Genomic DNA, 41,703 nt, shown 5'->3' on the forward strand with positions numbered 1-41,703 from the left:
TCTCCCACACATCCGGACCGACCCTCTCCCCGGCCCATTCACCCATCACCACACCACACCACACTGGCCCCGCCGCAACCGCGACGGGGCCAGAACCCCAAGATCTTCAGCAGTCTTCTAGGACGTGTTGCTCGGCGTCGATGTTGTGGGGGTGGGGGCGGACGAAGTCGGCGAGGCCGGTTCCGGCGGGCTCGTCGTTGTCGACCAGGTGGAGCGGGGGCGTCATGATGGGTGTGCCTCCATCGGTTCGTGATCGGTCGAGGTGCGGCCTCGGCGCTCGTGCTTGGTGGCTGTGGCGCCGAGGTCGCTTCAACCTCGTCAGCGGTTGCCCTTGTCGCGGGTCTTGGTGAGGTAGGTCCAGAGGCGGCGGCCGGGGCGGACCTCGGCGGCACATCCGCCGCACTTGTCGCAGTAGCGCCACGCGCGGCCGGAGGCGGAGCGGAAGCGTCCGCCGCCCCCGCACTTGGAGCAGGCCCGGAACGGCCAGATGAGGCAGTGGACGATGTAGCCGCCGCCGAACACCACGGCGAGGAGCAGCCACGCTGCGACGCTGGGGCCGGAGTCGTTAGCGGCGGCCATGAGCAGGGACACGAGGGGCCTCCTAGGGCGGGTTGGGCGGGTTGGTGCGGGCAAGGGGTCTAGGCGTTAGAGGGCAGGTCAGAGCGGTGATGGGGCTCTAGAAGGGCCTCTAGGTCTAGAGGGCGGGGCCTCTAGACCTAGAGGCGAGCGCCGAGCGATGGCAGGTGGTTACGAGCCGGAGGAGCGGCGGGCGTCCAGGGCCGTCATGACGTCCTGGCGGTGGATGCCTTTGAGGTTGCGGCCCCTGCCGTTGGTGCTCTGTCCCCAAACTTGATGCGTTGCGATGCCGTAGGGCTTGAGGGCGTCAGCGAGTTGCGCGGGCGTCCATCCCGCGTAGAGGCCAGGGCGCAGCTCGGCGAGGCGGGCGATGACCGTCTCCGACCAGATCTTGTCCTCGTCGGCACCGATCACGGCGGCCACGTCGTCGAGGATCGAGACCTCGGCATCGGAGGGCGTGATCTCCTCGCCGGCGGCGTAGCCGGCGAGCCGGCCAGCGAGCTTGCGGGCAGTGCGGGCGCGGTCGGCGATGCGTTCGCCGGTCGGTCCGTCGATGTAGAACGAGCGGGTGATCTGCGGGTCGTCGGCCTCACCGACCAGGTAGCCGATGCCCAGGTCACGGCGGGTGAAGGTGGTTGCCCGGATGCCGTTGCGGTAGGCCGAGGTGCCAAGGACCATGTCGTTTTCGACCTGGCCCATAACCCTAAGGCAGTACCGGATACCGACGTTGGCGGAGACACCGGTCGGAAGCGAGTCCTTGTCGGGTCGCTGGGTCGCCAGGACGAGGAAGACGCCCATGGCTGGACCACGCTTGATGATCGCGGTGGCGAGTTCTCCGGCCTCCTTGCCGAGATCAGGGTGAGAGAACAGTTCCTGGCACTCGTCGATGAACAGCCCCAGCGGGTGAAGTCCCAGCGAGCGCCGAGCGGCGATCTCGGGCGTGACCTTGTTCTCCGGGCAGATGTCCTTGGGCAGGGACGAGAGCACCTTGGCGCGGCGCTCAAGATCCTTGTAGACGTAGCGGAGGCCGTCCAGGCACGCGGCGATCGTTGCGTCATCAACGCCGGAGGCGTACCGGTGCGCGAACTTCTCGGCGAACGACAGGTCTCCGGTGCCCTTGAGTTCATAGACCAGGTTCTCGGCCGTCACGTCCAGGCCGGCGGCCAACAGCAGCGGCTTGATCGAGAACGTCTTGCCCATCCGGGGCATGGCACCGATGAGCCAGTTGGCGAACATCAGCGTCGCCGTGACGAGCCGTCCGCGCTGGTCGGTCCCGAACGGGATGGGCTTGAACACGTCGGCCTCGCCGGATTTGGCCAGCGGCCATGCGGCGGGCTTGACCTGGCTCATGTCCTGGTCTCCGACCCACAGGACGAGTCGTCCCGCGTGCTGGTCGTGGGCAGGCTCGGGCCACACGCAGCCGACCGGGCGACGCAACCCAGAAGCGAGACGCTCGCGACGGTCCATGATGTCGGTGACCGTGACGCCGTAGGGGAGATCGACGTCCGCGCGCCATCCGGGACCGTCCCGCGTAATGGGTGCGGGGAAGGTGATGCCGTCTCCGCCCTTGCCGAGCGCCTTGTTGATCTCGGCGATGCCCAGCGCGCCCAGAGACCGGATGACAATTTGGCTGGAAAGCTTGGGGGCCTTGGTGGAGATGACGGCCGGTCCGATGAGCGGCTTGTCCTTGGGCGTGCCGAGCCATCCCAGGACGGCGACCAGGGCGGCGGCCACCGTCACCTGTGTGACTCCGCCGGCGGCGGCCACCGCGCCGGCGGCGACGCTCGCGCCGCCGAGGCCACCGAGGGCGACCAGACGACGCCAGCGAACACGGTCGTCCCGCTCGCGGAGCAGGCGAAGGTAGGTGTCGGCGTCCTTGCCGTCCACCGCGTGCAACCGCAGCGGAAGCGCTTCAACGTCGTTGACCCACCGCCACGTGCCCGAGACCAGACGCCACGCGCCACGCGGGGAGCGCGCGGCCAACGTCGTCGCGTACAGCGGCACGCGGGCAGCGTGGTAGCCGGTGACGTGAGCGGCGTAGTTCACCGACCAGCGGACGAGAGCCTTGGCCTCGGCGCGGTCGCGGAGCCACGGGGCGACGATCGGACGTCGTCCGGCCGTCGCGCCCGGGGTCATCCTCGTCCCCTTCCTGGACGGACGGCTGTCCGGTTGGTCGACCAGGACCGTCCCCTCAAGGGCGTCATCCTCGTCCGGACGGTGGCTCGGCCCCTTGGGCTCGTCGTCCGGCTCCTCCATAGGCAAGGGGACGGGCGGAAGCGGACGGTTGCCCCCGCCGTCTCCGGGCTGGACGGGCAAGTCTGGGGCGGACGGGTCGTCGGTGCGGGTGGGGAGTTTGATCACTTCGGCCATGGGCTTGGAGAAGTTCATCGCGCGTCGTCTCCCTCGGCGGTACGAGTAACGGGAGCGGTGTTCTTGCTGGTCGGATCGGCGGGCGCTTCGGCCTTGAGGCGGGCCAGGAGGACGCCGGCGCGCTGGTTGCTGACGCTCTGGTCGGCCTCGCGCAGAGCGGCGGCGAGGGTGTCCCGGTTGACCGGCAGTCCGCGCGCCTCAAGCTCGGCGGCGATGCGCCATCCCAGCGGCATCAGGTCATCGACGTCCGGTGCCGTCCCCTTGCTGCTGCGAGCGCGAGGCGCCGTCCGTCCGTGCTTGCTCGGGCGGTCGTCCGCCGGACGAGGTGCCTCGCTCATGCGGGACGAGGGGGCGGACGGAGGGGCGGGCGGTCCGGGCTCGATCGCTGCCGGACGGTCCTCGTCCCCTGGGTCCTCGTCCGGGTAGGCGGCAAGAGTGGTCGGCTCGTCCTCGTCCTGGACCGGCTCGGCGGCCGGGACCAGCTCGCCGAGCCGGTACAGCGCACGAGTCCGGCGAGGAGCCTTCCACCGCCACGCGAGCGCGCCGTAGGTGTCCTGCAGCTCGGTGAGGATGAGGAGCCGGGCGCGCTCGCGGTCGAGGGCGTCCCCGTAGGAACGGATCTCCCAGAGCACCATCCGGCGCCACAGGACGACCGTTCGGAACGGGGCCAGCAGCCACCGCGAGGCACGGATCCGGTCCATGCGGGTGCCGGAGGCGATCCCCGCCCGGATCCGGATCACGTGAGCGCCTACCTCGACGGCCACGACCCACAGGCACGGCAGGATGGCGTGAGCGATCATCCCGAACGCCGAGGTCTCGCCCGCCACGTTCAGGTACACGGTCGCGGCCGTGAGCGTCCAGGGGAACAGCCTCAACCACCCGATGCGCATGTCCAGACGCGCAAGGACGATGTCCACAGCAGCGAAGATCGCAATGCCCAGGTCGATACCGATCGGCAGCGTCCAGGCGAACATCCCGAACGAAGGACGCGCGGCCTCGGCAACCGCAGTGAAGCTGTTCACGAACCCGATCACGGCCAGCACCACGACCAGAGCGGCCACCACGGCGACGGCCGTGTACTCCTGGCTGGACAGCGGCCGGACGACCGGACGGGACGAGAGCGCACGCTCACCCGCGATATTCGGCGCGGTCATCGCACAGCCACCGCTTCAAGGCCGGCGCCGGTGAGGTTGTCGAGGTTCTCGGCGTCGATGGAGCCCCAGACGCCCGGCTCGGGCCGGCCGCTGATCGCGCGGTTCAGGCATCGGGTCGTCACGGGGCAGGACAGGCAGACGTCGGCGGCCACGTCGACGCGGGCGGCCTTCTGCTCGGCGGTCTCGGCACCGCGGATCGGGCCGGTGTGCAGCTCGGGATCAATGACGCACTCGGCGCCGCTCATCCCGTACTGCCGGAGGGTCCAGGGAGCGAGCTTGCTCGGATGGGTGGTCACGGTGTCCTCACAGGTGGGTTCGTGATCGGTCGAGGGACGGGGCTCCGGCGCCGTGCTTGGTGGCTGTGCGCTGGAGCAGGTGAGATGGCTACGCCTGAAGGGCGGTGACGAACTTGCCGGCGGCGTCGGCGGCCGTCATCAGGACGCCCCCGGCCTGCTCGACCAGGTGGGCGGCGGCCGTCGGGTTCTTGTAGGCGAAGAGGATGAAGATCGCGAGGGCGACGTACCGGCCGTACTTCTTGGGCTGAGGGAACATGTCGGGCCTCCTGACGAGTGCCTGACCAACTTGGCTAGTCAGGCGTCCTGAGCCAGAAGCATGGCCAGCTTGGCTAGTCATGTCAACGGGTTTGCCGGAGATTCTTCTAGCTTGGCTAGCCAGCACGTACGCTTGCGGGCATGGATGCGGACAGCGAATACCTCGGTGACCTGGACCCGGATGACCCGCGGACCCCTTCGCAGCAGATCGCGAACAAGCTCCGGGCGGCGATCCTGACCAGCAAGCTCAAGCCGGGCGAGAAGCTGCCCTCACAGCCAGACCTCGCGAGCCGGTACGGGGTCGCGCGGGAGACGATCAAGGCCGCGCTGAGGACGCTCCAGGCCGAACGTCTGATCATCAGCCGTCAGGGGAGCGGGTCGTACGTACGCGCGCAGACAGAGCGCCCCATCGGGCTACGGCCTCACATCGAAGCGGCCTTTGAACGCCCGCATGTCTCGATCGACTTTGCCGGCTTCTCGGGCGAGACCTTGCACAACACCATCATTGAAGTGCTCGACAAGGTTCGCGCTGGGCGCCTCACGCCGGAATCTCTAAAGATCCGAATCATGATGTGCGACACGTCCGCCGCCATGGCATTGCCGCGCCGAGTGGGAACGGAAACCGCTGAGGCGGAAATCAAGGATCGGGCGGAGCGCATCACCAGGCGCGCGGTTGACGGAATCGTGGACGCCGTTCACGAACTCGTAGACCTGGGGCTCATCAAGTCAGCAACCGCCGAGGTTCGCGTTCATGAACTGACCCCTTCGTTCAAGCTGTACATCCTGAACTCGGAAGAGATCTTTTACGGGCTCTATCCCGTCAAGCAGCACACCATTCGTCTCAACGGCGATCAGGTAGAGATCTTCGATCTTCTTGGCAAGGACGCTACTCTCTTCCACTTCTCCGTCAGCGACGACAGCGAGACATCAAGTGCGCCTCAGTTCGTCAAGGAGGCACAGGGATGGTTCGACTCGCTGTGGGGGACGATCGCACGCGAGTACACGCCGTGACCTCTCTCAAAACGCTCGTTCAATCATCACAAGCCATCCTGCTCGACTTCGACGGTCCCGTTTGTCACCTGTTCTCCGGACTTCCGGCGCATGAGATCGCGGAGAAGATTCGCTCTTTCCTGCTCGACCAGGGGGCCGTTCTCCCGGAATCGATGATGTCGGAAAGTAACCCCTTGGCATTTCTCGGGTGGGTCGGCCTTGTGGCCCCACATCTGCTATCGGACGTCGAAGAGATCCAAACCGATGCAGAAATAGAGGCGGCACGCCTGGTGGAGCCTACTCCGGGAGTTGCCGAGATGCTTCGTTCGGCGACGCCCCTAGATCTTCCAGTGGTCATCGTGACCAACAACTCGGCGGAAGCGGTCGAGACTTTTCTTGACCGTCACCTTCTTGGTTCTTCCGTGACGGGGATCGCCTCCCGCATCAAGGGAAGACCGGATCTGATGAAGCCAGATGCGCATCTCGTCCTCAAGGGGGTCGAGATCGCGGGACATCCGGCAGCAGCGTGTCTGCTCGTCGGCGACTCTCCCACGGACATGCAAGCGGGCATCAAAGCGGGTGTTCGCTGCGTCGGTTACGCCAAGCGTCCAGCCAGGATCACGGAGCTTTCCGAGGCCGGCGCGGACTTCGTCGTCCAAAGCATGGAATCGGTGGCAGAAGTCGTAACCAGCCTGAGGGCGTAGCGAAGATGCCGATGCGAGGAATAGAGATCCCCGCCCCAGTCATTGACGCTGTCTCGACGCGGTGGCCCGACTTGGCTTCAACGTGGCAGGAGACTGCTCCTGGCGAACTAGCGCGCATCTGTCGGCGGTACAAAGGGCGTCCGGTACGAACCTTCGATGCGCGCTATGGATTCGTGGTGGAAGTCGAGACGGATCACGGATACTTGGTCGTCAGGTCAACTCCCGATCCGCTCGGAATGATGCAGGCGGAGGTCTCTCAGTCGCTGTCCGATCTGGGCATAGGTCCACAGATCTACGAAGTGGTTCAAACATCAGTCAGCGTGTGGACTGTGGCAAGTCGCATCTTCCCCGGCGACTCGCTACACGGCCGAGCGATCTCGCTTGACCGTCTAGCACCCATCTTCCAGAGGATGCGCGATCAGAACTCACCGAGCAATCAGCTCCCGACGCTCGCAGACTGGCTACACTCCCGACTCTCAGACGAGAACCTGAGTGACCTCGCTCCTGGACGTGCCCAAGCTCCGTTCGATGAACGTCGGCATGCCGCCGCAATACTTGAGGACCTGGAAAGTGGCGCCTCGAACTTGCTTTGCCATGGCGACGCATCCTCAAAGAACATCCTGCTCGGCCCCGATGGGCAACTTTTCCTCATCGATCCGCGGGGCGTCAGTGGAGACGTCTGCTATGACGTGGCAGTTGCCGCATGGAAGACCGCCGGTGAGGAAAAGCCATCGGCCCGTGCGGCGGAGCTCGCGCGCCTGGTAGGAGTCGACACGGAACGAGTGCAGGCTTGGCTAGTGGTTGCGGATACGGCCCGTGTATAGCCCTGCAATCAGCAGTGCGCCTGCCTGACTACCGGACCTACAGGGATCGCAGCCCGCGAACGAGGCGACGCCATTCGCTCTTGGCCACCCGAATCACAGGGCCGTTCCGGTCGGTGGAGTCGCGCACAGCGACAAACTCCGTGCCATCGGCTACTTCAACGCAACCGGTCTGGTTGAGTTCCTCGCAGCGTGAGGACTTGCGGAACTTCGATGACTCCATCCTGATCCCTTTCTGTAGTACGTCGCGGACAAGTGCACGCGAAGGCCGCATATGAGGCTGTGTCGATCCGGTATGTGTCGTAGCCGCGATCGATCGCCTCAATTCCTTGTTCATACCTGTGGTCAGCGGTGGTGCGCCCATCATTGACAAGCAGTTCGCGCACCAATCGTCGGGCCGTTGATCGATCCCACCGCTCTGGGAATGTTTCCCAGTAGCCACGGCGCGAAGTCGCCACATGCCAATGATCAGGGCTCATCACGGTCATCTCCTCGTCATGGCGAATCCCATCGGTCATCCGGCCGTATGCCCCACGTCGCGAGGAATGCGGTCGTAGAATCCGCCGTCCGCAAGGGTTCGGAGCACAGTCCGAGGAGTGCGCCGGTACTTGACCGGTACGACCAGTACTTTGACCCGCGCTCGACTGCGATGCTTTCTCCCACGGAGGGCGCATGCTTTGCGAACACGCGGAGCAGTGGCGGAGTCTCCTCGTAACGGCGTTCTGTTATCCACCCGTGGCGCCGTAGCCCACGCGCAAGACGGTCCAGACGGCGACACACCCAACGCAACTCCCGTTGCTCGGCGAAGGGCGTCCCGTGGTCGGGCATCGCTGAGATAGGGCACATGTCATGTTCCGTGACGCGCCAGAGTTCCGGATATACGGACAGGTATTCGTGCACTACTGGTCCTTATCTCGATTTTCAGAGGCGACTCGTACTGCCGCCTCGGCCCTCAGATCGGCGGTCGATCTCGTCAACTCCCGCAACGTGCCGAACAGTCGAGTTGAACAATCGAAAGCCTGTTGAGAATCCGGCATCGCTTGAATTATCGATGCCGCCTCGTCGTGAACTTCCTTGAGCCCTTCCAGTGCTGCGATAAAGCGCTTGGGCACTGACCGTGACGAGTGAGAATCGGCGACGTCCTGAGCGCGGACGAATGAGCCACTACCTTTGCGGCTGATGATGAGGCTCTCTGAAGCAAGTTGCCGCAACGCGGTCTTAACGGTCTCACGAGCAACTCCGTACCGCGATGAGAGCTGATTCTGAGAAGGCAGCTTCGCGTCTGGTTGGAGCCGTCCGGAGAGAATCGCCGATCGAAGTTGTTCCGCGATCTGCCTCGACGGGGGCCGAGGATCTTCGGGGGCCAGGTCCGCGAGGTAATCAGCGATGCCCGGCACGCGCCGAGGAGCCAGGTCGATAGGTGGTCCAGTGATCGCCGGTTCGTCGTCCACTCCGCCGGCGGCGGCCTGGTCGGTCATGAGCGCGTCGCACGGGAAGCGGGCCAGGGCAGCTCCGGCGGAGGGCCGGTCCTGGCGCGCTGAGCCTCCGCCACCGCGAGACGCTCAGCGAGACGTGTCTGGGCGTCACACAGAACCCAGAGCTCGCCCTGGGAGGCCGCCTGCACCTCGGGGAGCGCGCCCCACGCTCGTTGGTACGCCGTGAGTTCCCGGCTCCTGGTCGCTCGGTACGTGCGCTCGCCCATGACAACCGCCCATCCGGCGATCGTTGGTCCGCGTCTCGCTGGATTCATGCTGTGACTGCTCCTCGGCATGAGTGCCTCGGGTAGCCGGAAGGCATTGACCGGGCACACAGATGGTCCAAGCAGTGTACGAGCTACATAGAGCTATGCATAGCTCTCCATGCCTTTATGCAGGTCAGTGGGGCTCTACGTTGGCCGTGTGGGTGATCGTCCCGAGGTGCCAGAGTTCGATCCGCAGGGGCCGCAGCTCGTCTACATGGCGTTCGCGGATCACATCAGCGCGCGGATCGCTGCCGGCGATCTCGCGCCAGGGTCTCGCCTGCCTCCTGAGCGCGAACTCGCCGAGGAGTACGGCATCGCGTACATGACGGTGCGGCGCGGGACGCAGGAGCTACGCGAGCGAGGCTTGATCACGACCTCCACGGCAAGGGCACGTTTGTGACCGACTTGCCGCGGGAGGGTGAAGAAGGGCCACCTCAGGACGAGAGTGGCGTCTGACGACCTCGTTCCGATGCAGGTCAGATGACTTACTCGGCCCACTGCCTCCAGATGAAGTATTTCTCCACAGGGCTCAAGGGCACTGCTCCGCGTCGCCAACCGCTGGCCTGTGACGGGCAACGCGGTCTCCGGGCCGACCCGTCGCAGGCCAGCGGTCCGCTTGAGAAGCAGGGAAGCCCTTGGTGATATAATCCTCGGGCGCTAAGCTATGGTGACCTCTGTTCATGACGGTGTCGAGGTCTCAGGGTGGCGACGGGTGGGACAGTTCCCGGCGGGAAGTCGGATGAACCAAGAATCTCTGTGGCACTTCGATGGGGATTCTGGCACCCAGATCCGCAAGCTTACCCCCAAGCGGCCGCAAAGCGACAAAGCGGGCCTCGCGGACATCTTTCCTTACTATGCTGGATTCTCCTTCGAATGGGCGAAGGGTCAACTCCGGCTCGAAGGTTTTGATGAGAACGCGGTAGTTCTCGATCCCTGGAACGGTAGCGGCACTACCACACTTGCTGCACGCGTTAATGATCTCAAATCCGTCGGTGTTGACCTGAACCCGATCGCGAACATCGTGGCGTATCTCCGTCTGCAGGATGCGGACCACATGGAACCCTGTGCAGCACCTACAGCGAGAAGCGCTCGCGCTTCACAGCATGAGCCATTGCTTGCTTGGTTCTCTAGTAGGACGGCCGGTCGGTTTAGGCAGTGGTCGAGGTCTCTCAGTAAGCAGCCACATTCCACCTCATCTCTTGGATACGTTGCGCTGTTTCGGGTCACTAGGTCTCTCACCAAAGGCTTTGAAGGCAGCAATCCAACTTGGGTGCGTCGAGCGTCTAACTCTGAAGACGTAGTGGACGTAGCTAGCCGAGATTTGGACGACTTGATTGTCCAAGAACAACGCCATGTGAAAGACAGGGTAAGCGAAGAGTCGCACCCGGGATGTCCTGCTTCGATTATCCGCGCCTCTTCCGCTTGTCTTCCGATGGCGGAAGAAAGTGTTGACTTTATCCTAAGTTCGCCTCCGTATCTAACGCGAATCGATTATGCGGTCGCCTATTCGAGGGAACTGGCTATTCTCGGAGTTGATATCTCTAAGGATCGATCTCTCCGCTCATCCTTGATGGGAACAACTCTAATCCGCAGACGTCGTGACGTAATAAGACAAGAAGGTTACGGTCCTAAAGCCAGCCAACTCGTCGAGAATATCTCAAAACACGATAGTAAGGCGTCATCTGGTTATTATCTAAAACAGGCTAAGCAGTATCTCGACGACCTCACGCTTAGCTTTGACGAGTTGACACGTGTCTCAAAAAGGCATGCGCTGATGACGCTCGTAGTGCAGGACTCGTATTACAAAGAGGTGCCCATCCGACTAGCGGAGATTTGTGTTGAAGAGGCGGAACGCCGAGGGTGGTCCTTTATCGACTGGGATCAAGCAGAGGTCACGCGTCTTCTCACGCAAGTCAATACGGCGGCGCGGGCCTACCCAAAGGGTAAGGTCGCTGAGACTGTGGTGACACTCCGGAGGAAACGGTCATGATGAAAACCAGTGCCGATGATCTAATCAGGTCTGTTGACGAGAAGATCACAGCCGTTCGTACCCAGACGCTCGACTTCTCGTTCAATGAACTCGCGGACATGCACTCCGAGGGTGAGCTCATTATTGATCCCGCGTTCCAGCGAATGTTCAGATGGACTGAGGGAGCTCAAGCGCGATTCATAGAATCACTCCTCCTTGAGCTTCCGATCCCGCCAATCTTCCTGATTGAGCGCGAGGACCGGGTCTATGAGTTGATTGACGGCCTTCAGCGTATATCATCCTACCTGCACTTTCGTGGACAGTTGGTTATCGATGGCGAGAGAAAAGAGCCCCTGGTCCTAGCTGACTGCGACATCGTTCCGGAACTCAACGGAGTAACTTACAGCGACCTCCCGCGGGCCCTGGAAATCAAGCTCAAGCGCAGCTATATTCGCGCTGAAATCCTCCGCAAAGAGAGCGATCCAAGGCTCCGTTACTACATGTTCAAACGGCTGAACACTGGAGGCGAGGTACTCTCTGAGCAGGAACTGCGTAATGCCACGATCAGACTCCTCTCCAATGACTTCAACGAGTTCATTGCCGATATGAGTAGGAATATCGACTTCGCCAAGTGTGTTGGCATTATTTCACCCAATGCGCGACTGAGGAAATTTGACCAGGAGTTGGTCCTCAGATTTTTTGCGTACAAGAATAGTCTTGATACATACATCCATGACGTCGCTGACTTCCTTACCGAGTACATGGAGGACGTTTCGGATCCGGACAGCGAGACTTCCTTTGAATATTCGAAGGAGCGAATTGTCTTCGAAAAGACCTTCCTGGTCCTGCGACTGATTTCCGATAAGCTCGAGATCGATTCGAAAATCTTCGGCACGGTCAATCCTGCAACGGGTGAACCGCGTGGCCAGTTTTCTGTATATCACTACGAGGGTATTACCCTTGGCCTTCAGGCAGTGATCGATAAGGTTAATGTCGAAGACGACGAGCAAATCGGACGTCTTGCGGCTGTCGTAAAGACTGGGAAGGCAGATCGCGACTTCCTTAAACACGGTGGCGGTGGTAAGAATTACCGCAATCCTCTGCTCGCGCGTATTATGTACTTCTCAGATCGGTTCAGCGAGGTAGTCGATTGACTCCCGCCGAACTGCGAGCTCAACTGGAAGAAGACCTGGCCTGGCGGCTGGACGAACTGAGACACCTGCGCAACGCCTTACTTGGTGCAAGGGGGCCGAGCGACTGGCCGGTATCCGCCATGCGTACAATCCTGGTTATGCAGTATGCGCATCTTGAGGGGTTTGCGCAGAACGCTTTTTCGCTGTACGTGAAAGCGATCAATGATCGTCAGTTGAAGGCTAAGGATCTGCATCCGAATCTGTTTGCCTGTGCGCTGACTAGAGAGTTCGACGGGATACGCCTTGGGTCAGGTGCCGAAACGGAAACCGATGCAGAAGATGGTTTCCTCCTGCGACGGGCTAAACGTCAGGTAGCATTCGTTGACAGGATGCGTAGTCTAGCCGAAACGATTCTGTCTATTGATGCTGACCTAGCCGTATCGATGGAGATGAACTTTGGCTCCGATGTCCTTAGGAGAACTTTGTTTCGTCTCGGCATGCCAGATACTGCGGTGAGCAGGTCACATTTTACGTCCCTCGAATTTGTTCGGAAGGCAAGGAACGACATTGCTCATGGTAGTCGCAAAGAGCGCATTGAGCCAGGGCTATTTGACGCGCACAGAAAAAAGTGTGAACAGTTTATGAATGACCTCTCTCGGCTGATTTCCACAGCTGTGGATGGTGAGTGGTATATGGTCAGCGCTGTTGTTTGATGCCTGACAGCGAGGCTTCACGATCCCCTGCCGTGACCGGCATCGCGCTCCAGGTGCCTCTGTGCCCTTTGACTGTGTGAGTGCTGTTAAAGACCAGCGAGATTGCTGTACACAGCACCGAAGTACTGCAATGACCCTCACGACGGCACAGGTGAACCTCTGGCGCACATCGCTATCTGGATGAGGTTGCTGCGGGGCCAGGAACGCCGGTAGTCCGCCTTGGTGTGGTGTCGTGATCTGGCGAGCCGGGTTGGTCGAGCGTGAAGCGGAGACCTTGCGGCCTCCAACTTGCTGCGGGCCGGAGGGCTCACCCGCGCGAGGCTGTCTGTCACACCTTGCTCGTCGTTCGCGCGGGTGAGCCCTCCGGAGCGGTGTGCGCGGCTCTGTGGCGGCTGTGCCGTATACGGGCCTAAGTTTGGCGATCGGGCGGCATAGGTGCAGGTCAGAGGTGTTCGGCGGAGGGACTGTAAATCCGTCGGCTTAGCCTACGCAGGTTCGAACCCTGCACCCGCCACACCAGCAAAGAACGGCCCTTGACCAGGCAAGACCCGGTCAAGGGCCGTTCTCGTTTCTGACCGTGAGTCCCCGCGAGACACCGCTGTTCTCCGCCCTTCCGGGCAGAGGTGGGCCACGGTGGGGGCACGCTTGGACGCTGTGAGAAGCCCGGTTGGGCCCCCGACAATGGCGTCTCGGTCCGCGACGACGTTAGAGCCGTGGCTTCCTCTTCTCGCTGGCACGGGTGGGGCCGTAGGCCACGGAGGGGCGAGCGAAGGGAGTAGCCGGCGCCGCGGGCAGATTCCAGCCCAAGGGGCATCACGTGGAAGCCGCTGCCCGCCACGTGCGCGCCCTCGTGGACGTCTTCTGGCCCCACCCTTGGACATCCCGGGCCTGCGTGGCGGACCGGTTGTAACTTCTGAGCATGCCTGTGTTGCCGTTCCCTGACCCTCTGCTCGCTGATGGGGTGGTTGCGCTGCGTCCCTGGCGTAGGGCCGACACAGCCCAGAGGTTCAACGGCTTCTCTGACCCCCTGTGCCTGCGCTTCTCTTGGCCGCTCGTGGAGCCGTTCACCGAAGCGCACGTACTGGCGCGCTTCGAGGAGGAAGAGGGAGCGCGGCTTCGCGGAGACGAGCTCAACCTGGCCTGGTCGAAGGGGCTGACCTCGACCGTGTCTGGGGCGGAGCATCGGTGTACGACGTGGACCTCGACCAGGAGCGCGCGGCCGTCGGTTTCTGGCTCGCCTCGCGTGCGCGCGGACGTAGCGTCGCCACGCGGACACTGCGGTTGCTGTCGCGATGGGCCTTCGACCAGCTTGCCGTTGCCCGCTTGGAATTGACGTGCGCGCCCGACAATGTCGCGTCCCAGCGCGTTGCCGACCGCTGTGGGTTCGTGCGCGAGGGCGTGCTGCGCTCGCACATGCGTTTCCAGGGCGAGCGCCGCGACACCGTGGTGTTCAGCCTGCTGCCGGGGGAACTGCGTTAGCTGCGGCGGGCTAGTGTCCTTGCGAACGGCGCGTGGCTGCGAAGTGGCCTGATCGGCCGTCAGCGCCTTCTCGCGAGCCGCGCCAGACGCCGAGGTACGTCCGGTCATGATCTCGCCGCGCGTTCCCCTGACCAGCGGGGCTTGGCTGGATTTTGAAGCGGTCGATGTGGTCACGAAGGATTCGGACGAGCTCGGGCTGCATCGGGACCATGCGTGTTTCGGCGGGTGCCCGATGCTTGGGCGGTCGATCGCGTGTCGATGGTGTTGCGGTCAGGCGACCGGAGAGCGGACGAGGTCCTTGGGTGGCTCCTGCCCTTCTGAAGGCTCAGCCTCGAAGTGCGGCACGCAACTTTTGGCCGGCTCGGCGCGCTCTGCTGCGTGGAGTGCAGCACCTCTGACGCGTCGCGAGTGCCTTGGCGATGTCGCGCGGCTTGAGGACCAGCCCCGCGGGTGCCTGTGGAACCAGCCGGGCCGGTCCTCTCCGCCCCGGTCTACCCCGTCGCCTTCGCGATGACCTCGGCTATCTCCTCTCGGTCGAAGGCCCGGAAGGTCGTGCTGCGGACATTGCCCAGCTCGGCAGTCCGCAGCATCGCCGCGACAGCGGTTTTGTCATCGGGGGCCTCAATGACGCTCACCAGGTCGTACGGGCCCTCGGTCCAGTAGAGAGCTACGAGCCTCGCCCCCAGCCCCTCCAACGTTGACGTGAAGGCCTCCGACCGCTCGATGGTGGTCTCGTAAGCGCGGATCCCTTGATCCGTCCAATTCAGCAGCGAGATAAAAATCGGCATCTCGTGTCACCTCCTGATAACCACGACGACGCTGATACCCCGCATGTGACCAAGTGAGGCCCTGCCAGTGGTCACGACCGCTCCAAGCCGAGTGCCACACCGGACCTCTTGCAAGGCGGAGCCGTGCCCGAAGATGTCAGCCGGCTTCAGTGAGTCAAGGCTCCCTGGGTGACGGAAGCGAGCTTGTGATGTGGCTCCTTGGAGGCGTTTCCGTTGATGTGATGCCCTGGCAGGGTGTTCACTTTCGGGGTGATTGCGGCCTGTGGAGAAGGGGGAGCCGCGCCCTGTCTGGTCTTTCTGTTTGCCGATTTATTCAGGCTTGGGTGAATTAATTTGTAATAGGTGCTGAAGTTCTGAGGCTTTGTTGGGGTGGTCGGCTTGGTGGGGGGACGCCCAAGATCGAACGGGCGGGAGACTGGGGTCATGACGCCATCGGATCCCAAGGCCGACCTTCGCTTCTACCTGCAGTCCGCTCGGGACGCCCTGCTGTGGAAGCTCGAAGGGCTCTCGGAGTACGACATCCGCCGACCGCGGACGCCGACCGGTACCAACCTCCTGGGGCTGGTGAAACACGTGGCCAGCATGGAGTTGGGCTATCTCGGCGACACCTTCGGCCGGCCGTCCGGCGAGCCGTTGCCCTGGCTCGAGGACGGTGCCGAGCCCAACGCGGACATGTGGGCCACCGCCGACGAGTCACGCGACTACATCGTGGAGCTCTACCGTCGGGCGTGGGCCCATGCGGACGCGACGATCGAGGCGCTCCCACTCGACATGGTCGGGAGAGTGCCGTGGTGGCCAACCGGCAAGGACGAGGTGACGCTGCATCATGCCGTGGTGCGCGTGATCGCTGATACGCAGCGGCATGCCGGGCACGCGGACATCCTCCGGGAACTCACGGACGGCGCCGTGGGGATGCGGCAGGACAACGACAGCATGCCCCCGGGCGACTCGGCTTGGTGGGAGAGCTATCGCAGCCGATTGGAGCGGGCGGCTCGGGAGGCTGGGGGTTCTTGATGGGCCGCCTTCACTTGGTGGCGGACAATGTGCGGACAATTGGTCGGGGGCCCGTGGGCGCTTGATGTTGGTGTTTGTGCAGGTCAAGGGGAGGTGTTTGGCTTTTCTGGGGATGGTGGGGGTGCGGTGCGGTCGTTAGGTTTGTGCGGGGGAGTTGATCCGGAGGATCGAGTGGATGGTGCGGGTTCGGGCACGGCTCGGGGCGATTGTTGTGGTGGTCTTGGCGGGGGCGACCGGGTGCGTTCTTGATGAGGACCATCCAAGGAACGCCTCGCCGGGTGAGTGCCTGGAGGTGAAAGGGCGCGGTGGTACGACCAAGGATCCAGGTGATTTCCGCATCGTTTCTTGCGCCGCGCCGAACGCCGCCCACCATGACCTGGGGCCGGGTGACATCGGCTGCCCCGATAGAACGCCCGGTGAATCCCAGGAATCCCCCTACGGGGAAATCGTTCATAACTCGACATCGCCGAGCGGCAGCGACTGGGCCCTGTGCCTGACGCTGAACGCGAAGACCGGAGACTGCTTCTACCAGCAGGTCGGGTTCCCCGACGGCAGGGTCACCAAGGTGGCGTGCGGCCCGTCGGCGACCTACCGGGTCGTCAACGTGCTGCCGGGCAGGGCCGACATGAACGCCTGCGGCCAGGTCGCCGTCTTTCCGGAGCGCGGCGACCTGGCGCGGCCTCGGGCGTTCGTCTACCCTCGGCCGCCCCTCACGATCTGTACTGACCGTGCCTGACGTCAGCGCAAGAGCGTGTTGCGCAACGTGATGCCGTGCAGGATGCGCAGCCTACGGAGTTCGTAGTAGGCGAGTGCGGAGACCGTCAGCGGCGCCCCCAGCAGCAGCACCAGGGCCAGGAGGCCCGGTATTCCCTTGTAGGCGTCGGTGATCAGGTTGACCAGGGCCGTCACCCAGGACGCCGACACGCTCACGAGCGGCGGCACCACCTCGTGGACGTCGGCGGTCCGGAACACGTTGGTCAGCGACAGGATGATGCCGTAGAGCGCGAAGGGCAGCATCCAGAGGAACAGGATCACGCCACCGGGGATCAGGACGACCGGCCCGACCGCTTCGCGCAGACCCGCGAGGTCGGGCACGGCCGCGAGCACGAAGGTGAACATGGAGCCGAACATCGCCCCGACCGCCATCAGCGGATAGCGGATCCGGCGCGCGAACGCGCCTCGGTTCGGCGGCCGGGCGGCCAGGACGAAACCGCCCACGACCAGCGGCAGCGCGCAGGTGAGGATCAGGACGTTGAGCCAGGCGTCGTTGAACCGCTCACTCGCCAGCTCCTGGGGAGCGGCGGCCCTGTAGACCACGGCGACGGCGAGCAGGACCACGATGCCCGACCAGGCACGGGTGACCTGGAGCGTCCGGACGCGCGGATCGACGATCAGGTCCGGACGCGAGGGGCGGAACACCGCCCGCGCGGCAAGGAAAGGGTTCAACATCCGCAGGATCCGCCCCCCGCGCGTCGGTGGACGCGGGGGCGGCTGGGGCCGCGGCTGCCACTGTGGCGGTGGGTACGGCGGGGGCGGGCCCTGCTGCCAGGGCGGCGGCCCTCCGTATCCGTACTGGGGCGGCCGGCCCTGAGGTGGGATGGGGGGGCCGCTGTCCACCTTGCCCCCACGGCGGACCAGCAGGACCTGTCACAGAACGCTCCTCGGGCGGGGGGCCATCGCCGGGCTTCCGAAAACGTGCCTGGGAGCCGGCTCGGAAATATGATGCATGATCTACGGCGACAATGTAACCCGAATATCGTGCGGCCCCCGGGGAACGGGCATCGGATCGTTGAATGGTCCTGTGCGGGACGGTGGACGTGGTGGAGACGGGTGGTCTTGTCCGGTGCTCCAGGCGAATTGCGTTTGCTCGGTGACGCTTAAAAGCTGGGGCCGGTGCTTTACCGGCCGGGGGTGCGGTTGAGGACCTCGGCTCGGGGTCGGTGGCCAGGGAGTGGTGGCCGATCGCCGTGCAGAAGGTGCCGATCATCTCGCGTGACGGTGCCATGCGCCGCAAGCGTTCGGTGACCGCTTCGTCGACGCTCCCAGCATCGCCTCCAGGTCGGCGAAATGTTCGTCGAAGCCGTCCTTGGCGACGCCGGGCCGCTTCTTCCTCCACCCAGCGGTCGCGCGCACACCGACCCGCGACCTCCACACCGTCCTTGCGGGCGCGCGGTGCGCTGGAAGTTCGGCGCTCTGGTTGGCTGGGACGAATCCGCGGGGCCAGCCGCTGCGCGAGACCGTGGACGCCTCCGACGGTTCGCCGACCAGTCCGTCCACGGCCTGCACCTGGGGTGGGTGCCGACCGGCGACGGCGGCCGCCCCTGATCGTCGCCGTCAGTCTCCGAGGAACCAGAGCTGGCGGTGTGCTCCGGCGCTCACGTGCTCGCAGAGGCGTTTCAGCTCGTCCCGGATCTCGGGGACCAGGGGGTTGTCCTCCGGCAGGCCGTCCAGTTCTTCGGCCAGCGAGGACACCTGCGAGCTGTTGAACATGGTGTCGGCGTAGGGCAGCAGATGCCTGAGCATCGGAATGCGGCTCTGGTCCAGGCCGTCCAGCCAGAAGATGTCGATTCCACGGCTGCCTCTGGCGATGGTCTTGCCGAATTCCTGGACCTGGTAGTCGATCACGCGTCAGAGGGGGATGGGGTGGTGGCTTAGGGCTGTGTCGACGATCTGTTCGGGGGTGGCGGACTCCAGTTCGGGGGGTGGCCAGAAGATCAGGTCGCTGACGGTGGGGTGGCTCGTGTTGGTCTCCAGGAGGAGCAGGTACCAGTCCTGGTCCGGGTGGCTCGTCTGGATCCTGCGGACGATCTCCACGAGTTCGTCCCGGGTGATGTCGGGGACGCGGGGATACGCGGGCCGCAGCGCGCGCAGGGCGGCCTCCTCGCGGGATTCGGCGCCCCAGTACTCGCGGAAATCCTCGTACGAGTGGCCGGTCGTCTCCGCGAACGCGGCCTCCGCCTCGCGGGCGGCGTCCCCCCTCAGGGCCGCGATCCTGTCGATCTCACGGCCCAGCTCCTCGATGCGCTCGGGGCTGACCTGCGGGGGCAGCAGTTCGGGACGGAGGTTCATGCGCGTTTCTCGCGTTCCGCGTCGATGAGCTCCTGGGTGAGTTCCTCCGGGTCCACCGCGTAGTCGGGGTCGTGGAGGGCGTCGTAGTCGCGGGTGCTGAGGGGCAGGCCCAGTTCGGCGAGCTGGTCGGCCAGTTGGGCGAAGGCTAGGCGTTCGTCCGGCTCGTCTTGGTAGTGGGCCCGTTCTGAGGCGCAGGCTTCGGCCAGGTTGCGGCCTGCCAGGCCCCAGTACGTGAACTCGGTGTCGAGTTCGAGGACGGGCGGAGGGCGGTCCGCGGGCTCGCCGGGGTGCATCCAGTAGCCGATCCAGCCCTTGCCGCCCTCGGCCACGAATTTGGCGTACTTGCTCATCTCCGCGGCGCCGGCGTTGATGGCCTGCATCTCGGGGTCGGCGAGTTCCTTCTCGCTGAGGTAGCTGGTGTCGAGCAATGGGCCGGGCGTCCCCGGTTCCAGGAACGTGATGTCGAGGAGGAACTGGAAGTCGGTTCGGCCCTCCCACTGCGCCACCAGCATCGTGCGCAGGTCGTCGGGGATCTGCCGGCCGTCCAGACGCTCGCGGGAGAACTCGGCGAGCCGCTCTTCGTACATGCCGGACGACGATAGCGGCGGCCTCCGACAGTTCTCAGCGCAGCAGCCCCAGGCTGGTGAACATCTCCCGGCACCAGGACAGCGCGGAGTCCGCCGTCTCCCACTGGGGATCGTCCGGCGACAGGTACGGGAGTATGTACGGGTCGGTGACGCCCTCGGGGAGGTCCTCCGGGAAGCAGCCGTTCGGCGGCTGTCCGTAGCGCGCGTCGTACATGCGGCGGGCGACCGGTGGGGCGGCGCTGTCCCACACGGCGAACCAGAGGCGGCGCAGCAGCGCGGGATGCGCCATGACGAACATCAGCCGTCCCATGTCCAGCGGTTCCGCCGTGGAGATGATCCGCGCCACCGAGGCGAACCGGTCGGTCCGGCTCACGTACGGGCAGAAGCCGGACCAGATCTCGACGCTGTGCCCGGACGCGGTGATCGACGAGCACAGCGCGGCCAGTGCCACGCCCCGGTTGTGGACGGCCGAGTGCGGGGTGGTGTTGACGTATCCGGCCGGGACGAGAAATGTCACCACGCGGCCGCGCGCCGAGATGCGCTGCGGTACCGCGTCCACCATGCACTCCGGTTCGCCGCTCAGGTAGGCGCCGACGTCGACCTCGCTGCCGGTCACGTCCCAGGCGGGGACCAGGGCCGTCGTCAGCACGTCGTTCTCGACCCGTTCGCGCAGCTCGGCGACCTCGGCGTGCACCTCGGGGAGCACGGTGGTCCAGCCGTCCCTGGCCAGGCGCAGCGCCTCGTCCCAGGTCGCGCCGGCCCACGCGTCGAGGCAGTGGCGGCCGTCCCCGTTCTCGATGGTGTCGGGCGCGCGGGCCCGGTCCACGAACTCCTGCCAGGACCACATCGGGTGAAGCGCGTGGACGGTGTCGCCGGGACGCGGGTCGTCCTGGCTCATCCCAGCCCGTCCTCTGCCAGCTCCAGGGCCGAGCGGTGGGCGGCCGACATGCCGCGCGCCACCCGCCACCGGATGGCCTGCTCCACGCTCGCCCCCGCCTGGAGCAGCTTGGCCGCGTCGATGCTGGCCCGGGGCGAGAACATCACCGGCAGCCGTTTCTCCGCAGCCGTGGCGCGCAGCCGCCGCACCTCCTCGATCACCCGCCGGGCGTCGGCGGCCTGGGACGGCGCGTGCGCGAGCGCGATGCGCTCCTCCAGGTCCTCGTCGACCGGGACGTCGATGATGGTGAAGCGGTCGAGCGTCGCCGCGTCCAGCGCCTGGCGGCCCACGTACTGGCGGTCGCCGCCGGTGCCGTAGGTGTTGGCGGTGGCGACGAGGCGGAAGTCCGGATGCGCGGTGACCATGCCGTCGGCGAAGGCGCAGGAGCGGATGGACAGGGCCTGGTTCAGCTCCGCGAGCAGGCCGGGGTGGCCGCTGTCGAGCTCGTCGAGCAGCATCAGCCCGCCGTCTTCGAAGGCGCGGCGGAAGGGCGTCGCGTGGTAGTGGCCGTGCGCGTCGTAGTAGCCGAAGATCTTGCTCATCGGTGTCGTCGGGCCGAGGGACAGGGCGTGGAACTCCTGCCCGAACGCCTCCGCCGCCTGCCGCGCCATCATCGACTTCCCGGTGCCGGCCGGGCCCACCAGCAGGACGTGGCAGCCGGCGCCGAGCGCGAGCAGCACGTCCGGGAGCACCGCGTGGGTGTGGCCGCCGACGCGGACCGGGTCGGCGGCGCCCGCCACCCTGACCTCCACGACGGGCGGGACCGTCTCGGCGGCGGTCTCGGCGACGACGCGGGCCGACTCCTCGCGGGCGAACCGCGCGACCGACCGCGTCATCTCCTCGCGCGCCTCCTCCAGTGCCTCCCAGGCGTCCTTCAACTCCTCATCGACCGCCGCGCGCGCCGCCTCCAGCGTCCTGGCCGCCGACTCGGCGGTGAGGCCGGACGCCGTCTTCTCGGCGACCTCCCGCGCGGTGCGGGCGGCGGTCTCCCCGGCCGCGGACTCGGCGGCCCGGACGATCTCCTCGGCGTGAGCGACGCGCTCGTCGGCGATCGCACGGGCGACCTCGGTGGCCACGCGCCGCGCGGTCCGCTCCATGGTCTGCTCGGCGTAGGGCGTCCTGGCGAGGGCGTCGGCGTAGCGCATGACGGTCTCGAACGCGATGGCGCCCGCGATCTGGCGGACGTCCGCCCTGGCTTTCTCACGCATGCCGACCATGATGGGCGCGCCGCCCGGGGCCCCTCCCGGGGCTACTCGGTCGTGACGGGCTCCGGGACGACCGCGGGACGCGCCAGCCCGGCGGGGATCAGCAGGAAGACCCTGGGGCCCAGCCGGTCCATGTCGCCGCCGCGGCCGAAGACCAGGCCCGCGGCGAAGTCCACGAACTGCTTGGCGACGTCATCGGACAGCGCGGTCAGGTCCATCACGACCGGGACGCGCTTGTTCCGGAAGAAGTGGCCCACGTGCAGGGCCTCGTTGTAATCGCGCGGGCGGAGCGTCTTGACCATCATCAGGCCAGTGTGTCCGGACGCGCTTCGTACGTCTGCCTCACCGTCTCCCGCACCTCCATCCACAGGTCGTCCTTGGGGGAGCCCTCCAGGCCCTCGGCCCTGTAGACGGCTTCGGTGAACGCGTCCACGTCCGTGGGCGGTGAAGTGCGGAGCGCGGCCTGTTCGTCCGGGGGGAGGCAGAAGCCCAGGCGGACGCACAGGTCGTACAGGAGCGCGCCGATGTCTTCGGGGGACGGCTCGGAAAGGGTCACGGGGCAATCGTGCCTCAGAGCCTGGACTTTCGCCTCGCCGGTGAGGAGGCCGGAGCGGCGGGTACGGGTGAGCCATGTCTAGTGATCTCGAGGCCGCGCCGACCGACCCGGTGGAGCCCGACGAGGCGACCGTGGAGGCGCTGGGCGAGTTGAGCAAGGCGCGCGAGACCGTGGAGCGGGCCCGCGCGCACCTGTACGCGTTCCATCAGCTCATCGGGACGGCGGACTTCACGCTGGGGGACGCGGCCGACCATCTCGCCGAGGCGGGCCACCGCGAGCAGGCGGAGGAACTGCATCGGGAGCTGGTCGGCCGGAACGTGCTGCGCGGCCGATGGACCTTCCAGGTGGTGGAGGAGTTCGAGGACGTCTACTACGACGTGTTCCGGCGCCTGGAACAGCGGGTGCATGACGAACTCGCCGGAGGGCGGCGGCACCTGTACGAGGCGCGGCTCAAGGAGCGGCGCCGCAGCAAGGGGCACCCCGGCCACGAGGCGACCCCCGAGGACGTCCCATAGGTAAGGGTCAGCCGTGGTCGCGCATCCACAGGTCGATGAGCTCGTTGCTCTCGGCGGTGAGGGCGGCGACGCTCTTCTCCTCGTGGTCGACCTCGATCCCGACGTGGCGCAGGTCGGGCACCAGGCCGCTGCGGAGGGCATCGTCCTCGGGCAGGGCCTCGTACGCCCCGGCGCGCCACCAGTAGACCCGGGACGTGAGGGGCTTCTCGCCCTTCTCCACATGGGTGCGGGCGAGGGCCTGCATGGTCTCCATCGCGGCGAACAGGTGGGTGCCGCCGATCTCGTGCACGATCACGTACTCCGGGATCGGGAAGGTGATCAGCGCGCCGTAGGGGGCCGGGCCCAGGTACCGCCTGAGGACGTGCACGTGGGAGCCGACGTAGCGGTGCGTCTCCCCGATGTGCAGGATCGGCACGTCCCACAGCGTGTCGGTCTTGGTGTAGTGCGGCTCCTTCTCGATGGAGGTGCGCAGGGCCGCGCCGAAGACCTCGTTCTCGGGGGTGTCGCCGATCGAGGACCGGTTGAGCGGCATGAGCGAGTCGGGGTAGTCGACGACGACGGTCTGGAGCAGGCCGGGCGCGAGCGGGCGGGTCACCAGGGCCTCGCGCATCCCGGGGACGGCCTCGAGCTCCTCCTCGGTGTAGAGCCGCACCCGGAGCGTCTCCTCGGCGATCAGGCGGTCGATCTCCGAGTGCTCCCGGACGCGCTGGACGTCCTGGGCGCGGTCCTCCCCACTGTTCTCGATCTTCCGCAGGAAGCCGCGGACGAACCCCGCGGCGTTGTCCGGAAGATCGCCCCGGGAGTTGCGGCCCGCGAACGCGCGCCACTCGCCGATGTCGAGGGGGCCGCTCGGGCCGCCGGGCAGGGTCACGACGAGGGAGTCGGGGTTCTCCAGCCTGGCCTCGTATCCCTGGTCCGCGAAGGCCTGGACCAGTGCGTCGCCGATGATGTCGGGCGTCATCGTTCTCCTATCTTGATCGGGATACCGGCTTTGGACTCGTGGCCACCGCGGCGGGTTCCGCTGGGGTAGACCTTTGTGCGTGCGGGTGAGCTATGCGACCGAGGCCACGCCGGGCCTGGTGAACGAGGACCACGTCGTGGCGGGCCCGGGGTGGGCGGTGGTGCTGGACGGCGCGACGCCCCGTCCCGGGGTGGACAGCGGGTGCGCGCACGGGCCCGGGTGGCTCGTCCGGCGCCTCGGGGGAGCGCTGGCGGCGCGGCTGGCCCTGGAGGAGGCCAGGCCGCTGGCGGATCTGCTGGCGGAGTCCATCAAGAGCGTCGCGGAGCTGCACGCGGGCGGCTGCGACCTGGACAACCGGGACAGCCCGTCCGCGACCGTGGCGATGCTGCGCTGGGGCAGTGGTGCGGTGGAGTGGCTGGTACTGGCCGACTCGCCCGTACTCCTCGACCTGGAGGACGGCGGTGTACGGGCCGTACGGGACGACCGCCTGGAACACCTCCCCAGCTACACGACCGAGGCCGTACGGGCGGCGCGCAACAGCCCCGGCGGGTTCTGGGTGGCGAGCACCCGGCCCGAGGCGGCGTACGAGGCGGTCACCGGTGAGGCCCAGGGCGTGCGGCGTGCGGCGCTGCTCAGCGACGGGGCGGCGCGCCTGGTCGAACGGTTCGGGGTCCTGGAGTGGGACGGCCTGCTCGACCTGCTCGACCGGGAGGGCCCGCACGAGGTGATCCGCCGCACCCGGGAGGCCGAACGCGGGACGCGGGTGGACGGGCGCCGGGGCAAACGCTTCGACGACGCCACCGCCGTGCTCGTCCACCTCGCCGAGACCCGCGACCCCTGACCCGTGGACGTCAGGCGCCGACGGGGTTCTTGGCGGGGGCGACGTGCGGCCACCAGCCCGCCAGGTCCTCGGGGTAGTGCATCCCGTCGACGCTGAGGGCCGCGGTCATCATCGGGTGCTTGCGGCCGGCCGGGAAGTGGCGCTCGTACGACGGCGGGTCCAGCACGACGACGCGGGTGCCGTTGACCGCCGGGATGTCGGCGGGCACGCCCTCGTTGTAGATCCACTCGCCGTGCGCGTCGACCAGGTTCCACGGGCTGGTGACGATCGGGCGGCCGGGCGGGGTCTCGGCGTCCAGGAAGCAGGCGACGATCTCGGGCGCGGGCGGGGTGCCGGGCATCCCGCCGGGACGGCCCTGCAACGCCCCCGCCAGCAGGGTGTGCAGCTGGAAGTTGTCGCCGATGCCGCCGATGGTGACCGTCCAGCCCTGGCGGCTCGCCCGGTCCAGGACCAGCAGCCGCTCGCCGTCGATGACGCGCAGCAGCAGGGCGACCCAGCCCATCTTCTCGCAGTGCTCGGCCAGCCCGCCGGTGAGCGCCGCCTTGGCCTCGCGGTCGGCGACGCCGGCGCGCAGGCCGGGCGAGCGGGACAGCATGGTGTTGGCGGAGAGGGCGAACCGCTCCATCGAGAACCAGGCCATCATCGCGCCGACCGGGTCGGGCAGGTGCGGGCCGACGGTGTCGACGATCTCCTGGGACGGCTGCCCGTCGGGAGACGGGGGCGTGCCACCGGTGGCCGTGCGCCAGGCGCCGGCGAACTCGGCGGAGGCGGTGGCGACCTCGATCGTCCTGGCCAGCACGGGCTCGTCCACGCCGAAGGCGGTGGCGCCGTTCTCCACCCAGGCCCCCGCCATGATCGCGAGCCAGCAGCCGAGGTTGGGCGGCGCGGCGGCGATCCCCTCGCCCATCTTCATCGTCGCCAGGTTGAGCACGACCGGGGGCAGTCCCTGGGACTCGTTCATCACCTGGGGCATCAGGTCGCTGAACGCCTGGTCCTCGGCCGTGGCGGCGCGGACCATGGCGTCGACGCGCTGGAGGAAGGTGTCGCTCATGGGTGATCAGCCTGGCACAGGCGCGGGGCGCCAAACGATTTCGCAAGTGGTCCCCGGGCCGTGTATGGTTTCACTGCGCGAACGACGCAAGCCCCTTTAGCTCAGTCGGCAGAGCGTCTCCATGGTAAGGAGAAGGTCTACGGTTCGATTCCGTAAAGGGGCTCGGTAGCGCGAAGGCCGTTCCGAAGGAACTTCGGAACGGCCTTCGATCGTTTCCGGGTGTCGCCGGTTTCGCACCGTCCATGCGCCTGTGATACCGTCCCACCGGTCCCAGCGGACGATTCCCAGGTCACCGGCTCGACCGGCAGCCCGGGGAGCGGTGCGCGGCGACCGGCCTCGACGCTCGGATCCCGATCGGCAAGATCCCGGATCCTCGCGTTTCCGGGCTCCGGTGTACATCCGGTATCCTTGCATTCCGGTCGACACCGACCATCACGGCGGGGTAGCTCAGTCAGGCAGAGCAAGCGGCTCATAATCGCTGTGTCGCCGGTTCAAGTCCGGCCCTCGCTACTACCGGTCCTTCCCGTCCCCGACAGGGGCGGGTCGGCTGGTGCTCGCAGTCGCGGCCGCCCTTCCGGGGCGGCCGAGGATCGCAACGCTGTCCGATGTCCCTAGTCAGAAAGGCACTCCATCGTGGCTGCCACCGACGTACGGCCGAAGATCACGCTGGCCTGCCAGGAGTGCAAGCACCGCAACTACATCACGCGGAAGAACCGGCGCAACGACCCGGACCGCCTCGAGATCAAGAAGTACTGCCCCAACTGCAGGTGCCACCGCGCGCACCGCGAGACCCGATAACCGGGCCGTCGCACCGGCAGGGTCCGGCCCGGGGTGAGCACCGGCCGCCGCGCATGACGGCGGACATGGTCTGCACGCTTGCCTCTTTCCTTCAGCCCGTTCTCGCATCGACCCGCGAGGACGGGCTGAACGTCATTCTGTTACCGTCCGTCCCAGATTGGAACGACGGGTCCGGGCGAGGGCGGGCGGCTCACCGCCCCGGAGACCCGGCCCCCCGCCCCGTTCGACCGTGAAGGGACAGGACCGCATGCCACTCAACCGTGATTTCATCGGGCGGAGCTACCCGCCCAGCGAGCCCTACGAGGTCAGCCGGGTGAAGATCCGCGAGTTCGCGCAGGCGATCGGTGACGAGAACCCGATCTACCGCGACCCTGAGGCGGCCAAGGCCGCCGGTCACCCCGACGTGATCGCCCCCCCGACCTTCCCGATCGTGCTGTCGCTGAGCAACGCCGGGATGTCCGACCCCGAGCTCGGGCTCAACTACGCGATGGTGCTGCACGGCGAGCAGCGCTTCGAGTACACCCGCCCGCTGCGCGCCGGGGACGTGGTGACCGCCACCTCCACGATCACCGAGATCCGCTCGATCGGGAACAACGAGAAGATGGTCCTGGAGACCGAGATCGCCACGGTCGAGGGCGAGCTGATCTGCAAGAGCTACAACACCGTCGTGGAGCGTGGGGCCTGATGACCGCCAACGTGAAGTACGCCGACGTCGAGGCCGGCACCGAGATCCCGGCGCGGACGTTCGCGGTCGACCGCGCCGACCTGGTCAAGTACGCGGGCGCGTCCGGAGACTTCAACCCCATCCACTGGCGCGAGTCGACCGCCAAGGCCGTCGGGCTGCCGGACGTCATCGCGCACGGCATGTTCACCATGGCGCAGGGCGGCCGGTTCGTCACCGACTGGGTGGGCGACCCGGGCGCGGTGGTCGACTACGGGGTACGGTTCTCCTCGCCGGTCGTGGTGCCCGACGAGGGCGGTGCGACGCTGGAGATCAGCGGCCTGGTGGAGGAGAAGCTCGCCGACAACAAGGTCGTCGTCGCGCTCACCGCCCGGTCCAACGAGCAGAAGGTCCTCACGCGCGCCAAGGCGGTCGTCCGGCTCGCCTGAGGACGGCAGGCCCCGATCGCGTGGGCCGCGGGACGGGCACCGGCCCCGCCCGCCCGGGCCGGACGGCCCGGGGGCGCGCCGGCCGGCCGCCGCGGACCCGGCCCACGCGATCACGCGCGCACGGGAGGGGAGACCACGTGGCGGTGTTCGCTGAAGAGGTGAACCTGGCCGGATACACCACGCTCCGGCTGGGCGGCCCCGCCCGCCGGTTCGTCGAGGCCACGACCGAGTCCGAGCTGGTCGCGGCGGTCCGCCGCGCCGACGACGAGGGCGAGCCGGTGCTGGTGCTCGGCGGCGGCAGCAACCTGGTGGTCTCCGACGACGGCTTCCCCGGCACGGTGGTGCGGGTCGCCACCCGCGGCGTCGAGCGCTCCCCGGGCGACGACGGCCGGCTGTGCGTCCGCGTGCAGGCGGGCGAGGAGTGGGAGCCGTTCGTGGCCCGCTGCGTCGAGGACGGGCTGTCGGGGGTGGAGTGCCTGTCGGGCATCCCCGGCCGGGTCGGCGCCACCCCGATCCAGAACGTCGGCGCCTACGGGCAGGACGTCAGCGAGACGATCGTGCGCGTCCGCGCCTACGACAGGCGCGCCCGCACTGTGGTGGACCTGGACCGCGAGGCATGCCGGTTCACCTACCGCAACAGCGCGTTCAAGGGCGACGACCGGTACGTGGTGCTGGAGGTCGCCTACGCGCTGCGCGAGGCGGAGGAGTCCCGGCCGATCGCGTACGCGGAGCTGGCCCGCAAGCTCGGCGTCCAGCCCGGCGCGACCGTCCCCCTCAAGGAGGCCCGTGACGCCGTGCTGGAGCTGCGGCGCGGCAAGGGCATGGTCCTCGACCCCGCCGACCCCGACACGCGCAGCGCCGGTTCCTTCTTCACCAACCCGATCCTGGACGCCGCCCGCCTGGCCGACCTGGAACGCCGCGTCGCCGAACGGCTCGGCCCCGACGCAGCCTTCCCCCGGTACCCCGAGAGCCCCGGCCCGGACGGGCAGCCGCGCACCAAGACCTCGGCGGCCTGGCTGATCGACAAGGCCGGGTTCACGAAGGGGCACGAACGCGGACCGGTCCGCATCTCCGGCAAGCACACCCTCGCCCTCACCAACCCCGGCGGCGGCCGCACCGCCGACCTGCTCGCGCTGGCCCGGGAGGTCCGCGACGGCGTCCGGGCGGCGTTCGGGGTCGAGCTGGTCAACGAACCGGTCCTCGTCGGCGTCCAGCTCTGACCCCCTGACCGCGGGCCCGCGGTCAGGCCCGCTGCGTGGACGGCTCGGCGCGCAGCCAGGCGTCGACGTCGGCCAGCAGCCGCGCCCGCACCGAGTCGGGGGCGGCCGAACCGCGGATCGACTGGCGGGCCAGCTCGGCCAGCTCGGCGTCGCCGAAGCCGTGCTCGGTGCGGGCCAGCTCGTACTGCCGCACCAGCCGCGACCCGAACAGCAGCGGGTCGTCGGCGCCCAGCGCCATCCGCGCGCCCGCCTCGTACAGGGCGCGCAGCGGCACGTCCGCCGCCGTCGCCGCCACCCCGAGGCTCACATTGGACGCCGGGCACACCTCCAGCGTCACCCCGCGGTCCACGATCCGCTCCAGCAGCCGCGGCTCCTCCACGGCCCGCACGCCGTGCCCGAGCCGGTCGGCCGACAGCGTCTCCAGGCACTCCCGCACGCTGCCGGGGCCGAGCAGCTCGCCGCCGTGCGGCACCGACAGCAGCCCGCCGCGCCGCGCGATCCGGAACGCGCCCTCGAAGTCGTAGGCCCGCCCCCGCCGCTCGTCGTTGGACAGCCCGAACCCGACCACGCCCCGGCCGGCGTAGCGCACCGCCAGCCGCGCCAGCGTCTTGGCGTCCAGCGGGTGCCGGGTGCGGTTGGCGGCGATCACCACGCCGATGCCGACACCGGTGGCCTCCTCCGCCTCGCGGACGGCGTCCAGCACCAGCTCCACCGTCGGGGTCAGCCCGCCGAAGCGCGCCGCGTAGCCGCTGGGGTCCACCTGGATCTCCAGCCAGCCCGACCCCTCGGCGGCCTCGTCCTCCGCCGTCTCCCGCACCAGCCGCCGCAGATCGCCGGGGGTGCGCAGGACGGAACGGGCGATGTCGTACAGGCGCTGGAACCGGAACCAGCCGCGCTCGTCGGTGGCCCGCAGCCGGGGCGGCCAGTCCTCCACCAGCGCGTCCGGCAGGTGCACCTCGTGCGCGGCGGCCAGCTCCACCAGCGTGGAGTGCCGCATCGAACCGGTGAAGTGCAGATGCAGGTGGGCCTTGGGGAGGGCGGCGAGATCGCGCGCGGCGCCCCCCGCGTCGAGGCCGTCGAGGGCGGCGAGCCGCGGATGGTCGTGAACGTGGCGGGGTGATGCGAGACGGGCCTCCATGACCCAATGTTGCCGGATCGGCGTCTCCACGGAACCCCCGGCTCACCAGGATCATCAGTCCGGACTATGCGCGATGGCACGCGGCGGCCATGCCGCCCATGACCACGCGCCCATCCCGTTCGGGACGTCCCTAACCCGAAACCCGGTCGCGCACTCCCGCACAGGTCGTCACGCCGCGCACCCGCCGCCTCGCGCAGCGTCCGAAAAAACTTCCGGCAACCCGTGCAACCCCGCTCGGGGGCCGCGCGTATATGGGGGGCGCAAGAGAGATTCGCAAGGGCAGAAGGGACGCAGAGATGATTTCGCTCAAGGCCGCCGTGATCACCGCCTCGACCGTGGGGGCCGTCGCCGTCGGCGGTGTCACGTGGGCCTCGGTCGCCCAGCCCGACGCCGCCCCCGTTTCCGCGCACGACAAGCTCCCCGCCACCGTGCAGAAGGCCAAGGAGGCCGCTCCCAAGACCGCGCCGACCTGCCTGCCCGCCGCGGAGCTCAAGAAGAAGGCCGCGGAGCTCGCCAGGAAGGGCCAGCAGACCGCCGAGCAGGGCGCCGGCGCCGCCGCCGGCGCCCAGCGGCAGGTGCCCGACGTCAAGGACAAGCTGCCCGCCGACGCCAAGCCGGGCACCTCCATCCAGACCGCGCCCGCCGGCAAGGCTCAGGTCCCCGCCGCCAAGCCGGGCGTCCCGCAGGCCGACCTGCCCGCCTGCCCGCCCGCCGCCCCCGGCGCGCGCACCCTGCCCAAGCCCGACGCCAAGGCCCCCGCCGCGCCGCAGGCCCCCGCCGTCCCGTCGGTCTCCGACCTCAATTGCGACAAGCTCGCCCCGGCCGTCCCGGCCGGCGGTACCGTCGAGCGGGCCATCATGCTGCCCAAGGGCCTCAAGCACGCCGGCAACAAGGCCGCCGCCAAGCCCCTGGGCGCCAAGCAGCAGCTCTGCTCGGTGACGCAGAAGTGGGTCTCCGGGGCCGGCACCGGCTCCTGGATCACGGTCGAGCGGATCAAGACCCCCGCGCAGACCAGCGAGCAGCAGCTGCGCCAGGCGCTGAAGCTGCCCGAGGGCGGCCGCACCACCGCCGTCAACGGCACCGTCGTGTGGCAGGCCCCGGCCGGGCAGAGCGGCGTGCTGCTGTTCGACCCGGCGGGCTACTCGCTGTTCGTCAACGGCAGCCCGGTCCTGTCGTCCGCCGGCCTCCAGGACGTGGCCCAGAAGGTCGCCGCCGCGTCCAAGACCGCCCGGTGACGCCTCCGGCGCTCACCAGGCACGCCGCACACGGCACGCACGCGGCGCGCGGTACGTGCGCGCCGCGCGGCGCTCAGTAAGAACGCGGCGCCCGCGACCGCGCGGCGCGCCAGCAAGACGCGGCGGGGCGGCCCCTGCGCGGGGGGCCGCCCCGCCGACCCGGTAGCCGAAAGCTCACAGCCGGACGGAGCACAGTGGGGCGTCGAGACGACAAGTCGTTCGCCGAGTTCGTTACGGCACGTGGCACCGCCTTGTTGCGGACCGCCGCGTTGCTGTGCGGTGCCCACCAGGACGCCGAGGACATCCTGCAGACCGCCTTGGAGAAGGCGTACCGGCACTGGGGGAGGCTCGATCCCGAGTCCGACCCCGAGCCCTACGTCCGCCGGATCCTGGTCAACCTGGTGATCAGCCGGTCCCGGCGGTGGAAGGTGCTCCGTGAGATCAACATGGCCAGACCGCCCGAAATGCCGACGACATCGTCGGCGACCCACACGGTGGAGCTGCGCGGCACCCTCATGGAGGAGCTGCGCAAGCTGGGTCCGCGACAGCGGGCGGTACTGGTGCTGCGCTTCTGGGAGGACCTCTCCGAAGCGGAGACCGCGCGGGTGCTCGGCTGCTCGGTCGGCACCGTGAAGAGCCAGGCGTCCCGGGGACTCGCCAGACTCCGGGAGCGTCTCGACCGCAACCTGGCACCACTGGGGAGATGAGCGATGGATCTGGAGAGTGAACTGCGGCACGCCATGGCCGAACAGGTGGCCGAGGCGGCGGCTCCGCCCTCGCTCGTCGCCGATGTGCGCCGCCGCCACCGCCGCCGCGTCACCCGGATCCGGGTGACGGTGGGCGTGGCCGCGGCGGCGGTCGCCGTGGCGGCCGTGGCGCCGGGCTACCAGTCCTTTCGCGCCGAGACCGTCGGCTCGAAAGGAGAACCCGACAACAAAGGGGGCACGGTCGCCACGTCCCAGCCGGACCGCGCCCCCGCCCCGGCTCTTCCCGAGGCGTCGCCTTCGCCGGACGAGTCCGGCGCCGCCACCCCGAAGAAGCCCGCCGACCGGGACGGTGACGGGCCAGAGCGCAAGCCGTCCACCGGCGGCGGGGACGGAGCGGTCCGGCTACCGTCCTGGGTGACCTTCCTTCCATCCGGCCTCGCCGAGGACGCGCCCTGCGCCTCCAGGGCGGAGGGCAAGAACCGGGTGACCACGTGCCGGTGGGCCGGATCCGGCGGCTGGGCCGAGGTCAAGGTGGTGCGCGGTTCCGGGATGAGCGGGCCTGAGGACCTGATCACCGCGCCGTCGATGCCCAAGCCGTCCTCGGTACGGGGCATCAAGGCCCTCACCACCGAGCGGCCCGACTCCGGCCGCCAGATCGCGTGGCTGGAGCGTCCGGGCGTGGGCGTCGTCGTGGCGGCGGGCGGCGGTGCCGCACGCGACCAGCTGATGCGCATCGCCGAAGGCGTCCGCCCCTGAGACTGAGACGGCGACCGGCCCCTCACCGCGGTCACCGCTTTCCCGGCGGTTTTCCGGCCACGCCCGTATCCGGCGGGGGCGCCTCGCTCAGGCGCCCCCGCCGGCCGGTGTCACGCCCGCCCAGCGGCCCCGGTACGGGTCAGCTCGCCTCGGACAGCAGCTTGGCGACCCGGGAGACGCCCTCGACGAGGTCGTCGTCGCCCAGCGCGTACGAGAGACGGAAGTAACCCGGCGTACCGAACGCCTCACCCGGCACCAGCGCCACCTCCGCCTCCTCCAGGATCAGCGAGGCCAGCTCCACCGACGTCTGCGGCCGCTTCCCGCGGATCTCCTTGCCGAGCAGCGCCTTGACCGACGGGTAGACGTAGAACGCGCCCTCCGGCTCGGGGCACAGCACCCCGGGGATCTCGTTCAGCATCCGCACCATCGTCTGGCGGCGCCGGTCGAACGCCTTGCGCATCTCCGCCACCGCGTCCAGGTCGCCGGTCACCGCGGCCAGCGCGGCCGCCTGCGAGACGTTGGCCACGTTCGAGGTCGCGTGCGACTGCAGGTTCGCGGCCGCCTTCACCACGTCCTGCGGGCCGATCAGCCAGCCCACCCGCCAGCCGGTCATCGCGTAGGTCTTGGCGACGCCGTTCAGCACCAGCGTGCGGTCGGCCAGCTCCGGCACCACCACCGGCAGCGAGTGGAACTCGGCGCCGCCGTACACCAGGTGCTCGTAGATCTCGTCGGTGATCACCCACAGGCCGTGGCCGTCGGCCCAGCGGCCGATCGCCTCGATCTCCTCGCGGGTGTACACCGCGCCGGTCGGGTTGGACGGCGACACGAACAGCAGCACCTTGGTGCGGTCGGTGCGGGCCGCCTCCAGCTGCTCCACGCTCACCCGGTAGCCGGTGGTCTCGTCGGCCACCACGTCCACCGGGACGCCCCCGGCGAGCTTGATCGACTCGGGGTAGGTCGTCCAGTAGGGGGTCGGCACCAGGACCTCGTCACCCGGGTCCAGCAACGCCGCGAACGCCTCGTACACCGCCTGCTTGCCGCCGTTGGTCACCAGGACCTGCGACGCCTCCGCCGAGTAGCCGGAGTCGCGCAGGGTCTTCTCGGCGATGGCGGCGCGCAGCTCCGGCAGCCCACCGGCCGGGGTGTACTTGTGGAAACGCGGCACGCCGCAGGCGGCCACCGCGGCCTCCACGATGTAGTCCGGCGTCGGGAAGTCGGGCTCGCCCGCGCCGAAGCCGATGACCGGGCGGCCCGCAGCCTTCAGCGCCTTGGCCTTGGCGTCGACGGCCAGCGTGGCGGATTCGGAGATCGCGGCGATGCGCTTGGAGATGCGAGGTCGGTCGTTGCTCATGTCCCTATCGTTACAGACGCCGAGCGGTGCCTTCAGCCGTATTCCACCTGCTGGAGCCGGGGTCGGAGGGGCGGCGCGCCGGACGGCCGGCACGGGCTCGGGGCCAGGTCACCGGGGCGTTCTCGCGACGCGGGGCCCGTCTGGTTCGACGTGAGGGCCGTCGGCAACGTAGACTCACCGTCCTAGTGACGCACTCCGGTCATACGGCCATGTCCGCGAAAGGCCGTAAGCTGGTTCCGTCACCAGTGAAGGGCAGTGGCTCAATTGGCAGAGCTCCGGTCTCCAAAACCGGCGGTTGGGGGTTCGAGTCCCTCCTGCCCTGCGAGGTGCGGTGCGCGCACCCGTACCGGTTACGTCATGGCGCGCCGTCATGACAGGCGTCGGCGCGGGGACGCGCGGCAACCACTGGGTGGTTGGACACGACCTATGAGGTGAACGGCGGCACAATGGCGACTGAGACGCGCGGCGAGGCCGCGGCCAAGGACGAAGGCAAGGGGAAGCCCTCGCGCAAGCGGACCTCTCCGCTTCTCTTCGTGCGCCAGGTGATCGCCGAGCTTCGCAAGGTCATCTGGCCCACCCGGCGTGAGCTCATCACCTACACGACGGTCTCCCTGGTGTTCGTGCTGATCATGGTGGGGATCGTCTCGGGCCTCGACTGGGCCCTGCTGAAGGGCGTCTACTGGCTCTTCGGCTGAGCCGTCCCGGCCGGTGATCCCGGCGCCGGGAAACCCCCGGGGCGCGACCGCCCCGCCGGTGCCCCGGCCCGCACCACCATGGGCGGCCGCCCGCCGCCGTAAAGATCGTCATCGCATCCGTTCGAGAGAAAGAGTCACCGTGTCCGAGCCCTCACAGCCATACGACGAGGCCGTCGACGAGGCCCGGTCCGCTGCGGCTGCCGCCGACGCCGACGGGCAGGCGGACGAGGTCACCGGCGCCGCCGGCCCGGCCGACACGGAGCTCTCCGACACTGAGATCGCCGACACGGAGATCGCCGACACCGACGCCCCGGCCGCCGAGCCGGGCGAGGCGGCGCTCGACGACACGGCCGGCGCGGAGGGCGCCGAAGCGGCCGACGAGGAGGCCGAGGAGGCCCCCGCCGCGCCCGCGGCCGACCCGTACGCCGAGTTCAAGATGCAGCTGCGGCTGCAGCCGGGCGACTGGTACGTCGTCCACTCCTACGCGGGGTACGAGAACCGGGTCAAGACCAACATCGAGACCCGGACCCAGACCCTGAACATGGAGGACTACATCTTCCAGATCGAGGTCCCCCAGCACGAGGTGACCGAGATCAAGGGCGGCAAGCGGCAGAAGGTCAACGAGAAGGTCCTGCCCGGCTACATCCTGGTCCGGATGGAGCTGACCGACGAGTCGTGGGCCGCGGTCCGCAACACGCCGGGCGTCACCGGGTTCGTCGGCCTCCTCAACAACAAGCCGTCGCCGCTGAGCCTGGACGAGGTCGCCAACCTGCTGGCCCCCGAGCCGGAGGAGCAGGTCAAGACCAAGGAGCAGGCCAAGAGCAGCACGCCCGCCGTCGACTTCGAGGTCGGCGAGTCGGTCACCGTCATGGACGGCCCGTTCGCCACCCTCCCCGCCACGGTCAACGAGATCAACGCCGAGCAGCAGAAACTGAAAGTGTTGGTGTCGATCTTCGGCCGCGAAACGCCGGTCGAGCTTTCGTTCAACCAGGTCTCGAAGATCTGAGCGAGCCCGTTCGGATCAGCGCGTACCCTGGGTGTGTCTCCCTGCGCAAGCGGGGGTGAGCCGGTTCTGGTCTCGATCTTTGGGCGCGAAAGGCCGGTATCCCTGCGCGAGCGGGGGCATGAGTTTCCAGTGATCCCTACACGGTGGACGAGTCCCGCCGCCGTGTTGCCCGCGAAGCGGGAGTCGGGGTCAACATCAAACGGGACGTAGGGGTGCCATATGCCTCCCAAGAAGAAGATCAGCGCCGTCGTCAAGGTCCAGCTGCAGGCCGGCCAGGCGACCCCGGCGCCGCCGGTCGGTACCGCGCTCGGTCCGCACGGCGTCAACATCATGGACTTCTGCAAGCAGTACAACGCTGCCACGGAGGCCCAGCGCGGCAACGTCATCCCCGTAGAGATCACCATCTACGAGGACCGGTCGTTCTCCTTCATCACCAAGACGCCGCCGGCCGCGCAGCTCATCCTGAAGGCCGCCGGGGTGGACAAGGGCAGCGGCGAGCCGCACAAGACCAAGGTGGGCTCGGTCACCCGCGACCAGATCCGCGAGATCGCCACCACCAAGATGCCCGACCTCAACGCCAAGGACCTGGACGCCGCCGAGAAGATCGTCGCCGGCACCGCCCGTTCCATGGGCATCGAGGTCAAGTAACTCGAGCGGTTCGAGCAGTTCGAGTAACACCCGCAGGTATCCGTGGGAGGGCCGGCGCGGCCCGTACCACGAACTCCCGTCACATCGAGGAGCAGTCATGAAGCGCAGCAAGGGCTACCGCAACGCGTCCGAGCAGATCGACCGGGAGCGGTTCTACAGCCCGGCCGAGGCGATGAAGCTGGCCAAGCAGACCTCGGTCAGCAAGTTCGACGCGACCGTCGAGGTCGCGCTGCGGCTGGGCGTCGACCCGCGCAAGGCCGACCAGATGGTCCGCGGCACCGTCAACCTGCCGAACGGCACCGGCAAGACCGCCCGGGTGCTGGTGTTCGCCGGCGGCGCGAAGGCGGAGGAGGCCCGTGAGGCCGGGGCCGACCTGGTCGGCTCGGACGACATGATCGAGAAGATCCAGGGCGGCTTCCTGGACTTCGACGCGGTCGTGGCGACCCCGGACCAGATGGGCAAGGTCGGCCGGCTGGGCCGGGTGCTGGGCCCGCGCGGCCTGATGCCCAACCCCAAGACCGGCACCGTGACCATGGACGTGGCCAAGGCGGTCTCCGACATCAAGGGCGGGAAGATCGAGTTCCGGGTGGACCGGCACGCGAACCTGCACTTCATCGTCGGGAAGGCCTCCTTCAGCGAGCGTCAGCTGGTGGAGAACTACGCCGCCGCGATCGAGGAGGTCCAGCGGCTCAAGCCGTCGGCCGCCAAGGGCCGGTACGTGAAGAAGGCCGTGGTGACGACGTCGATGGGGCCGAGCATCCCGGTCGACCCGAACGCGGTCCGCAACCTGACCGCCGAGCTCGACGAGGTCTGATCGCGCCGATCCGGTCGGCGCGGTCCGATCGGCGCGGTTGTGAGGGGCGCCCCTGCGGGGGCGCCCCTTTTTTCGTGCCCGCGTGCGTAGTGCAAACGGGGCGAATGGTGTTGAATCAGCCTTCTTTCGTCCGTGCCGTGCCGCATGTTCGAGGCTGGAGGACCGGTGGAGCGTCGTACGGATCGGACCGTGGCGGTGTCCGCCGTCGCCGTCGTGGGGGTCGTCTTCGCGGCGGTCGTGGCGGTCCGCGCGGTCGCGGGCGGGGCCGGGGACTCGGGGACGATGCCGTCGGCCACGGCGGTGGCGCAGCGCGACCGTGTCGCGCAGGCGGACGCGTCGCCCGACGCGCCGCCCTCGCCCGCGGGCTCGTCGACCGCCGCCCCCGGCCGGACGGGGAGCGGCGGCGGGACGGCTCGTGGAAGCGGCGGTGACGGGAACGGCGGCGGCCAGGGTTCCGGGAGTGGATCCGCCGCGGCGCTGCCGTCCACCCCGCCGCCCGGCGCTCCGGCGATCGACTCGTACGTCCGGGTGACCGAGGTGAGGCTGTCGGGCGCGTCCAACGGCGACTACGAGCACCAGCGGGAGACCGCGACGTTCACGCTGGCGCCGCGGTTCGCGCTGGAGGCGACGGGCGTGCGCAAGAGCATGAAGGACGGGCGGCTCACCACGGTCACCCAGAAGGTGATCGTGAAGGGCGACGTCCTGTACGGGTACGACGGCCAGGCATGGTCGCAGTCGACGCTGACCCCGGCGCAGCTCACCAGGCTGCGCACCGGGTCCGATCCGCGGCAGTTCACCTACCTGCTGCGTGAGCTGCCGGGTATGACGCGGACCGGTCCGGACGCCGGCGGCGTGACGCGCTATCTGGCCAGGGCGGTGCTGGACGACCTGTACGTGCTGCTGCCGCGGGAGGTGGCCGCGCACCTGCGCACACTGATGCCGGCGGGTACCGGGGTCGCGCTGGACCTGCGGGCCGACCGGGCGGACCGGCCGTCCCGGATCGGGGTGAACGCCTCGGTGCCGGGGGCGAGGTTCACCGGGTCGATGGGCTTCCAGTCGTACGGCTAGCCGCGTGCAAACCCCTGAAATCAGGGCATCCCGGGGGTACGCCGCGAGTCGTACGGCCGTTCGTCCCATTCGTACCTCCGGGGGATGTGGCCCGAGGCGCGCCGCATGAGACTGGAACCCATCAGCAGGCGAAAGGGAGGCACCATCCTCATGAAGCGTCGACTCGTCGTGGCCGCGGGGGGCACCGCCATGGGCGCCGCGCTGCTCGTGTCGGGGTGCGGGGGCTCCGGCTCCGAGGTCGCGACCGGCACCATGAAGCTCACCGCCGCCGAGGCGCTGATCAAGACGTCGGAGAAGACGGGGCAGGCCGACACGTTCAAGGCCGACCTGACCGTGACCGACTCCGGGAACGGCGGCGGCCAGGTCAAGGCGACCGGGCAGTTCAAGCTCGCCCCCGAGCTGACGTTCAGCGCGCGGCTGAACGAGGTCAGCCAGGGCGGGCAGGCGGTCCCGGGCGCCAAGGGTCAGGCCGTCTTCACCGGGGACGTGCTGTACGCGAAGGTCCCGCAGTTCGCGCAGTTCGTCAGCGGCGGCAAGCCGTGGGTGAAGGTGGACGTCAACCAGGCCGGGCGGCAGTTCGGCGTGGACGTCAAGGGGCTGGTCGACCAGGTGAGCAAGGTGAACCCGGCCGAGCAGACCAAGATGTTCACCGGGTCCAAGGACGCGCGCCGCGTCGGGACCGAGACGGTCGACGGCGTCGAGACCACCCGCTACACCGGCACGGTGACCGTCCAGGACGCGCTGAACCGGCTGGACCCGCAGGCGCGCGAGAACGTCCGCAAGTGGTTCCCGCAGGGCGCGACCGGCGAGCGGATCAGCTTCGACCTGTGGGTCGGCAAGGACCAGTTGCCGCGCAAGCTGTCGTCCAAGGGCGCCGGGAGCGGTGACCGGAACGGCACGGTGACGGTCGTCTACAGCGACTACGGCAAGTCGTTCAGCGTGAACCCGCCGCCCGCCGACCAGGTGGGCGAGCTTTCGCTGAGCGGTCTGCTGGGCGGAGGCGGCCCGGCTCCCGCCCCGACCCCCCGTACCTGACGCGAGCGGGAGAAGTCCGCGGGAACCGCCGTGCGCGCGGTGCCCGCGGGTTTCTTCGTCCGGTGAGTCGTCCGGTGAATCGATTTGGCGCCGAGCGAGGCGACCACGTACTCTGTTCTCTGCCGAAGACCGCCGGTCGCCGCCCGTGAGGGCGGCCGAAGGACCCGAAGAGATTCGGGCGGCCCGCGTAGGTGAGACGAGAGCTTCCGTACGACCTCCGCTGTCGAGCGTCGTGCCTCCGCCCCGTGCGCCTGCGCCGGGGCGTTCGCCTTTTTCCGGGCATTCGCCCTGGCGGCTTCCCACCAGGGATCGGCGCCCGCCCTCACCGGCGGACGCGGATCCGACCACCCAGGTAATCGGAAGGAGGCCCATGGCAAAGGCCGAGAAGGCTGCGGCGATCGCCGATCTCAAGAACGAGTTCGAGAGCTCGAGCGGCGCCGTGCTGACCGAGTACCGCGGGCTCACGGTGGCGCAGCTGAAGAAGCTGCGCACCGACCTCGGCGAGAACGCGAGGTTCGCCGTGGTGAAGAACACGCTGACCAAGATCGCCGCGTCCGACGCGGGCGTCGACGAGCAGTTCCGTGAGCTGCTGGAGGGCCCGTCCGCGATCGCCTTCGTCAAGGGCGACGTGGTCGAGGCCGCCAAGGGGCTGCGTGACTTCGCCAAGGACAACCCGCTCCTGGTGATCAAGGGCGGTTTCGTCGACGGTCAGTCGATGGACGCCGCCGAGATCAGCAAGCTGGCGGACCTCGAGTCCCGCGAGGTGCTGCTGGCCAAGCTGGCCGGTGCGATGAAGGGCTCCCTGGCCAACGCGGCCGCGCTCTTCAACGCGCTGCCGACCCAGGCCGCCCAGCTCGCCGAGGCCCTGCGGGCCAAGCGCGAGGAGGCCGGGGAGACGGCCGAGGCTCCGGCCGAGGCGCCCGCGCCCGACGCCGACGCGTCCGAAGCGTCCGACGACTCGTCCGGCGAGGCGTCCGCCGAGTAGTCCCGGTCCGGTACGGACCCGGGACCCGCGGTTCCAGTTAGACCCCAGACACAAGCCATAGCGGAGGAACACATCATGGCGAAGCTCAGCACCGACGACCTGCTCGACGCCTTCAAGGAGATGACCCTCCTCGAGCTCTCCGACTTCGTGAAGCAGTTCGAGGAGGTCTTCGACGTCAAGGCCGCCGCCCCGGTCGCCGCCGTCGCCGCCGTTCCGGGTGGCGCGGCCCCCGCCGAGGAGGCCGCGGTCCAGGACGAGTTCGACGTCATCCTCGAGGGTGCCGGCGACAAGAAGATCCAGGTCATCAAGGAGGTGCGCGCCCTCACCAGCCTCGGCCTGAAGGAGGCCAAGGACCTGGTCGACAGCGCGCCCAAGCCGCTGCTGGAGAAGGTCAACAAGGAGGCCGCCGACAAGGCCAAGGAGGCCCTGGAGAAGGCCGGCGCTTCGGTGACCGTCAAGTAAGACCGAGCAGTACCCTGCGGGCGCGGCCGTGCCCGCGTGGAGGCGGTCGTCTCACTTCGGTGAGGCGGCCGCCTTCCGGCGTTCTGGGGGAGCCCTGGGGGCCAGTGGATTTGTCCGCGGGTGATAAACCTCGGCGGCAGATCGGGCATGGGAGCCAGTTGTGCGGTGCCCGGGCCGCGCGTAGCGTCCCACTTCGGACGGCGCCCCAGGGGTCCGTCCAGTCACGGCAGTGGCTCCAGCCCCGGCTTGAGGTGCGGGTTCGCTCGCAGTAGTGTCGCGGACGTCGTAAGTAACGATTGTCTTACACCGTCGCGTTTTCACCGCTGATCCGAGCTTCCGCCCCTTCCAATTCCGAGATGGGCCGCTACGGTAGTGGCACCCGTCACGGCTACCCGGCGGTAGCAACGGGACGGGCACCCGACGTGACGGTGTGACAGTACGGCCTGAGCAACTACTCGCTCATTGGTTCCGGAACCCCCGGCCTGGACGAAAGGTGACGAGTGGGCGTCGAGATCAGGGTCGAAGGGCTGACCAAGTCGTTCGGCCGCCAGACCATCTGGCAGGACGTGTCGCTAACGCTTCCCGCGGGAGAGATCAGTGTTCTCCTGGGCCCCTCCGGCACGGGCAAGTCGGTCTTCCTCAAATCCCTCGTCGGGCTGCTGAAGCCGGACCGCGGCCACATCTGGGTCGGCGACCGGGACCTGCCGCACCTGCCCGAGGCGCAGCTGTACGACACCCGGAAGCTGTTCGGGGTGCTGTTCCAGGACGGCGCGCTGTTCGGCTCGATGAACCTCTACGACAACATCGCCTTCCCGCTGCGCGAGCACACCAAGAAGTCCGAGGGTGAGATCAAGCGCATCGTCATGGAGAAGATGGAGATGGTCGGTCTCCTCGGCGCCGAGAAGAAGCTTCCCGGCGAGATCTCCGGCGGTATGAAGAAGCGGGCCGGG

The 41,703-nt window shown here is 68.1% G+C and carries 48 protein-coding genes and 3 tRNA genes; 31 read left to right on the forward strand and 20 right to left on the reverse strand.

What is annotated here, in order from left to right; translation table 11 throughout:
- Positions 1-318: 318 nt before the first annotated feature.
- From ACFPZN_RS45870 to ACFPZN_RS45890, 5 genes are all read right to left on the reverse strand, one after another.
- Positions 319-591 (reverse strand): hypothetical protein, encoded by a 273-nt coding sequence (locus tag ACFPZN_RS45870; protein ID WP_378289541.1) that lies wholly within the window; start codon positions 589-591, stop codon positions 319-321.
- A 156-nt stretch (positions 592-747) separates the two neighbouring features.
- A complete protein-coding gene (locus ACFPZN_RS45875) occupies positions 748-2,964 on the reverse strand; it encodes a cell division protein FtsK (protein WP_378289543.1) in 2,217 nt (738 codons plus the stop codon).
- Positions 2,961-4,100, reverse strand: a complete 1,140-nt coding sequence (locus ACFPZN_RS45880) for a DUF2637 domain-containing protein (RefSeq protein ID WP_378289545.1) — start codon at positions 4,098-4,100, stop codon at positions 2,961-2,963. Before ACFPZN_RS45880 ends, ACFPZN_RS45875 begins: the two co-directional genes overlap by 4 nt.
- On the reverse strand, positions 4,097-4,396 hold the full coding sequence (locus tag ACFPZN_RS45885) for a WhiB family transcriptional regulator (protein WP_378289547.1): 300 nt from the start codon (positions 4,394-4,396) through the stop codon (positions 4,097-4,099). Before ACFPZN_RS45885 ends, ACFPZN_RS45880 begins: the two co-directional genes overlap by 4 nt.
- Before the next feature lie 88 nt (positions 4,397-4,484).
- Complete coding sequence (locus ACFPZN_RS45890; protein WP_378289549.1) at positions 4,485-4,652, reverse strand: hypothetical protein; 168 nt, start codon at positions 4,650-4,652, stop codon at positions 4,485-4,487.
- Positions 4,653-4,792: 140 nt separating this feature from the next.
- Here ACFPZN_RS45890 and ACFPZN_RS45895 point away from each other — a divergent pair, with 140 nt between their 5' ends.
- The 3 genes from ACFPZN_RS45895 to ACFPZN_RS45905 all read left to right on the forward strand — a co-directional run bounded on the left by ACFPZN_RS45895 (position 4,793) and on the right by ACFPZN_RS45905 (position 7,169).
- On the forward strand, positions 4,793-5,662 hold the full coding sequence (locus ACFPZN_RS45895; protein WP_378289551.1) for a winged helix-turn-helix domain-containing protein: 870 nt from the start codon (positions 4,793-4,795) through the stop codon (positions 5,660-5,662).
- Entirely contained in the window at positions 5,659-6,345 is a 687-nt protein-coding gene (locus ACFPZN_RS45900; RefSeq protein ID WP_378289553.1) for an HAD family hydrolase, read from the forward strand. The genes ACFPZN_RS45895 and ACFPZN_RS45900 overlap by 4 nt, the downstream gene beginning before the upstream one ends.
- Before the next feature lie 176 nt (positions 6,346-6,521).
- Entirely contained in the window at positions 6,522-7,169 is a 648-nt protein-coding gene (locus ACFPZN_RS45905) for a phosphotransferase (RefSeq protein WP_378289555.1), read from the forward strand.
- A gap of 37 nt (positions 7,170-7,206) precedes the next feature.
- Here ACFPZN_RS45905 and ACFPZN_RS45910 read toward each other — a convergent pair whose 3' ends face one another.
- Together ACFPZN_RS45910 and ACFPZN_RS45915 are read right to left on the reverse strand one after the other, a co-directional pair.
- Positions 7,207-7,626 (reverse strand): DUF397 domain-containing protein, encoded by a 420-nt coding sequence (locus ACFPZN_RS45910; RefSeq protein WP_378289557.1) that lies wholly within the window; start codon positions 7,624-7,626, stop codon positions 7,207-7,209.
- A gap of 439 nt (positions 7,627-8,065) precedes the next feature.
- Positions 8,066-8,644, reverse strand: a complete 579-nt coding sequence (locus ACFPZN_RS45915; RefSeq protein WP_378289559.1) for a winged helix-turn-helix domain-containing protein — start codon at positions 8,642-8,644, stop codon at positions 8,066-8,068.
- A gap of 420 nt (positions 8,645-9,064) precedes the next feature.
- On the opposite strand from ACFPZN_RS45915, the gene ACFPZN_RS45920 reads away from it, so the two are divergent.
- The 5 genes from ACFPZN_RS45920 to ACFPZN_RS45940 all read left to right on the forward strand — a co-directional run bounded on the left by ACFPZN_RS45920 (position 9,065) and on the right by ACFPZN_RS45940 (position 14,201).
- Positions 9,065-9,307, forward strand: a complete 243-nt coding sequence (locus ACFPZN_RS45920) for a winged helix-turn-helix domain-containing protein (protein WP_378289561.1) — start codon at positions 9,065-9,067, stop codon at positions 9,305-9,307.
- A gap of 312 nt (positions 9,308-9,619) precedes the next feature.
- Complete coding sequence (locus ACFPZN_RS45925; protein ID WP_378289563.1) at positions 9,620-10,897, forward strand: hypothetical protein; 1,278 nt, start codon at positions 9,620-9,622, stop codon at positions 10,895-10,897.
- Positions 10,894-12,030 (forward strand): DUF262 domain-containing protein, encoded by a 1,137-nt coding sequence (locus ACFPZN_RS45930; RefSeq protein WP_378289565.1) that lies wholly within the window; start codon positions 10,894-10,896, stop codon positions 12,028-12,030. Before ACFPZN_RS45925 ends, ACFPZN_RS45930 begins: the two co-directional genes overlap by 4 nt.
- Entirely contained in the window at positions 12,027-12,722 is a 696-nt protein-coding gene (locus ACFPZN_RS45935; RefSeq protein WP_378289567.1) for an MAE_28990/MAE_18760 family HEPN-like nuclease, read from the forward strand. Before ACFPZN_RS45930 ends, ACFPZN_RS45935 begins: the two co-directional genes overlap by 4 nt.
- Positions 12,723-13,751: 1,029 nt before the next feature.
- Complete coding sequence (locus ACFPZN_RS45940) at positions 13,752-14,201, forward strand: GNAT family N-acetyltransferase (protein WP_378289569.1); 450 nt, start codon at positions 13,752-13,754, stop codon at positions 14,199-14,201.
- A 491-nt stretch (positions 14,202-14,692) separates the two neighbouring features.
- Here the strand turns inward: ACFPZN_RS45940 and ACFPZN_RS45945 are convergent, their stop codons facing one another.
- On the reverse strand, positions 14,693-14,989 hold the full coding sequence (locus ACFPZN_RS45945; RefSeq protein ID WP_378289571.1) for a GYD domain-containing protein: 297 nt from the start codon (positions 14,987-14,989) through the stop codon (positions 14,693-14,695).
- A 423-nt stretch (positions 14,990-15,412) separates the two neighbouring features.
- On the opposite strand from ACFPZN_RS45945, the gene ACFPZN_RS45950 reads away from it, so the two are divergent.
- Entirely contained in the window at positions 15,413-16,003 is a 591-nt protein-coding gene (locus tag ACFPZN_RS45950) for a DinB family protein (RefSeq protein ID WP_378289573.1), read from the forward strand.
- A 175-nt stretch (positions 16,004-16,178) separates the two neighbouring features.
- Positions 16,179-16,739 (forward strand): LppU/SCO3897 family protein, encoded by a 561-nt coding sequence (locus ACFPZN_RS45955; RefSeq protein ID WP_378289575.1) that lies wholly within the window; start codon positions 16,179-16,181, stop codon positions 16,737-16,739.
- Positions 16,740-16,741: 2 nt separating this feature from the next.
- Here ACFPZN_RS45955 and ACFPZN_RS45960 read toward each other — a convergent pair whose 3' ends face one another.
- From ACFPZN_RS45960 to ACFPZN_RS46000, 8 genes are all read right to left on the reverse strand, one after another.
- Complete coding sequence (locus tag ACFPZN_RS45960) at positions 16,742-17,452, reverse strand: hypothetical protein (RefSeq protein ID WP_378289577.1); 711 nt, start codon at positions 17,450-17,452, stop codon at positions 16,742-16,744.
- An 885-nt stretch (positions 17,453-18,337) separates the two neighbouring features.
- Entirely contained in the window at positions 18,338-18,628 is a 291-nt protein-coding gene (locus tag ACFPZN_RS45965; RefSeq protein ID WP_378289579.1) for a hypothetical protein, read from the reverse strand.
- Between the two features lie 3 nt (positions 18,629-18,631).
- A complete protein-coding gene (locus ACFPZN_RS45970; RefSeq protein ID WP_378289581.1) occupies positions 18,632-19,072 on the reverse strand; it encodes a hypothetical protein in 441 nt (146 codons plus the stop codon).
- On the reverse strand, positions 19,069-19,659 hold the full coding sequence (locus ACFPZN_RS56840) for a hypothetical protein (RefSeq protein WP_464043980.1): 591 nt from the start codon (positions 19,657-19,659) through the stop codon (positions 19,069-19,071). Before ACFPZN_RS56840 ends, ACFPZN_RS45970 begins: the two co-directional genes overlap by 4 nt.
- Before the next feature lie 34 nt (positions 19,660-19,693).
- Positions 19,694-20,557: a DUF7192 family protein gene (locus tag ACFPZN_RS45985; protein WP_378289587.1), complete on the reverse strand. Its 864-nt coding sequence runs from the start codon at positions 20,555-20,557 to the stop codon at positions 19,694-19,696.
- Positions 20,554-21,804, reverse strand: a complete 1,251-nt coding sequence (locus tag ACFPZN_RS45990) for an AAA family ATPase (RefSeq protein WP_378289589.1) — start codon at positions 21,802-21,804, stop codon at positions 20,554-20,556. The genes ACFPZN_RS45985 and ACFPZN_RS45990 overlap by 4 nt, the downstream gene beginning before the upstream one ends.
- 41 nt (positions 21,805-21,845) lie before the next feature.
- Positions 21,846-22,106: a cell division protein SepF gene (locus tag ACFPZN_RS45995; RefSeq protein WP_378289591.1), complete on the reverse strand. Its 261-nt coding sequence runs from the start codon at positions 22,104-22,106 to the stop codon at positions 21,846-21,848.
- Positions 22,106-22,357, reverse strand: a complete 252-nt coding sequence (locus tag ACFPZN_RS46000) for a hypothetical protein (protein ID WP_378289593.1) — start codon at positions 22,355-22,357, stop codon at positions 22,106-22,108. The genes ACFPZN_RS45995 and ACFPZN_RS46000 overlap by 1 nt, the downstream gene beginning before the upstream one ends.
- A gap of 74 nt (positions 22,358-22,431) precedes the next feature.
- On the opposite strand from ACFPZN_RS46000, the gene ACFPZN_RS46005 reads away from it, so the two are divergent.
- Entirely contained in the window at positions 22,432-22,872 is a 441-nt protein-coding gene (locus tag ACFPZN_RS46005) for a hypothetical protein (RefSeq protein WP_378289595.1), read from the forward strand.
- 7 nt (positions 22,873-22,879) lie between these two features.
- Here ACFPZN_RS46005 and ACFPZN_RS46010 read toward each other — a convergent pair whose 3' ends face one another.
- Positions 22,880-23,833 (reverse strand): hypothetical protein, encoded by a 954-nt coding sequence (locus tag ACFPZN_RS46010; RefSeq protein ID WP_378289597.1) that lies wholly within the window; start codon positions 23,831-23,833, stop codon positions 22,880-22,882.
- 79 nt (positions 23,834-23,912) lie between these two features.
- Between ACFPZN_RS46010 and ACFPZN_RS46015 the strand changes: the two genes are divergently transcribed.
- Positions 23,913-24,674 carry a protein phosphatase 2C domain-containing protein gene (locus ACFPZN_RS46015; protein ID WP_378289599.1) on the forward strand — a complete coding sequence of 254 codons (762 nt, stop codon included), beginning with the start codon at positions 23,913-23,915 and terminating at the stop codon, positions 24,672-24,674.
- A 10-nt stretch (positions 24,675-24,684) separates the two neighbouring features.
- Here the strand turns inward: ACFPZN_RS46015 and ACFPZN_RS46020 are convergent, their stop codons facing one another.
- A complete protein-coding gene (locus ACFPZN_RS46020) occupies positions 24,685-25,725 on the reverse strand; it encodes a hypothetical protein (RefSeq protein WP_378289601.1) in 1,041 nt (346 codons plus the stop codon).
- 90 nt (positions 25,726-25,815) lie between these two features.
- Here ACFPZN_RS46020 and ACFPZN_RS46025 point away from each other — a divergent pair.
- The 6 genes from ACFPZN_RS46025 (at position 25,816) to ACFPZN_RS46050 (ending at position 28,853) form a co-directional block, all read left to right on the forward strand.
- Positions 25,816-25,888, forward strand: a tRNA-Thr gene (locus ACFPZN_RS46025).
- A gap of 273 nt (positions 25,889-26,161) precedes the next feature.
- A tRNA-Met gene (locus tag ACFPZN_RS46030) sits at positions 26,162-26,235 on the forward strand.
- A gap of 123 nt (positions 26,236-26,358) precedes the next feature.
- Complete coding sequence (gene rpmG / locus ACFPZN_RS46035) at positions 26,359-26,523, forward strand: 50S ribosomal protein L33 (protein WP_018654800.1); 165 nt, start codon at positions 26,359-26,361, stop codon at positions 26,521-26,523.
- A gap of 247 nt (positions 26,524-26,770) precedes the next feature.
- Positions 26,771-27,208, forward strand: a complete 438-nt coding sequence (locus tag ACFPZN_RS46040; protein WP_378289603.1) for a MaoC family dehydratase N-terminal domain-containing protein — start codon at positions 26,771-26,773, stop codon at positions 27,206-27,208.
- Positions 27,208-27,633: a MaoC/PaaZ C-terminal domain-containing protein gene (locus tag ACFPZN_RS46045; protein ID WP_378289605.1), complete on the forward strand. Its 426-nt coding sequence runs from the start codon at positions 27,208-27,210 to the stop codon at positions 27,631-27,633. Before ACFPZN_RS46040 ends, ACFPZN_RS46045 begins: the two co-directional genes overlap by 1 nt.
- Positions 27,634-27,770: 137 nt before the next feature.
- Positions 27,771-28,853 carry a UDP-N-acetylmuramate dehydrogenase gene (locus ACFPZN_RS46050; protein ID WP_378289607.1) on the forward strand — a complete coding sequence of 361 codons (1,083 nt, stop codon included), beginning with the start codon at positions 27,771-27,773 and terminating at the stop codon, positions 28,851-28,853.
- A 22-nt stretch (positions 28,854-28,875) separates the two neighbouring features.
- Here ACFPZN_RS46050 and ACFPZN_RS46055 read toward each other — a convergent pair whose 3' ends face one another.
- The gene (locus ACFPZN_RS46055) at positions 28,876-29,850 is read right to left on the reverse strand and encodes an adenosine deaminase (protein WP_378289636.1); all 975 of its coding nucleotides are present in this window, start codon (positions 29,848-29,850) and stop codon (positions 28,876-28,878) included.
- A gap of 437 nt (positions 29,851-30,287) precedes the next feature.
- Between ACFPZN_RS46055 and ACFPZN_RS46060 the strand changes: the two genes are divergently transcribed.
- The 3 genes from ACFPZN_RS46060 (at position 30,288) to ACFPZN_RS46070 (ending at position 32,689) form a co-directional block, all read left to right on the forward strand.
- Positions 30,288-31,226 (forward strand): hypothetical protein, encoded by a 939-nt coding sequence (locus tag ACFPZN_RS46060; protein WP_378289609.1) that lies wholly within the window; start codon positions 30,288-30,290, stop codon positions 31,224-31,226.
- Positions 31,227-31,420: 194 nt separating this feature from the next.
- Entirely contained in the window at positions 31,421-31,933 is a 513-nt protein-coding gene (locus ACFPZN_RS46065; RefSeq protein WP_378289612.1) for a SigE family RNA polymerase sigma factor, read from the forward strand.
- A gap of 3 nt (positions 31,934-31,936) precedes the next feature.
- The gene (locus ACFPZN_RS46070; RefSeq protein WP_378289614.1) at positions 31,937-32,689 is read left to right on the forward strand and encodes a hypothetical protein; all 753 of its coding nucleotides are present in this window, start codon (positions 31,937-31,939) and stop codon (positions 32,687-32,689) included.
- 139 nt (positions 32,690-32,828) lie between these two features.
- On the opposite strand, the gene ACFPZN_RS46075 is transcribed toward ACFPZN_RS46070, so the two are convergent.
- The gene (locus ACFPZN_RS46075) at positions 32,829-34,040 is read right to left on the reverse strand and encodes a pyridoxal phosphate-dependent aminotransferase (RefSeq protein ID WP_378289616.1); all 1,212 of its coding nucleotides are present in this window, start codon (positions 34,038-34,040) and stop codon (positions 32,829-32,831) included.
- A gap of 249 nt (positions 34,041-34,289) precedes the next feature.
- Between ACFPZN_RS46075 and ACFPZN_RS46080 the strand changes: the two genes are divergently transcribed.
- From ACFPZN_RS46080 to ACFPZN_RS46125, 10 genes are all read left to right on the forward strand, one after another.
- Positions 34,290-34,362: transfer RNA gene (locus tag ACFPZN_RS46080), tRNA-Trp, on the forward strand.
- 124 nt (positions 34,363-34,486) lie between these two features.
- Complete coding sequence (secE, locus tag ACFPZN_RS46085) at positions 34,487-34,735, forward strand: preprotein translocase subunit SecE (protein WP_378289618.1); 249 nt, start codon at positions 34,487-34,489, stop codon at positions 34,733-34,735.
- A 139-nt stretch (positions 34,736-34,874) separates the two neighbouring features.
- Positions 34,875-35,741, forward strand: coding sequence for a transcription termination/antitermination protein NusG (gene nusG / locus ACFPZN_RS46090; protein WP_378289620.1), 867 nt, complete (start codon positions 34,875-34,877; stop codon positions 35,739-35,741).
- Positions 35,742-35,960: 219 nt separating this feature from the next.
- Complete coding sequence (gene rplK / locus ACFPZN_RS46095) at positions 35,961-36,389, forward strand: 50S ribosomal protein L11 (protein ID WP_378289622.1); 429 nt, start codon at positions 35,961-35,963, stop codon at positions 36,387-36,389.
- A 97-nt stretch (positions 36,390-36,486) separates the two neighbouring features.
- Positions 36,487-37,203: a 50S ribosomal protein L1 gene (gene rplA, locus ACFPZN_RS46100; RefSeq protein ID WP_378289624.1), complete on the forward strand. Its 717-nt coding sequence runs from the start codon at positions 36,487-36,489 to the stop codon at positions 37,201-37,203.
- Between the two features lie 165 nt (positions 37,204-37,368).
- Positions 37,369-38,271 (forward strand): hypothetical protein, encoded by a 903-nt coding sequence (locus ACFPZN_RS46105; protein ID WP_378289626.1) that lies wholly within the window; start codon positions 37,369-37,371, stop codon positions 38,269-38,271.
- A gap of 150 nt (positions 38,272-38,421) precedes the next feature.
- Positions 38,422-39,306: an SCO4651 family lipoprotein gene (locus ACFPZN_RS46110; RefSeq protein ID WP_378289628.1), complete on the forward strand. Its 885-nt coding sequence runs from the start codon at positions 38,422-38,424 to the stop codon at positions 39,304-39,306.
- A 370-nt stretch (positions 39,307-39,676) separates the two neighbouring features.
- Positions 39,677-40,291, forward strand: a complete 615-nt coding sequence (gene rplJ / locus ACFPZN_RS46115; protein ID WP_378289630.1) for a 50S ribosomal protein L10 — start codon at positions 39,677-39,679, stop codon at positions 40,289-40,291.
- Between the two features lie 75 nt (positions 40,292-40,366).
- Positions 40,367-40,753, forward strand: a complete 387-nt coding sequence (gene rplL, locus ACFPZN_RS46120) for a 50S ribosomal protein L7/L12 (RefSeq protein ID WP_378289632.1) — start codon at positions 40,367-40,369, stop codon at positions 40,751-40,753.
- A 500-nt stretch (positions 40,754-41,253) separates the two neighbouring features.
- A partial coding sequence (locus ACFPZN_RS46125) for an ABC transporter ATP-binding protein (protein WP_378289634.1) occupies positions 41,254-41,703 on the forward strand: 450 nt, incomplete at its 3' end.

The sequence above is a fragment of the Actinomadura rugatobispora genome, from assembly GCF_042656285.1.
Lineage (GTDB): Bacteria > Actinomycetota > Actinomycetes > Streptosporangiales > Streptosporangiaceae > Spirillospora > Spirillospora rugatobispora.

What these genes read in the sequence shown, in the direction of transcription:
- ACFPZN_RS45930 (WP_378289565.1), top strand. Translation starts at nt 10,894, where the DNA reads ATGATGAAAACCAGTGCCGATGATCTAATCAGGTCTGTTGACGAGAAG.
- ACFPZN_RS45950 (WP_378289573.1), top strand. Translation starts at nt 15,413, where the DNA reads ATGACGCCATCGGATCCCAAGGCCGACCTTCGCTTCTACCTGCAGTCC.
- rplA (WP_378289624.1), top strand. Translation starts at nt 36,487, where the DNA reads ATGAAGCGCAGCAAGGGCTACCGCAACGCGTCCGAGCAGATCGACCGG.
- ACFPZN_RS45875 (WP_378289543.1), bottom strand. Translation starts at nt 2,964, where the DNA reads ATGAACTTCTCCAAGCCCATGGCCGAAGTGATCAAACTCCCCACCCGC.
- ACFPZN_RS45970 (WP_378289581.1), bottom strand. Translation starts at nt 19,072, where the DNA reads ATGAACCTCCGTCCCGAACTGCTGCCCCCGCAGGTCAGCCCCGAGCGC.
- ACFPZN_RS45880 (WP_378289545.1), bottom strand. Translation starts at nt 4,100, where the DNA reads ATGACCGCGCCGAATATCGCGGGTGAGCGTGCGCTCTCGTCCCGTCCG.
- ACFPZN_RS46005 (WP_378289595.1), top strand. Translation starts at nt 22,432, where the DNA reads ATGTCTAGTGATCTCGAGGCCGCGCCGACCGACCCGGTGGAGCCCGAC.
- ACFPZN_RS45960 (WP_378289577.1), bottom strand. Translation starts at nt 17,452, where the DNA reads ATGTTGAACCCTTTCCTTGCCGCGCGGGCGGTGTTCCGCCCCTCGCGT.
- ACFPZN_RS46040 (WP_378289603.1), top strand. Translation starts at nt 26,771, where the DNA reads ATGCCACTCAACCGTGATTTCATCGGGCGGAGCTACCCGCCCAGCGAG.
- ACFPZN_RS46060 (WP_378289609.1), top strand. Translation starts at nt 30,288, where the DNA reads ATGATTTCGCTCAAGGCCGCCGTGATCACCGCCTCGACCGTGGGGGCC.
- secE (WP_378289618.1), top strand. Translation starts at nt 34,487, where the DNA reads ATGGCGACTGAGACGCGCGGCGAGGCCGCGGCCAAGGACGAAGGCAAG.
- ACFPZN_RS45890 (WP_378289549.1), bottom strand. Translation starts at nt 4,652, where the DNA reads ATGTTCCCTCAGCCCAAGAAGTACGGCCGGTACGTCGCCCTCGCGATC.
- ACFPZN_RS46055 (WP_378289636.1), bottom strand. Translation starts at nt 29,850, where the DNA reads ATGCGGCACTCCACGCTGGTGGAGCTGGCCGCCGCGCACGAGGTGCAC.
- ACFPZN_RS46020 (WP_378289601.1), bottom strand. Translation starts at nt 25,725, where the DNA reads ATGAGCGACACCTTCCTCCAGCGCGTCGACGCCATGGTCCGCGCCGCC.
- ACFPZN_RS46010 (WP_378289597.1), bottom strand. Translation starts at nt 23,833, where the DNA reads ATGACGCCCGACATCATCGGCGACGCACTGGTCCAGGCCTTCGCGGAC.
- ACFPZN_RS45985 (WP_378289587.1), bottom strand. Translation starts at nt 20,557, where the DNA reads ATGAGCCAGGACGACCCGCGTCCCGGCGACACCGTCCACGCGCTTCAC.
- ACFPZN_RS46075 (WP_378289616.1), bottom strand. Translation starts at nt 34,040, where the DNA reads ATGAGCAACGACCGACCTCGCATCTCCAAGCGCATCGCCGCGATCTCC.
- ACFPZN_RS46110 (WP_378289628.1), top strand. Translation starts at nt 38,422, where the DNA reads ATGAAGCGTCGACTCGTCGTGGCCGCGGGGGGCACCGCCATGGGCGCC.
- ACFPZN_RS45915 (WP_378289559.1), bottom strand. Translation starts at nt 8,644, where the DNA reads ATGACCGACCAGGCCGCCGCCGGCGGAGTGGACGACGAACCGGCGATC.
- ACFPZN_RS56840 (WP_464043980.1), bottom strand. Translation starts at nt 19,659, where the DNA reads ATGTACGAAGAGCGGCTCGCCGAGTTCTCCCGCGAGCGTCTGGACGGC.
- ACFPZN_RS45955 (WP_378289575.1), top strand. Translation starts at nt 16,179, where the DNA reads ATGGTGCGGGTTCGGGCACGGCTCGGGGCGATTGTTGTGGTGGTCTTG.
- rplK (WP_378289622.1), top strand. Translation starts at nt 35,961, where the DNA reads ATGCCTCCCAAGAAGAAGATCAGCGCCGTCGTCAAGGTCCAGCTGCAG.
- rplL (WP_378289632.1), top strand. Translation starts at nt 40,367, where the DNA reads ATGGCGAAGCTCAGCACCGACGACCTGCTCGACGCCTTCAAGGAGATG.
- ACFPZN_RS46045 (WP_378289605.1), top strand. Translation starts at nt 27,208, where the DNA reads ATGACCGCCAACGTGAAGTACGCCGACGTCGAGGCCGGCACCGAGATC.
- ACFPZN_RS45910 (WP_378289557.1), bottom strand. Translation starts at nt 7,626, where the DNA reads ATGTGGCGACTTCGCGCCGTGGCTACTGGGAAACATTCCCAGAGCGGT.
- ACFPZN_RS45895 (WP_378289551.1), top strand. Translation starts at nt 4,793, where the DNA reads ATGGATGCGGACAGCGAATACCTCGGTGACCTGGACCCGGATGACCCG.
- ACFPZN_RS45945 (WP_378289571.1), bottom strand. Translation starts at nt 14,989, where the DNA reads ATGCCGATTTTTATCTCGCTGCTGAATTGGACGGATCAAGGGATCCGC.
- rplJ (WP_378289630.1), top strand. Translation starts at nt 39,677, where the DNA reads ATGGCAAAGGCCGAGAAGGCTGCGGCGATCGCCGATCTCAAGAACGAG.
- ACFPZN_RS45995 (WP_378289591.1), bottom strand. Translation starts at nt 22,106, where the DNA reads ATGATGGTCAAGACGCTCCGCCCGCGCGATTACAACGAGGCCCTGCAC.
- ACFPZN_RS46070 (WP_378289614.1), top strand. Translation starts at nt 31,937, where the DNA reads ATGGATCTGGAGAGTGAACTGCGGCACGCCATGGCCGAACAGGTGGCC.
- ACFPZN_RS45990 (WP_378289589.1), bottom strand. Translation starts at nt 21,804, where the DNA reads ATGCGTGAGAAAGCCAGGGCGGACGTCCGCCAGATCGCGGGCGCCATC.